We start from the raw sequence: 56,195 nt of genomic DNA, 5'->3' as shown, positions 1-56,195 counted from the left end.
GGCGGGCCCCATAACAACCGTTGGGATCCCCGTGCCGCTGACGTGCACCGCCCCGCCGTCAGTACCGCCGTTACTGAACATATCGATTTGCAGGGAAATGCCCGCGTCAGCGGCCACGCTTTCAACCCAAGCCGTCAGTTTTGGTGGCGCAATCAGCGATTTATCGCTTAACACCAGCATCGGACCTTTGCCGAGCTGCCGATGGTTGGCCGTACCATAATCAAAGTTTTTGCCCCAGCAGGCGGTATCCAACACGATCGCCACATCCGGTGCGACCGCGCGTGCTGCCGTTTGTCCGCCGCGCAATCCCACTTCTTCACTGGAACTGGCTACCAGCCAAACCTCACAAGGGAGAGTGGCGTGATGCCATTCACGCAGTAGCGCCACCAGCAAATAGCACCCAAGCCGGTCATCAAAGGCTTTGCCCATCACTCGTTGGTGCGGCAAAACCTGAAAGGTGGTGTCAAAGGTGACACGATCGCCCGGGCGGACGCCGGCCTGAAGCACCTCTTCATAAGAGTGCGCGCCAATGTCCACCCGCAGCGCGCTCACATCATTGCCGCTACGCTCGCCGTCAAGCAGACCGGGGATTTTGTTCTCTTCGCGGGTGGTGATCCGCACCGGCTGCAGTTGTCTGGCCGCCATGCGCACATTTCCCACCGGTAAGACATCAATCGCCCCTTCGCTGGAAATACTGCGCACGATAAATCCCACTTCATCCATGTGCGCGCAGATCATTACCTTCGGCCCCGCTAATTCATTCAGACGGATCAGTACCGATCCCAGACCATCAAAGCGCACTTCTTTGTGCAGGCGATCCGCCTCCTCAAGCAAGATCTGTCGCACTTCCTGTTCTGAAGAAGCGATCGCATCCGCCTCGCTCAGCGCTTTCAGTAGCGATAAGTCCATTACGCCTCCCCCGTATGTAACAATGTTTTCGCCATGGTGTAGAGCGCCTCACCGCCGTCTGGCGTCACCAGCACGACATCCTCAATACGCACACCTCCCTGCCCCGGCAGATAAATACCCGGTTCAACTGTGAGCAGCATGCCAGCCGCCAGAGGGGTCATGTCAGAGGGAGAAAAGCGCGGGTTTTCATGCACCTCAATGCCGATAGCGTGTCCGGTATTGTGGCCGAAATTATCGCCGTAGCCTGCCTGAGCAATCACCTGACGGGCAGCTTCGTCCACTTCATGACAGCGCCGACCCGGTCGAATTGCCGCCACCGCCGCACGATGCGCCGCCAGTACAATCTGATAGACGGAAAACAAAGGACTCTCTTCCGCTGGCTGGCTGGCATCTGGGATGCGAAAGGTTCGCGTCATATCCGAACAAAAGCCCTGATACTGCGCACCAAAATCCAGCGTGATGAACTCACCTGCCTCGACACGCTTATCACTGGCTTTACCGTGCGGCAGTGCGCCGCGCCAGCCGCTGGCAACAATGGTGTCAAAAGAGGCTTTATCTGCGCCGAGCGTACGCATATACCACTCCAGTTCAGCGGCGATTTCACGTTCGCTGAGACCGGGTTGAATAAAGCGGCGAATATGTTCAACGCTAAGATCTGCAATTCGGCAGGCCTCGCGAATGCTGGCTATCTCCTGCGCCGTTTTTATATGCCGAAGCACATCCGGTACGGCGCTCACCAGTCGGGCGTGCAGTTTACCCGACCACGCGCTCGCCGTTTCCCAGCTTACCTGCTCACCTTCGAACCCCACCGTCTGCAGCTTTTCGTCCGCAATGATGTGATTCACCCGCGAATACAGCGTGTGCGTTCCATCGAGTAGATGGATCTGATAGCCCTGAGTACGCGTAGCGACATCAGTGTAGTAACGGGCATCGACCAGAATATGCGCGCTTTTATGGCTGATAAACACAAACCCAGAACTGCTGGAGATCCCTATATGCGGCTGTTTATTCTGCCGAGAGGACAGCAGCATCGCGTCGAGATGTTGCGCCGTTAGCCAGTCACGCAGTGAGGCAAGTAAGCTCATGGTCATAATCCTTTTAATCAGAGGCTTTCAATCAGCAATTTGCCTTTGCGATACATCATGTTACGCAGGAACACCACCATCAATGCCGTAATCACCGCGCCTAACAGGATCCCCGCCATATAGACGCCGAGGTTAGTCACCAGCGGCCATGCCCAGATAGCCGATTCCGGGAACCACTGCACCGCCCCCAGCCAGACGGCTGTCGTCGATCCGACAATAGCACCCACCATATAGGAAGGAATTGCCGTGATGGGGCTTTCCAACGCAAACGGGATCGCCCCTTCGCTGATACCCATAAACGCGAGGAACATCGCCGTTTTTCCCTGCGGGTAGAGCTGTGCGCTGAACAAACGTTTACCGGTTAAGCGACGGTCAATAAGCGTGGCCAGCCCGAGACCAATTGGAGGGATCACAATCGCAATAGAACGCGCGGTTACCGGCAGAACGTGATCGGTGGTAAAGCTAAAAGCGACGAATCCTGCAGCCTTATTGATAGGACCGCCGAGGTCAATCGCCGTTGCTGCGGAAATCCCCATTGCATACATCAGCGTGCCTCTCTCTCCGGCCGCCGTCAGCAGAGTACGAATTCCGCCGTTGATCCAGCCGCCAAACGGCGTTATCACGTAATACATCGCCAGCATGACGAAAATGGCGGAAAGAATGGGCAGTAAAAAGGTGGTTTTGAACGCCAGCAGGAAATCAGGCAACTGGATTTTTTGGTTCATCCACTTCACCAGATACCCGGCAACAATCGAGATAATCAGCGCGCCAATAAAAGTTGACGGAACAGGAGCACTGGTTGCCCATTGCAGCGTCGCTGGGTCAAAATTCAGTACTTGCGTGGGCTGGGTGGACATCAGACCACCGATGAACCCCGCGGGAAATGCCAGCTTGCCACCGATTGAGTTGGCGACGAACGCGGCAAACATTGGGATAGCAAAGCCAAACAGCACGCCGCCAAAAGATTGCGACAGCCAGGCAAATTTCAGTAATGCGAGATTGAAACCGGTGAATTTTCCGCTGTTCAACGCATCCATGATGCCAGTGTCAGCAGGTATATCGAGCCAGCTATAGGCGATCAGCTGTGAGAAGGCGAGAATGACCCCGCCCATAATTAACGTCGGCACCATGCGTGAAATACCCGACATCACATGTTGCGGAAGTTCGCCCCAGAAGCTATTGCGGGAGGCCGGTGGATTTTTTATTGCCGCTGCGGCACCAGATGCGCCAGGCACAACGGTTGCACTGCGTTTTTTAATGGCCATACGTGATTCCCTGTCGATAATTATTGTTGTTCAGCGGCAACCATCTCTTCGATCTCTTTAATGATGCCGGCTGCATTTTTTATCGCGTCCTGTAACGTAATTTCATAGACGTCACGCGACTCAAAACGCTCGTTGTCTTCAGGGGTGACGGCGACGGAGTGAATGATTAACGTCGCCTCTGCGATATCCTGCGCCGTCAAACGGTTTTGAATTCCATCCGCGCCCTGGGTTTCAATTTTTACTTCATAACCCGCTTCAACCGCCGCTTCTTCCAGCGCCTGAGCCGCCATAAAGGTATGGGCCAGACCCATCGGGCATGCACAAACAGCAATCAGTTTTTTGCTCATATTCATTTCCTCGTAATAGTTAACGAGTGAAATTATGGTCCGGGAAAAGGAACGATCGTTACCAGAGAAATAATGCTTTTACTGGACAAATAATCCCGCAATCAGGAAGTGTGACGAAGGTCGGAAAGGCGGGCGGCAGGCATAAAAAAGCCGCGTAAATAACGCGGCTTTGCAGGTTTTTTGCGAAGCAATTATAAAATATGTCCCAGTGCCTGGCGCAGATGTGCGCCGGAACCCAGCAGGCCCGGGTTATCATGCACAATCAGATATACTGGGATGTCCTGGACGTAGGCTTTAAAACGGCCTTTATCTTCAAAACCACCGCGGAAGCCTGAAGCCTTAAAGAAGTCGAGGAAGCGCGGGACGATACCGCCAGCGATGTATACGCCGCCAAATGTCCCCAGCGTTAACGCCAAATCGCCGCCAAAACGCCCCATGATGACGCAAAACAGTGACAGCGCCCGACGACAGTCGATACAGGAGTCAGCCAGCGCACGTTCAGTGATATCCTTCGGCTGTAGATTTTCCGGCAGCCGCCCGTCAGACTTAACGATAGCGCGATACAGATTCACCAAACCCGGTCCGGACAACACGCGTTCCGCGGAAACATGACCAATTTCGGCGCGCAGAACTTCAAGGATAATCCCTTCTTCTTCGCTGTTAGGCGCAAAATCTACATGACCGCCTTCGCCGGGCAGGCTCACCCAACGTTTATCCACGTGCACCAGATGCGCCACGCCGAGTCCGGTTCCGGCACCATAGACCGCAATCGGTTTACCTTCGACAGGTTCCGCGCCGCCAAATTGGATCAAATGCTCTTTTTTCAGCATCGGAATCGCCATCGATACAGCGGTGAAATCATTGATAATTTCCAGATGGCTGAAGCCCAGATTTTTTTTCATCTCAGCAATAGAGAATGCCCAGGTATGATTGGTCATTGCCACCCAGTCGCCGGTGATCGGACAGGCAATAGCAATGCAGCCATCTTCAACGCTGACGCTATGCTCATCCAGGTACACGCGCACCACGGCCTCAAGGCTTGGGTAATCCAGCCCGGAATAGGTTTTTGCCTGCGAAATCTCGCCGCTGGCAATATCGCACAGAGCAAGACGCGCGTTGGTGCCACCAACGTCACCTACTAAAGCATATTTTGTCATTCTTCTACTGCTCCGCTAAAGTCAAAATAAATCTTTGCCACACTGTAAATTCATGGGGGCATAACAACAACGGTCTAAAAGCTGATGCCCGTGGAAAATCGATCCAGATCACACAATTACTTTATCGTTTCAGCACCATTTGCAGCGATGCCGTCAGGCTGGCTGTGCAAACTATGTCTATGACTCTGTTTTAAGGAATAGAAAATGCTCCATCCGCGAGCCAGAACGATGCTGTTACTATCAACTCCGGCGCTCATCATTGGCATAGCGTCCAGCCTGGTGTTGATCGTTGTGATGAAAGTGGCTTCTGTTTTACAGCTTTTTTTATGGGAGCGTTTGCCCGCTGGAATCGGAATCGCCCATGACTCTCCTCTGTGGATTATCGGAATGCTCACGCTGATCGGATTGATGGTTGGCGTTGTCATCCGCTACAGCCACGGCCATGCAGGTCCGGATCCGGCTTGTGAACCATTAATTGGTATGCCGGTCCCAACGTCAGCAATACCGGGTCTGCTGGCCGCGCTCATCCTTGGCCTCGCGGGTGGCGTCAGTCTGGGACCGGAACACCCCATCATGACGGTGAATATCGCACTGGCAGTGGCGCTCGGCAGCCGCATGTTTCCCCGCATTGCGAAACTGGACTGGACCATTCTCGCCTCTGCCGGCACCATCGGGGCGCTATTTGGCACCCCCGTGGCCGCCGCGCTGGTGTTTTCACAAACGCTGAATAGCTCGAACGATGTTCCCTTGTGGGATCGCCTGTTTGCGCCGTTAATGGCCGCGGCGGCGGGCTCGCTGACCACCAGCCTGTTTTTTCACCCTCATTTTTCACTGCCCATCGCGCACTACACGCAGATGCACTTGATCGACATTCTCAGCGGTGCGGTCGTGGCCGCCATCGCTATTGCTGCCGGAATGGTAGCCGTCTGGTGTCTGCCGCGTTTGCATCATGTAATGCATCGATTAAAGCACCCGGTGCTGATCCTTGGGGTTGGCGGCTTTATCCTCGGTATTTTGGGCGTTATCGGTGGGCCGCTTACCTTATTTAAGGGGCTGGATGAAATGCAGCAAATGGCTTTTAGTCAGACGCTGGGCACATCGGATTATTTCATGCTCGCCATCATTAAGCTGGCGGCGTTGGTGGTGGCTGCAGCGAGTGGTTTTCGCGGCGGGCGAATTTTCCCGGCAGTGTTCGTTGGCGTCGCGCTGGGGCTGATGCTGCACGCCCACGTTGAAGCGGTACCGGCGGCTATCACGGTTTCCTGCGCGATTCTCGGGCTGGTGCTGGTCGTCACCCGTGACGCCTGGCTCAGCCTGTTTATGGCAGCAGTGGTCGTGCCAGACACGACCCTGCTACCGCTGCTGTGCATTGTCATGCTGCCCGCCTGGCTGCTGCTGGCGGGCAAGCCGATGATGATAGCCAGCCGTCCTGATCAATAGCTATCCCCCGTTACGCGTTTCCAGCGCACGGGTCACCGTGCGCAATAACTCAGGAAGATCGGCTTTCGGAAGCACCACCTCAATTAACGACAATCGTTGCGGGCGCCACAACCGGGCCAGCACTTCTTCCAGTTGTACAGCCTGCGTCACTCGCCAGCATTCCGCCTGACATTCACGACTAAACGCCTGCGGCACCTGCGTCCAGCTCCAGGCGGCGATATCGTTATAACGCTGAGTTGCCCCATGTATGGCCCGCTCCACGGTGTAACCATCATTATTAAGCAGCAAAATAACGGGAGACTGCCCATCTCTTAGCATAGAACCCAGTTCCTGAATGGTGAGCTGCGCCGCGCCGTCGCCAATAATCAGGACCACTCGGCGCTCCGGACAGGCGGTTTGCGCGCCGAATGCAGCCGGGAGCGCATAGCCGATCGATCCCCACAAAGGCTGAACGAGCACCTCCGCGCCGCCGGGTAGCGAGAGCGCAGCCGCGCCAAAGGCTGCGGTTCCCTGGTCAACAAGGATAATGTCATTAGGCGCCAGATACTGCTGCACCGTATGCCAGAAGTTTTCCTGCGTCAGAGGTCCCTTCTCAACCAGAGTGCGCGTAACTGGCGGACGTTCTGGCGGCAGTGAAAACGACATTTCCAGACACAGCTCCCGCAATGTGGTGACCGCCTGCTCCATCGGGATGTTAAACCAGCTGGTTCCAATCCGTGAGGCATGAGGCTGAACCTCAATGGTGCGCTCCTGCGGTAGCTGTTGCGTAAACCCGGCGGTCAGGGTGTCGACAAATTGTGTGCCGACACAAAATATCGTGTCGGCATCCTCGATAGCCAGACGAACATAATCGCTACTGGCACCAGCACTGTACGTGCCAACAAACGCCGGATGACGTTCATCGAACAGCCCTTTGCCCATCAACAGCGTGGCATGGGCCATCGGCGTCTCCGCCATCCAGCGTTGTAAAACCGGCTGCAGCCCAAAACGTAGCGCGAGAAAGTCCGCGAGCAGCGCGACACGCGGGCTGTCCAGCAATCGTTCACGGGCATGGTAGCGAAACGCCTCTGTCACGCTGCTTTCCGGTTCGCTCAAAGGAACAGTCAGAATGTCATCCGGCGGCGTCGCGGGCTGTTTTGCCACATCAGCAGGTAACATCAGATAGCCCGGTCTGCGTTCGATAAGCATTGTTCGCAGCACGCGGTCAATTTCATAGCAGGCGTTTTGTTCATCCAGTACCGCGCTCGCCGTCGTCACCGCCTGTTGCATACGATAAAAATGTTGAAAGTCACCATCACCCAGCGTGTGATGCATCAGCTCCCCGCGGCGCTGTGCGCCGCGACAGGGTGCCCCAACAATATGCAAAACAGGAACATATTCCGCATAACTTCCTGCGATACCGTTAATCGCACTTAACTCGCCCACGCCAAACGTGGTGAGCAGCGCCCCCACTCCAGACACCCGCGCATAGCCATCCGCAGCATAAGCCGCATTTAACTCATTCGCACACCCGACCCAACGTACGCTGGGATGTTCAATCACATGGTCAAGAAACTGCAAATTATAATCGCCAGGCACACCAAAGAGATGGCCGACGCCACAGCCTGCCAGTCTGTCCAGCAGGTAATCAGCAACGGAATACGGGGTTTGCATGACAGCTATCCTTCTGACGGTAACCTCATGTTGAGTATCGAAGAACTGGGTTAGCTGTCCAGGAAAGTCGCGGTGAAGGGGGTGGAAAGCAGGATGTACAGTTTTCACCCAAAATTTCATTGCGACACGCCTGGTGTAAACGTATACATTGATTCTCTTATGTTATCCGACAGGAGGCTACATGGCTTATCAGGCTGATGAAAATCGTTACCAGACAATGGAGTACCGCCGTTGCGGGCACAGCGGGCTTAAACTGCCGATTGTCTCGCTGGGTTTGTGGCACAATTTTGGTGATACCACGCAGGTCGAGAATAGCCGGGCATTGTTACAGCGCGCATTCGACCTTGGGATCAGCCATTTTGATCTGGCAAATAACTATGGTCCGCCGCCGGGTTCAGCGGAACGAAATTTTGGCCGCATCCTGCAGGAAGATTTTTTACCATGGCGAGATGAGCTAATCATCTCCACCAAAGCGGGCTACACCATGTGGGAAGGGCCTTACGGGGACTGGGGTTCACGCAAATACCTGATAGCCAGCCTCGACCAAAGCCTGAAGCGACTGGGACTGGAATATGTCGATATCTTTTACCACCATCGCCCCGACCCTGAAACGCCGCTCCGGGAAACCATGCGTGCGCTGGATCATATCGTTCGTCAGGGTAAAGCGTTGTACGTCGGGTTGTCTAATTACCCGGCAGACCTTGCCAGGCAGGCGATTGAAATACTCGACGATTTAGGTACGCCATGTCTTATCCATCAGCCCAAATACTCCATGTTTGAACGTTGGGTCGAAGATGGCCTGCTGTCGTTGTTGCAGGAAAAAGGCGTCGGCAGTATCGCCTTTTCACCGCTGGCAGGCGGGCAGTTAACCGACCGCTACCTGAACGGTATTCCTGCTGATTCTCGTGCGGCAAGCGGCAGTCGTTTCCTGAACCCGGATCAGATTACGCCAGAGAAACTGGAGAAGGTGCGGGCGCTGAATGTGATTGCAGAGCGACGGGGACAAAAGCTTTCTCAGATGGCGCTCGCGTGGGTGCTACGGGATGACAACGTCACATCTGTGCTGATTGGCGCCAGTAAACCGGCGCAAATTGAAGATGCTGTCGGTATGCTGGCCAATCGTCACTTTACGCCCGAAGAGTGCACGGAGATTGATGCCATCCTGAGTTGATTGAAATAAAGACACATTTATTAACAAAAAGTGCTCTCACTTACGATTTAGGAGTTAAGCCGATGAAACGGGGCTTTACTGCCCCGTAATATTGTATTAACAGGCCGGCTACGGCTCGATCGTGAAGGAGAGAAAACATGTTCAGGTCACTGATTCTGGCGGCAGTCTTATTGGCTTTTACACCGCTGGCCGCGAACGCTGGCGAAATCACCCTGCTGCCATCGATCAAATTACAAATTGGCGATCGCGATAATTATGGTAACTACTGGGATGGCGGACGCTGGCGCGACCGGGATTACTGGCACCATAACTATGAGTGGCGCAAAAATCGCTGGTGGCGTCATGACAATGGCTATCATCGCGGTTGGGATAAACGCAAAGCTTATGAGCGCGGCTATCGTGAAGGCTGGAACGATCGCGATGACCATCGTGGGCGTGGACGCGGTCACGGGCACCGACATTAATGTAACAAAAGGGCCTGCAGGCCCTTTTGTTTTTACAAACCGAGCGCGGTTCCCACCAGCAGCCAGATATTGAGTGCCACCACCAGTACCACAATCACCCAGCCCAGCTGTTTCACCCACCGGCGGTTAACTAAATCGCCCATCAGTTGACTGTCGCTGGTAAAGATCAACAGTGGCACCAGCGCCAGCGCAACACCGAAACTGAGCAATACCTGGCTCATTACCAGAATACGCGTCGGATCCAATCCCATCAGAATCACAATAAATGATGGCATCATGGTAACAGTCCGGCGAACCCATAACGGAATGTGAAAGCGGATAAACCCTTGCATCACCACCTGCCCCGCCAGCGTACCGACCACAGTGGAAGAGAGCCCTGCGGCCACCAGACTTAAACCGAACACCGTCGCCGCAGCGTGACTTAACAGCGGTTCAAGGGTCAGATACGCCTGATCCAGGTCGGCAATACCGGTATGTCCACTAAAGTGAAACGCGGCTGCAGCCGTCGCCATCATCGCCAGGTTGACAAATCCAGCAATCGTCATGGCGATGGCCACATCCCATTTTGTGGCTGCATAGCGCTGTTGTCGCGTTCCACCGTGCAGATGCTGTGTTAAGGAAGAGTGCAGATAAATAACGTGCGGCATAATTGTCGCGCCTAGCACGCCAGCGGCGAGGAATACCGCCTCAGAATTAGGCAGACTGGGAATAATCATCCCTTTACTAAGCTGCGCAAAGTTCGGTTGGGAAAAAACCAGCTCCACAATATAAGCAGCAGCCACAAACAGCAGTAGGCCGCCAATCACTTTTTCCAGCGGCTTCTGTCCGCGACGCTGCAGCATCAGAATTAAGAACGTCGCGATACCGGTGAGCACGGCCCCTTGCAATAACGAAACGCCGAGGATCAGCTTGAAGCCAATTGCCGCGCCAATAAATTCAGCAAGGTCTGTCGCCATGGCGATAATTTCAGCCTGCACCCAGTAGAACCACACCACCGGGCGGGGATAGTGATCGCGAATTTGCTCCGCCAGGTTTTTACCCGTGGCAATACCCAGTTTTGCCGACAGCACCTGAATCAGCATCGCCATCAGGTTTGCCCATACCACTACCCACAGCAGTTTATAACCAAAGCTGGCCCCAGCCTGGATATTGGTAGCAAAGTTACCTGGATCGATATAGCCGATCGCCGCGATGAACGCAGGTCCCATTAATGCGAGCTTCAACTTGCGCGTAGCCCGTCCACTGCTACTCTCAACGCGATCGTTAGTCATTTTTAATGCCTCAGAAACATAGCCTTTGCTATATTTCAAGCTACGCCTATTGAGAATGATTATCAAATTCATTTTAATGGGTGAAGTTGATTTCTCTGATAGTGTTGGTCTATGGATCGATAAGGATTCTGGAAAAAACGGCAAGATGTTTAATTATTGTTATAGATTAGCACAATGACATAACTTTTCACTTCGATACCAAGCATAACGGAAGTGTATCACCGATCACTAATTTTGAATCTCGTCACAGGTCCTTACTATAGTGTGTGTTTGATCTCGTTTTCTTTATGGTTGTTACATAGAATGTGCACGAAAACTAAACCTGCCTCATATTTGGAGCAAATATGGACCGCGTCCTTCATTTTGTATTGGCATTGGCCGTTGTTGCGATCCTTGCGCTGCTGGTAAGCAGTGACCGTAAAAAGATTCGCATTCGTTATGTTATTCAACTGCTTGTTATTGAAGTGTTACTGGCGTGGTTCTTCCTGAACTCCAACGTCGGCCTGGGCTTCGTAAAAGGCTTCTCCGAAATGTTCGAAAAACTGCTCGGTTTTGCCAACGAGGGGACGAACTTCGTCTTCGGTAGCATGAATGATCAAGGCCTGGCATTCTTCTTCCTGAAAGTACTGTGCCCTATCGTCTTTATCTCCGCCCTGATCGGTATCCTTCAGCATATCCGTGTGCTGCCGGTTATCATCCGTGCAATTGGTTACCTGCTTTCCAAAGTGAACGGTATGGGCAAGCTGGAATCCTTCAACGCCGTCAGCTCTCTGATCCTGGGTCAGTCTGAGAACTTTATCGCCTATAAAGATATTCTCGGCAAAATGTCTCGCAACCGTATGTACACCATGGCTGCAACGGCGATGTCTACCGTTTCCATGTCTATCGTCGGCGCGTACATGACCATGCTGGAGCCGAAGTACGTTGTTGCGGCGCTGGTACTGAACATGTTCAGCACCTTTATCGTGTTGTCGCTGATCAACCCTTACCGTGTTGATGCCAGCGAAGAAAACATCCAGATGTCTAACCTGCACGAAGGTCAGAGCTTCTTCGAAATGCTGGGTGAATACATTCTGGCGGGTTTCAAAGTGGCAATTATCGTTGCGGCGATGCTGATTGGTTTCATCGCGCTGATCGCTGCCCTGAACGCCCTGTTTGCCACCGTAACCGGCTGGTTTGGCTACAGCATCTCCTTCCAGGGCATCCTGGGTTACATCTTCTATCCGGTTGCATGGGTAATGGGTGTGCCGTCCAGCGAAGCGCTGCAGGTAGGTAGTATCATGGCGACAAAACTGGTTTCTAACGAATTCGTTGCAATGATGGATCTGCAGAAAATCGCCGCTACGCTCTCTCCACGCGCTGAAGGCATCATCTCTGTGTTCCTGGTTTCCTTCGCTAACTTCTCTTCTATCGGTATTATCGCCGGTGCGATTAAAGGTCTGAACGAAGAGCAAGGTAACGTGGTTTCCCGCTTTGGTCTGAAGCTGGTATACGGTTCTACGCTGGTGAGCGTACTGTCTGCATCTATCGCAGCACTGGTGCTGTAAGCGTAAGACAACGTCGTAGTGATAAGGCCGGGGAATTTCCCCGGCTTTTTTATGCCTGCTATTCAGCAAACCGGAGATACCAGGTAAAAACCGACAGGATACAGAAACAAAAAACCCCCGCTTTTCAGCGAGGGTTTAAATTTTGGTGGAGCTAAGCGGGATCGAACCGCTGACCTCTTGCATGCCATGCAAGCGCTCTCCCAGCTGAGCTATAGCCCCACGATGCTTTTACGTATATGCCAAATTTATTGGGATAAAATTTGGTGGAGCTAAGCGGGATCGAACCGCTGACCTCTTGCATGCCATGCAAGCGCTCTCCCAGCTGAGCTATAGCCCCATTACGTAAAGCTTGTCGAGTTGACGGGCGGCATCATATGAATTCCCTTCGCGTGTGTCAACGGCAAAATTAACTCATAGAATTCAATCGCTGAAAAAGCAGTCAAATGAAGAACATTGCGTAACAACTCGCATTCAGTAGTTAAACGCGTCACGGTTTCTACTAAAATGGTGCTATAAAATGAGCCACTAATTAACCCCACGACTATTCAGGGAATCGTTATGTTCAAGGAACGGATGACGCCAGAAGAGCTAGCTAATCTGACCGGATACAGCCGACAAACCATCAATAAATGGGTGCGCAAGGAAGGCTGGGCTACATCACCTAAACCTGGCGTTCAGGGCGGTAAAGCCCGACTGGTTCACGTCACCGAACAAGTTCGCGAATACATTCGCAGCGCTGAGCGTTCAGCCGAAGGCTTATCAGACAATTTATCGTTATCCGGTGATACCTCTATTGAGGCGCTACTGATTAGGCTCGCCAAAGAAATGACGCCGTCAGAACAGAAAATGTTTACGTCACTGATCCTGCGTGAAGGCATTACGGGTTTACTACAACGCTTAGGGATCCGCGAAAACAAATAATATGAAAAATTTACGCAGCAAAATGACGACCGAAGAACTGGCTGAATGTCTCGGGGTTGCCAAACAAACCGTCAATCGCTGGATCAGAGAACAAAACTGGACCACCGAAAAGTTTCCCGGCGTTAAAGGTGGTCGTGCAAGACTGATTCATATCGACTCCAACGTCCGCACGTTTCTGCTCAATATTCCGGCTTTTCGCAAAGTACCTGACGTTTATCAGGCTGAAGAACCGCTGGCAGAATACACTCACGTTATGCGTAGTCACGCCTGTCGGCAGATAATCAGCGCACTGGACAACATGTCGCCAACGGAACAAGAAAAGTTATGGCAGTTTATCTCACGTGAAGGTATTCGCAATTTTCTTGCCCGATTAGGGATTGATGAGTCTGAATAACAGGCAAAAAAAACGGCAGGATGCGCTCCTGCCGTTGTGTTTCATCGTTCAGTCGGTCTTACTGCTGGCTTTCACGCTCAGCAATAAACGCCAGCGCTTTATTAATGCGCTCAATACTGCGGGATTTACCAATCGCATGCACCGTGACGTCTAACGCCGGGGACTGACCCGCACCGGTAACGGCTACGCGCAGCGGCATCCCGACTTTACCCATCCCCACTTCCAGCTCATCAGCGGTTGCCTGAATCGCGTGGTGCACGTTTTCTGCCGTCCAATCGCTAATCGCAGCCAGCTTGTCGCGAACCACTTCCAGCGGCTGACGCGCTACAGGACGCAGGTGCTTCTTCGCAGCATCAGCATCAAACTCAGCAAAGTCTTCGTAGAAATAGCGGCAACTCTGTGCCATCTCTTTCAGCGTTTTGCAGCGCTCACCGAGCAGTTTAACCAGCTCTGACAGCTGCGGCCCCACGCGAGTATCAATATTTTCCAGCTCAATGTGCCATTGTAGATGTGTCGCCACATATTCTGGTGCCAGCGCATTAATATAGTGATGGTTCAACCACTGCAGTTTTTCGGTATTGAACGCGCTCGCAGATTTGCTCACCGCCCCCAGGGAGAACAGTTTGATCATCTCTTCACGGGTGAAGATTTCCTGATCGCCGCTGGACCAGCCCAGACGCACCAGATAGTTCAGCAGCGCTTCCGGCAGATAACCGTCGTCGCGATACTGCATGACGCTGACTGCACCGTGACGTTTGGATAGTTTTTTACCGTCGTCGCCGTTAATCATCGACACGTGTGCGTAAACCGGCACCGGTGCGTTCAGCGCTTTCAGGATGTTAATCTGACGCGGGGTGTTGTTGATATGGTCTTCACCACGAATAACGTGGGTGATTTCCATATCCCAGTCGTCAACCACCACGCAGAAGTTGTAGGTCGGGGAACCGTCGGTACGGCGGATGATCAGATCGTCCAGCTCCTGGTTGCTGAATTCGATCGGCCCACGGATCTGGTCGTCAAAAATAACGGAACCATCCTGCGGGTTGGCAAAACGCACCACGCAAGGCTCATCCGCGTCGTGATGTTCATGCCCATGACGGCAGCGGCCGTCGTAACGCGGTTTCTCGCCATTCGCCATCTGCTCTTCACGCAGCGCGTCCAGGCGTTCTTTGGAGCAGTAGCATTTATACGCGGTACCCGCTTCCAGCATCTCATCAATAACCGCGTTGTAACGATCAAAACGTTTGGTCTGGAAGTATGGGCCTTCATCCCATTCCAGATTCAGCCAGTTCATGCCATCCATAATGGCTTCAATAGCTTCCGGAGTGGAGCGTTCGAGATCGGTGTCTTCAATACGCAGCACAAACTCACCGCCATGGTTGCGTGCAAAAAGCCAGGAATAAAGAGCAGTACGCGCACCGCCGACGTGCAGGTAGCCTGTCGGGCTTGGCGCGAAGCGAGTTTTGATTTTCATGAAATGGCCTTACGTTTATAAAGATGCCGACAACCGGCAAATCCAGGGAAGATTATCAGGCTCGTATTCTATCACCGTGGTCTGATTCCTCAATGTTGTTCAGGTTGGAACATCATGCTTTGCCATTTTCGTATACAAATCATGCGACATGGATTGTTTTGCGATCGTTTTGTTTAAATTTACGACGAACGAACAATTTCTTTAGAAAATGCGTTGACTCATTTTCAACTCTCCCTATAATGCGACTCCACACAGCGGGGGTGATTAGCTCAGCTGGGAGAGCACCTCCCTTACAAGGAGGGGGTCGGCGGTTCGAACCCGTCATCACCCACCAACTACTTTATGTAGTCTCCGCCGTGTAGAGTAAGAAATTGAGAAGTGGGTGATTAGCTCAGCTGGGAGAGCACCTCCCTTACAAGGAGGGGGTCGGCGGTTCGATCCCGTCATCACCCACCACTTTCTCGCCAGCTGGATTTCTTACGATAAAATTGAAGTACCGAAGTGGGTGATTAGCTCAGCTGGGAGAGCACCTCCCTTACAAGGAGGGGGTCGGCGGTTCGATCCCGTCATCACCCACCACTTCGGGTCGTTAGCTCAGTTGGTAGAGCAGTTGACTTTTAATCAATTGGTCGCAGGTTCGAATCCTGCACGACCCACCAATGTAAAAAGGCGCCCTAAAGGCGCCTTTTTGCTATCTGCGATTTTTAAGATTCGAACCTGCAGCAGGTTCGGTGTTGAGCGCAGCGAAACAACGGAGCCGTTTACGGTGACGGCCCGAAGGGCGAGCAAACGAGTCATCCTGCAATGCTTACCCGACCAAAGCATCAATCAACTTCGTTAACGCTGGCGTGGCCTGATGCTGTTCATAGACAATATACAAATCCGCCGGAATACGTTCCTCTAATGGCCGGAATACCACGCCAGGCCAGCTCATTTGTGCATAACCATCAGCCATTAACGTAATCCCGATTCCCATACTGATCATTGCCAGCACTGTCTGGGGCTCAACAACCTCACGAATAATCATTGGCGAGAAGCCCGCCTGCTGACATACACGTTGCAAAAATCCCCAATCGGAATGTACGGACGGCAGCGTGACAAAATATTCGTTGCGCAGCGCCGCCAGAGGAACAGAATCCCTGGAGGCCAGAATGTGATCTTCCGGTACTGCAACCATGAATGAAGATTCATGCAGACGTAAGCTGGTAAAACCAACCGTTGGTTCAATTGCCATACGCCATATCCCTGCATCGAGCTCCCGACGCTCTAATAACGCCATTTGCATACCTGGCGATTTTTCGCGAAACAGTACTTCAACATTGGGATTTGCTTTCAAAAAATAGTGCATTGCGGGACGCATTCTTCCCCACAGTGCCGTACCAACCACACCCAATTCAATACGCCCCGCTTCGCCGCGACCAATCTGCTCCACTCTCGCCATAGCCTGATTTACATTGGCTAACAAACGACGCGACTCCTCCATCAGAATTTTCCCGGCATGAGTTAACGCAACGCTGCGAGAATGGCGAATAAATAACAAGGTACCAAGTTGCTGTTCAAGTTCTTTGATATGAATACTCAGAGGGGGTTGTGACATATTTAACCGGGCAGCAGCCCGGCCAAAATGCAACTCTTCTGCAACAGCGAGAAAATAACGCAATAACTTCAGATCGATTCGGTGAGCTCGTTCCATCACTGTTACACTCCAGGAATAAGGGATAACGTCTGGAATCTACCACATTGCTTAGTAAAAAATAGATTTAACGACAAGATACCCAATATACATAAACACAATAGATAAAACCCCGGGTAAAACATTTGGTGCAGGAATAGGTATTCGGCATAAAGTAAATAATGCCCCAATGCCAAACCCAATGCCTGAGGATAGAATGATTTCTTTCACGTGAAATCCTTGTTTGTGAAATGAGCTGGCGAGCATCCCCTCGCCAGTTAAATAATTTTAATGAGCCAATGATTTAGTCGACAATTTTTCTGGATGATGTTGATATTTAAAGAACAACGCAAAAACAATTGCCAGTGCCAAAGCATAAGCAGCAAACACCAACCAGATAGTTTGCCAATCCTTGACGCCATCGACAGAAAAATAGTCCACCGCCATCCCGCTCAGGATTGAACCCACCCACGCGCCAATGCCATTTACCATCGTCATAAACAGCCCCTGGGCGCTGGCGCGAATCCTTGAATCAACTTCCTGCTCGACAAATACCGAGCCGGAGATGTTGAAGAAATCAAACGCACAACCGTAAACGATCATCGACATTAGCAGCAGCACAAAGCCAAACGGAGACGGATCGCCAAAGGCAAAGAAGCCAAAGCGCAGCGTCCACGCCAGCATACTCATCAGCATCACTGTTTTAATGCCAAAGCGTTTCAGGAAGAATGGAATAGTGAGGATAAAACCCACTTCCGCCATCTGCGAAACTGACAGCAAAATGGAGGGATATTTCACCACAAAGCTGTTGGCAAACTCAGGGTTACGGGCAAAATCATGCAGGAACGGATTGCCAAAGACGTTGGTGATTTGCAGCACCGCCCCCAGCATCATGGCAAACAAAAAGAAAATTGCCATGCGCGGATTTTTAAACAGCACAAACGCATCCAGCCCCAGTTTACTGGCAAGCGTGGCGGACGCTTTTTTCTCCGCAACCGGTATTTTTGGCAACGTCAGCGCATACAGAGCCAGCAGCAGTGATGCGCCTGAAGCGATATACAGCTGCGCGCTGCTCAGCTCCAGTCCCATTAAGCTGACCGTCCACATAGCAACAATAAAACCTATCGTGCCAAACACACGAATTGGCGGGAACGCAGTGACCGGATCCTGACCCGATTGTGCAAGGCATGAATATGAGACGCTGTTCGATAGCGCAATTGTCGGCATATACGCCATCGCATTAACCAACATTACCCAGAACATGGTCTGTGGATCGGTAACGGTTGTGGCGTACAGCAACACGCCAGCACACACCAGGTGGCACAGCATATAAGCGCGCTCGGCACGCAGCCACTTATCGGCGATGATCCCCATAATTCCCGGCATAATAATCGCGGCAAGCCCTTTCGAGCTGTAGACCATACCCACATTCGCGCCGGTAAAATCCAGGGTGTTAATCATGTAAGAACCCAGGGTAACCAGCCAGCTACCCCAGATAAAATATTGCAAAAACGACATGATTTTTAAGCGGGACGTAATACCCATTTTTTATTCCTTGCCGTGAGGTAAGGCTCCCAAAAGGAGCCTTTGTTATTGTGTGTTTAGGCTAATTTGCGTAAAAATCCGCAAATCAGATTAATAAAGTTCTGACGGGACAGCTCAGCCGCAGCCAGCGTCTGAGCATGGGACAGTTTTACATCTCCTAACCCTTCCGCCAGATTGGTGATCGCAGAGACGGCAACGACCTTGAGACCACAATGACGTGCGGTAATAACTTCCGGCACCACTGACATTCCGACCACATCGCCGCCAATAATCTGCATCATGCGTATTTCTGCCGCAGTTTCGAAGTTCGGACCCGGATAAGAAACAAATACGCCTTCGGTGAGGGGGAATCCCTCCTCTGCCGCAACGACCTGAAGAATGGCGCGGTAATCTGCATCGTAAGCATTTGCCAACGAGAAAAAGCGATCGCCAAAACGCTCATCATTCGCTCCAACCATCGGCGTACCCGGCATAGTGTTAATGTGATCGCACAACGCCACCAGACTTCCTGGGCCAACTTCAGGACGCAGTGATCCTGCCGCATTTGTACAGAACAATACTTCACAACCCAGCAATTTCAGGGTGCGAATGGCGTCAGTCATAACCGTCATACCCCGACCTTCATAAAAATGCCCACGCCCTTTCATACAAGCAACAGGAACACCCGCCAGATGACCGAGTACCAGTTCTCCAGCATGACCGTGAACGGTACTCACAGGAAAACCGGGAAGTTTTTCATAGGAGATGGCGACCGCATTCTCAATTTGCTCCGCCAGCGCACCCAGGCCAGAACCCAAAATAAACGCGATTCGCGGGGTAAATTCCGGTGCATATGCACGAATAATATCAACACAATACTCAGCATTATGAGAAAAAAGAGCGTGAGACATAAGTATCCTTGTTCTATCGGATTAAATTAGACTCCTTTTTATAACGACCTTCGACCTGTGCTGACCAATACACTTTTCACGTGCTATCAATAGTCATTTGATATCGATGGATTTAGATCGCTTCTGTATTAATAAAGAGGCAAAACAGTATTGGTAGTTATCTACTCTTTATCTTAACAATATGCTGCTTGTATTTTTATAAATTACTTTTTTAATTAACCTGTTAATAACTATTGGCATAGGGAAATATGCTATGAAAAAATTCTTTACTCTGACACTCTCATCTTTACTCATTATTCCCACACTATCCCATGCGGAATATAAAAGTGGATTTGCCGATATCGGCCTGCATTATCTCGACTGGACATCAGAGACTACAGAAAAAACCAGTAAAAAATCACACAAAGATGACTTTGGGTATCTGGAGCTTGAAGGCGGAGCGAACTTTAGCTGGGGAGAAATGTACGGCTTCTTCGATTGGGAGAATTTCTACAATGGCCGTCACGCTAAACCCGGCAGCGAACAGCGTTACACTTTCAAAAATACCAACCGTATCTATCTTGGTGATACAGGGTTAAACCTCTATCTCCATGCTTACGGAACTTATGGTTCGCCGAATCGTGCTAACTTCCATGATGATATGTTTCTCTATGGCTTAGGTTATAATTTCACAGGCAATGGGTATTGGTTTAAGCCTTTCTTTGCCAAACGTTATACCGATCAGACATATTATACTGGGGATAATGGTTATGTAATGGGCTGGGTGGCCGGATATAGCTTCTCGCTCGGCAGCGAGAAATTCAGCGTAACGAACTGGAACGAATACGAATTTGACCGCAATGAAACCTACGCGGCAGGTAATGGCGGTAAGGACGGAATCAACGGCGCAGTCGCTTTCTGGTGGAATGCGACGCCGCATCTTACCGCAGGTATTCAGTATCGTTACGCAGATAATAAACTGGGAGAATCATTCCTGCAGGATGGTATTATTTATTCTCTTAAATACTTGTTCTAACACATTAACCCAGTCGGACAGATAATTAAATCTGATACAGCGGATCGCGGGCACGACCGGCGGTTAATGCACTGGCCTGCATACGCACCACATCCCACAGCGCCTGAGCCGCGGTTGATAAAGAGCGGTTTTTACGTCGAGCCAGCATCAGCTGCCGTTCAACAACCGGCGTCAGGCGCTTAACCTGCAGATGACTCCCCTGCGGTAAGGGGAGCGCCAGCGCGGGCAGCACGCTGATGCCAATCCCCGCTTCAACCATTGGGAACAGCGTGGCGGGATGACCAATCTCCTGAACAATATTGGCATCAATGGAGAAATGGGCCAGCGCCGCATCGATCAGCGGTCGACTGCCGGAAGCGTAATCCTGTAACACCAGACGTTCGTGGTACAAATCCTGCCAGTTTACCCACTCACGTTGGGCCAACGGATGATCCTGGCGACACAGCAGCAGGAACGGTTCGGACAGTACGGCTTCACATTGCAGATCGGTCACTGCCCCGGGATCAATCACAATACCAAAATCCACTTCTCCCTGGCGAATACTCTCCAGTACCCACTGCTGTGGCCGGTCATGCAGCACAAAATCGATTGCCGGATAAAGCTGATTGCTCTGGGCAATACACTGCGGAATAAGGTGAGCAGAGATTGTCTGGCTGGCGGCAACCCGTACTGTACCGGTTAACTGCGTTCCCACCTGACCGGCTTCGCGCAGCGTGCTGTGCAGCTCATCCAGAATACGTTCCAGCCGCGTCGCCAACTGGTGTCCGGCTTCCGTCAGCACCACTTCCCGCGTCGTTCTGTCCAATAAGCGCACCCCCGTCTGAGTTTCAAGCTCTTTAACGCTATGGCTGACCGCCGACTGGCTTAAGCCAATAATATCCCCCGCCCGGCTAAAACTTTTGGCCTGGGCGACGGTGACAAAGATACGCAACTGACGCAAAGAGTAATTCATCTATTCGATTCATATATGGATGCAATAAATCAATTTTATTTCTCAAACGGAAAAACGCAAAATGTTGCTACCGAATTTCAGGAGTCTTTATGAAACTTTTTCGTATTCTTGATCCGTTCACGATAACGCTGATTACCGTCGTTTTGCTGGCGTCGTTTTTCCCGGCCGAAGGTGGCTTTGTGCCTTTCTTTGAAGGCTTGACCACCGCCGCCATTGCCCTGCTGTTTTTTATGCACGGGGCCAAGCTCTCTCGTGACGCAATTATTGCCGGCGGTAGCCACTGGCGCTTGCATCTGTGGGTAATGTGCAGCACGTTTGTTGTTTTCCCGGTGCTGGGCGTTCTGTTCGCCTGGTGGGCCCCCGTCAACGTTGATCCGATGCTGTACACCGGATTCCTGTATCTGTGTATTTTGCCAGCCACGGTGCAATCGGCTATCGCCTTTACCTCAATGGCAGGTGGTAACGTTGCCGCCGCCGTGTGTTCAGCTTCGGCCTCCAGCTTACTGGGTATTTTTCTTTCGCCACTGCTGGTAGGCCTGGTCATGAATATGCATGGCGCAGAAGGCAGCCTGGAACAGGTAGGGAAAATCATGCTGCAGCTGCTGCTGCCGTTCGTGCTGGGTCATCTCTCGCGACCGTGGATTGGCAACTGGGTGTCACAGCATAAAAAATGGATTGCAAAAACGGATCAATCTTCCATTTTACTGGTGGTTTACTCCGCCTTCAGTGAAGCCGTGGTTAATGGGATCTGGCACAAAGTAGGGGTGGGATCACTGCTGTTTATCGTGGTTGTCAGCATCATATTGCTGGCCATCGTGATTGCTATTAACGTCTTTGTTGCGCGCAAATGCGGTTTCAGCAAAGCCGATGAAATCACGATTGTATTCTGTGGATCGAAGAAAAGTCTGGCGAATGGGATCCCCATGGCAAACATCCTGTTCCCGACGTCGGTGATCGGTATGATGGTATTGCCATTGATGATTTTCCACCAAATTCAGCTGATGGTGTGCGCCGTGCTGGCGCGTCGCTACAAACAACAGACGGACGCGCTGCAGGCGCAGCAGAAGAGCCGCGCCGCGAAGGCCTAAAGTGGGCGTTTCAGGGGCTGAACCAGCTGCGTCAGCCCCTCAGTTTTAATCAGCAGCGTGATTTGCATCAGCTCCCCAAGTTTGCCCGGCGGAAATTCATCCTTGCGGGCAAACCACAGCAGATACTCTTCCGGGACATCAATCAGCCGACGCCCTTTATATTTGCCAAAGGGCATGACGGTATTGGCGATCTCTACCAGCTGCTCTTTTTCCATCTCAAGCACCCAGCAAGCGGATCATTTCAGCTTCGTCGATCACTGCAATGCCCAACTCCTGCGCTTTTGCCAGCTTCGAACCCGCCGCTTCCCCAGCAATCACCAGATCGGTTTTCTTCGACACGCTCCCCGCCACTTTTGCGCCCAGCTCGGTGAGTCGAGCTTTGGCATCATCGCGCGACATAAGGCTCAGGCTCCCGGTCAGCACAATCGTTTTGCCGGCAAACGGGCTGTCGATTTCTTCAGCGTTGATAACCACCGGCGCAGGCCAGTGGATCCCTTGCGCCAGAAGTTGCACTATCACCTCACGGTTGCTTTCTTCGGCGAAGAAATTAAACACGTGCGTCGCTACCACGATGCCGACATCCGGCACTTTTTGCAGCTCTTCAATAGAGGCCGCTTCCAACGCCTCAAGCGTGCCGAAATATGCCGCCAGACCTGCAGCTGTAGCTTCGCCGACTTCACGAATACCCAGCGCATAGAGGAAACGAGCAAATGTGGTCTCTTTCGCTTTTTCCAGCGCATTCACTACGTTTTGCGCCGACTTCGGCCCCATTCGATCAAGACCGGTCAGCTTACCGGCGGTCAACGTGAAGAGATCCGCAGGCGTGTGGACATACTCTTTCTCGACCAGTTGATCGATAATTTTGTCGCCCATGCCGTCAACGTCCAACGCCCGGCGAGAAACGAAGTGTTTCAACGATTCCTTACGCTGCGCCCCGCAGATTAAACCTCCGGTACAACGAGTAACTGCTTCCCCTTCCACCCGTTCAACATCAGAGTGACAAACCGGACAATGGGTTGGAAACTCGATTTCGCGCGTATCTTCCGGACGCTCGGAAAGTACGACATTCACCACCTGCGGGATGACATCGCCCGCACGGCGAATAACGACTTTGTCGCCAATACGCAAACCCAGCCGTTCTATTTCGTCAGCGTTATGCAACGTTGCGTTACTGACCAGCACCCCGGCCACCTGCACTGGCTCAAGGCGGGCAACGGGCGTAATTGCCCCTGTACGTCCAACCTGAAACTCAACATCGCGGACAAAGGTCATCTGCTCCTGAGCCGGGAACTTAAAGGCCACCGCCCAGCGCGGCGCGCGGGCAACAAAACCCAGTTGTTCCTGCAAGGCCATGGAGTTGACTTTGATCACCACGCCGTCAATATCGAATCCCAGCGTCGGTCGGTCTTCTTCAACCTTATGATAGTAAGCAAGTACTTCCTCCGGAGAGTCGCAAAGCGCCACTCTGTCGCTCACCGGCAGTCCCCACGCTTTAAATTGCAGCAGACGCCCCAGATGGGTATCAGGCAGCTCACCGCCTTCCAGTACGCCAACGCCATAGCAGAAGAAAGTAAGCGGTCGCTTCGCTGTAATACGTGGATCGAGCTGACGCAGTGACCCAGCCGCCGCGTTACGTGGGTTAGCAAACACTTTGTTACCAGTGCGGCGGGCTTCGTCGTTAATTTTTTCAAATCCGGCCTGCGGCAGGAACACCTCACCGCGCACTTCCAGACGTGTCGGAATGTTATTGCCGTGCAGTTTTAACGGGATCGCGCGGATGGTACGCACGTTTGAGGTGATGTCTTCCCCGGTGGTGCCATCGCCGCGCGTTGCGGCGCTAACCAGTACGCCGTTTTCGTAGAGAATACTCACCGCCAGCCCGTCAAGCTTCAGCTCACAGCACCAGGTCAGCTTATCCGTACGCTTAAGCCGATCCTGTACGCGTTTGTTGAAGGCGAGAAAACTCTCTTCATCAAATACGTTATCCAGCGACAGCATGGGCACTTCATGGCGAATCTGGCTGAACGCCGTTAACGGAGCGGCACCAACGCGTTGTGTTGGCGAGTCGGGTGTAATAAGGTCCGGATGCTGCGCTTCCAGCTCGCGGAGTTCGCGCAGCAGACGATCGTATTCCGCATCGGGAATTTCCGGCGCGTCCATCACATGGTAGAGATACTCATGATGGCGAAGCGTGGTTCGCAGTTCAGTCAGTTGTTGTTCGATTGATTCCATATCGCACCATCAATGATAAAAAACCCCCGACAGGCGGGGGTTTAGCAAGGAGATGTCACGCCAGAGGAAAATCAGGCGCGAGATTCTTTAACTTCGCGGATGCGGTCCTGATACTCGCGCAGTTTCTGCGGCGTCATCATGCGACGTTGATCGTCGAGCACCACACCGCCAACTTCATCGGCAATGTGCTGTGCTGACTGCAGCATCAGCTTAAAGTTTTGCAGCTCGTCCCCATAGGACGGAACCTGCATAAAAATAGTTACGCCAGGAGTACTGAAGTCGCCTGTCATTTCGGGGTCAAATGTCCCCGGGTTAACCATATTAGCAAGGCTAAACAGCGACGGACCGCTGCCATCCGGACTCAAATGACGATGAAAAATATTCATATCGCCAAATTTAAAACCGGCCTGCTGAATGCTATTGAGCAGCACTTCTCCGTTGAGTTCGCTGCCATGATGAGCCGCAACGTTCATAATGATGACCGTCTCTTTAGGCTGCGGTTTTTCAGCAACAGGCGCTTCTTCAACGACCGGCTCAGGCTGCGGCTGATGTTCAACGACAGGCTCTGCTGGCTGGAAGGTCTGCGGCGCTGGCTGCACGGACTGCTGGACCTGAGGCGCAACGGGCTGATGCTGCATCGGCTGCTGGACAGGTTGCTGCGGAACAGGCTGATGTTGCACCGGCTGCTGCGGTTGCACAGGCTGCGGCTGTTGAACATGCGGCGGCGGTACCGGCGCTTGCGCAGGCTGCTGCGCGGGTTGACGCGGCTGAGCAGACGCATAAGGCGGCTGGTACTGGTGTTGCGGCGACTGAGGAGGAACACCATGTTCCTGCGCATTACCGGGAGCATGATTCACACGATGAACGCGAACTTCGCCCACGCCTTCGTCTTCCTCGACGTTGTCGTCGAACGAATCCTCGTCTTCACGTTTAGACTTCATGCGTTTCAGTGGGCGATCGCGGAATATAGAAGACCGCTCTTTACGGCTAGTCCAAAAACCATGTACCAGTAAAGCGATTATGGCGATCGCGCCAACAATGATTAATATCAGACGCAAATCCTGCATCATTATATTCTCTGTTGTTCTAACACCTTGCCACCACGGCAAACATTTACTCACTAAGAGTATTTGTCGATTACGCCAAGTGCAAGTGTACTCTTGGCTTTCACAGCATAAAGATGAACAAAATTGTGCTTTTTGCTGTTTTTTCGAACATTTCCGAACAGCTTAACGCTCAACAACCCGGTAAGATACGCAAAGTTTACCAGAGCTTTTATAACAAGGAGTATGTCCTGACCATGGTTTCATCATCTGCAGTTGTACCTCGCAGCGGCCTTTATTACTTTTCCCAGGGATGGAAGCTCATCACCCAACCGGGTATTCGTCGTTTTGTTATTCTGCCTTTACTGGTGAATATCCTGCTGATGGGCGGCGCATTCTGGTGGTTATTTACTCAACTCGGTAGCTGGATCCCCGCGCTGATGAGCCACGTCCCTGACTGGCTACAGTGGCTCAGCTATTTACTGTGGCCGATTGTAACCCTCTCCGTACTGTTGGTGTTCGGTTACCTGTTCTCCACCCTTGCCAACTGGATTGCTGCGCCGTTTAACGGCCTGCTGGCGGAACAGCTGGAAGCGCGCTTGACGGGCGCAACGCCTCCCGATACAGGCGTTCTCGGCATCATGAAAGACCTTCCGCGCATTATGAAACGTGAATGGCAAAAGCTGGCATGGTATCTCCCGCGCGCTTTCGTGTTGCTGATCCTCTATTTTATTCCGGGCATTGGGCAGACCGTCGCCCCGGTACTGTGGTTCCTGTTCAGCGCATGGATGCTGGCTATTCAATACTGCGATTATCCATTTGATAACCACAAAGTTCCTTTTAAGGAAATGCGCGTCGCGCTGCGCACGCGTAAGGTGACCAATATGCAGTTTGGTGCGTTGACCAGCCTGTTCACCATGATTCCGGTACTCAATCTGTTCATCATGCCGGTGGCAGTTTGTGGTGCCACGGCGATGTGGGTAGACAGCTATCGTGATAAGCATGCGTTATGGAAGTAATGCAAAAATGTGTAAAAGCGGGCTGGCTTATGCCCGCTCTTATTCCATACTGCAAAGCATTATTTCTCATCAGCATATAGATATGCGAATTCCTTACTTCCCCATACATTCTCAACAGGTATGCTGAAGCGGTATCCCAATTTCATACAGTTAAGGACAGGCCATGAGTAAGATTTTTGAAGATAACTCGCTGACTATCGGTCATACGCCGCTGGTTCGACTGAACCGTATCGGTAACGGACGCATTCTGGCGAAGGTGGAATCACGTAACCCCAGCTTTAGCGTCAAATGCCGTATCGGTGCCAATATGATTTGGGATGCCGAAAAACGTGGTGTACTGAAACCTGGCGTTGAACTGGTAGAGCCAACCAGCGGCAACACAGGGATTGCACTGGCCTACGTTGCTGCCGCCCGTGGCTACAAACTGACCTTGACCATGCCGGAAACAATGAGCATTGAGCGCCGCAAGCTGTTGAAGGCTCTGGGTGCGAATCTGGTCCTGACTGAAGGCGCAAAAGGGATGAAGGGCGCAATCCAGAAAGCTGAAGAAATTGTCGCCAGCGATCCGGAAAAATTCCTGCTGCTGCAGCAGTTCAGCAACCCGGCGAACCCGGAAATCCACGAAAAAACCACCGGCCCGGAAATCTGGGAAGATACCGATGGTCAGGTTGATGTCTTTATTTCCGGTGTAGGTACCGGTGGTACGCTGACTGGCGTAAGCCGTTACATTAAAGGCACCAAAGGTAAAACGGATCTGATCACCGTCGCGGTAGAGCCGACCGACTCCCCGGTTATCGCCCAGGCGCTGGCGGGTGAGGAGCTGAAACCGGGCCCACATAAAATCCAGGGAATTGGCGCGGGCTTCATTCCAGGCAACCTCGATCTGAAGCTTATCGATAAAGTCGTCGCCATCACCAATGATGAGGCAATCTCTACTGCGCGTCGCCTGATGGAAGAAGAAGGTATTTTGGCGGGCATCTCTTCTGGTGCAGCCGTTGCTGCCGCGCTTAAGCTGCAGGAAGATGAAACCTTTACCAATAAGAATATAGTGGTTATTCTACCGTCATCGGGTGAGCGTTATCTGAGCACTGCACTGTTTGCCGATCTCTTCACAGAGAAAGAACTGCAACAGTAATGCCAGCATGTTAAAAACGCGTAAAAAAGCACCCTTTTGGGTGCTTTTTTGTGGTCTGCTTCAAAGTTTCAACTCGCCTGGCATTGATTCAACCCTCCAGAACTGGTATTTAACCAAGCTAATTATTTTGATGCGCGAAATTAATCGTTACAGGAAAAGCGCTAGCTGAATCGATTTTATGATTTGGTTCAACTCTTCCTTTCGCGGCATAATGTTTAATGACGAACGAAACGTCAGCGGCAAGAAGTTGCCAGCAACGGATTGCACCGAACTCCTTTTGTGTCGCGTCCAGTTTACGCCGATGCTAACAATACAGGCTAAAGTTGAACCGCCAGGCTAGACTTTAGTTCCACAACACTAAACCTATAAGTTGGGGAAATATAATGTTCCAGCAAGAAGTTACCATTACCGCTCCGAACGGTCTGCATACTCGCCCTGCTGCTCAGTTTGTTAAAGAAGCAAAAGGCTTTACTTCTGATATTACTGTGACTTCCAACGGCAAAAGCGCTAGCGCCAAAAGCCTGTTTAAACTGCAGACTCTGGGCCTGACTCAGGGTACCGTTGTTACCCTGTCCGCAGAAGGTGAAGACGAGCAGAAAGCAGTTGAGCATCTGGTTAAACTGATGGCTGAACTCGAGTAAGTTCAACGAGTTCTTTTAAATATCAGTCACAAGTAAGGTAGGGTTATGATTTCAGGCATTTTAGCATCCCCGGGTATCGCTTTCGGTAAAGCATTGCTGCTGAAAGAAGACGAGATCGTCATTGACCGGAAAAAAATTTCTGCCGACAAGGTTGATCAGGAAGTTGAACGTTTTCTGAGCGGTCGTGCCAAGGCATCTGCGCAACTGGAAGCGATCAAAACCAAAGCTGGTGAAACGTTCGGTGAAGAAAAAGAAGCCATCTTTGAAGGGCATATCATGCTGCTCGAAGATGAGGAGCTGGAGCAGGAAATCATAGCCCTGATTAAAGATAAGCACATGACGGCTGATGCAGCTGCGCATGAAGTTATCGAAGGACAGGCCACTGCCCTGGAAGAGCTGGATGATGAATACCTGAAAGAACGTGCGGCCGACGTACGTGACATCGGTAAACGCCTGCTGCGTAACATTCTGGGTCTGGCAATTATCGACCTCAGCGCTATTCAGGAAGAAGTCATCCTGGTAGCCGCAGACCTGACCCCGTCAGAAACCGCACAGCTGAACCTGAACAAGGTGCTGGGTTTCATTACTGACGCGGGTGGACGTACTTCCCATACCTCTATCATGGCGCGTTCTCTGGAACTGCCTGCCATCGTCGGTACGGGTAGCGTCACCTCTCAGGTTAAAAACGACGACTATCTGATTCTGGATGCCGTAAACAACCAGGTTTACGTCAATCCGACCAACGACGTTATTGAACAACTGCGCGCCGTTCAGGAGCAGGTTGCGACCGAGAAAGCGGAACTCGCTAAGCTGAAAGATCTCCCCGCTATCACGCTGGACGGACATCAGGTTGAAGTCTGCGCCAACATCGGTACCGTTCGTGACGTTGAAGGCGCTGAGCGTAATGGCGCCGAAGGTGTGGGTCTGTACCGCACCGAATTCCTGTTCATGGACCGTGAATCGCTGCCGACTGAAGAAGAACAGTTTGCTGCGTATAAAGCCGTAGCTGAAGCCTGTGGCTCTCAGGCGGTCATCGTCCGTACCATGGACATCGGCGGTGATAAAGAGCTGCCGTATATGAACTTCCCGAAAGAAGAGAACCCGTTCCTGGGCTGGCGTGCCGTACGTATCGCCATGGATCGTAAAGAGATCCTGCGTGACCAGGTTCGCGCTATCTTGCGCGCCTCTGCTTTCGGCAAACTGCGCATCATGTTCCCTATGATCATCTCTGTTGAAGAAGTGCGCGCACTGCGCAAAGAGATCGAAATCTACAAACAGGAACTGCGCGACGAAGGTAAAGCATTTGACGAAAGCATTGAGATTGGCGTGATGGTGGAAACACCGGCTGCGGCAACAATTGCACGTCATTTAGCCAAAGAAGTTGATTTCTTTAGTATCGGCACCAATGATTTAACGCAGTACACCCTGGCAGTTGACCGTGGTAATGATATGATTTCACACCTTTACCAACCGATGTCGCCATCTGTGCTGACGCTGATCAAGCAAGTTATTGATGCTTCTCATGCTGAAGGCAAATGGACTGGCATGTGTGGTGAGCTTGCAGGCGACGAACGTGCTACACTTCTGTTGCTGGGGATGGGTCTGGACGAATTCTCTATGAGCGCCATTTCTATCCCGCGCATTAAGAAGATTATCCGTAACACGAACTTCGAAGATGCGAAGGTGTTAGCAGAGCAGGCTCTTGCTCAACCGACAACGGACGAGTTAATGACGCTGGTTAACAAGTTCATTGAAGAAAAAACAATCTGCTAATCCACGAGATGCGGCCCAATTTACTGCTTAGGAGAAGATCATGGGTTTGTTCGATAAACTGAAATCTCTGGTTTCTGATGATAAGAAAGACACCGGAACTATTGAGATTGTTGCTCCGCTCTCTGGCGAGATCGTCAACATCGAAGACGTGCCGGATGTAGTTTTTGCTGAAAAAATCGTTGGTGATGGCATTGCTATCAAACCAACCGGTAACAAAATGGTTGCCCCTGTAGACGGCACCATCGGCAAAATCTTTGAAACCAACCACGCTTTCTCTATCGAATCCGACAGCGGCATTGAGCTGTTTGTTCACTTCGGTATTGATACCGTTGAACTGAAAGGCGAAGGCTTTAAGCGTATCGCTGAAGAAGGTCAGCGCGTGAAAGTGGGCGACCCGGTTATTGAATTCGATCTGCCGCTGCTGGAAGAAAAAGCCAAGTCTACCCTGACTCCGGTTGTTATCTCCAACATGGACGAAATCAAAGAACTGATCAAACTGTCCGGTAGCGTGACCGTGGGTGAAACTCCGGTTATCCGCATCAAGAAATAATTCTTGCCGCAGAGAAGAATGGCGCCGATTGGCGCCATTTTTTTATACACCTCATCCGCCATTAAATGTGTTTGGTCATCGGTCGATAATACGCCTCACGCATCAGGATTTTCATGCCCTCCGGCCCGCTCTCCAGCATCCGTCGTTCCGAATCCGCCACTAACAGCTCACAGTCGTAACCACCCGCAATACCGAACATAGCCCGCGCCACGCAGATATCTTCCAGCGCCGTTATCCCGCTGGTATCAAAATGTCCAACCATATGCCCATTCTGGCGAACCACCAGCCGGTAACTCTTCATCGCGCCTCCCCTGACGGTGGCAAAATTAACTCATCACAACCGCACTGGTGCGTCCACGTCATCACGTCCAGCACACGCTGTGCAGCATCGTGCGTCGCAGTTGTCAGCCTTCTACCCAATACAATACCGCTCACCAGCTCAGCACAAAACAGATCGCCAGTCCCCTTCAGATCTGTTTTCACCCGCGGATGTGCGAGCACCTCAACCGTTTCAGCCGTTACCACCGCAACGTTGATAATCTCTTCGGTATTCCCCGGCGCACTGGTAATCACTACCCATTTCAGCGTTTCGGTAAGCAGAGATTGCGCCGCCGTTATGGCTTCATCAAGCGTACTACATGGTTTTCCACTCAGCATTTGCAGCTCAAACACATTCGGCGTCAACCCCTGAGCCAGCGGCAGCAGGTGCTGACGGTAGGCCTGCGGAATTTCGGCTTTTACGTACATGCCGCTGTCCGTATCGCCCATCACCGGGTCGACCAATATGCACAGTCCTGGATGCGTAATCTGTAACGTTTTCAGCCACTTTGCTAACAGAGCGATTTGCTCTGCGCTACCCATATAGCCCGTGGTCACCGCCTTCAGCTCGCGTAAGGCATCGCGCTCATTTAAGGCGCGGAGATACCCGCTAAACCAGTCGGGCGGAATAATACCGCCGTAAAAGGTTTCATAATGCGGGGTATTGCTGAACAGCACCGTTGGGACTGCCGTCACGCGTAATCCCTGCGCTTTAATGGCCGGAACGGCGATGCTGTTGCCTACGCTGCCATACACCACCTGTGACTGGACGGCGACGATATCGGTCTGTAGCGCCCGATGCTTGTCGTCGAAGAGCACTGACTGAATATCACTCCCCTGCTCCATAAATCTCTCCTCTCGCTGGACAGCGGGCTTAAGCCTCACTATTATCGTCATATGCTAAAATTCATTTTGTCATAGGTCAATAATGATCGACGGAAAAACCGCTAACGATATTTTTGACAGTATTCGTCAACATGTCGCTACAGGCACGTTGGCAGCAGGAGAAACGTTGCCGCCAGTGCGTGAACTGGCAACAGCATTGAACGTTAACCGTAATACTGTCGCGGCGGCTTATAAACGCCTTGTCACCTCCGGACTGGCGCAGAGCCTTGGACGCAATGGCACGGTGATCAAAGAAATTTCTGCCCCCGTTGCGCTGGAAGGTGGCAATCCGGACACCGCGCTTGTCGATCTTTCCGGCAGTAATCCAGCACCTTCGCGTCTTCCAGACCTTAGCCGTTATTTCGTGAAAATAAATAAGAATCCGCGTTTATACGGCGATGCCGCCGTATCCCCCGACCTTAAGGCGTGGGCCGCGCAATGGATGCAGGAAGCAGTCCCAGGCAAGGGAGAAATCGATATCACCAGCGGCGCTATTGACGCCATTGAACGTCTGCTGTGCGCACATTTACTGCCTGGTGATAGCGTTGTCGTAGAAGATCCATGCTTTTTGAGCAGCATTAACATGCTGCGTTATGCCGGATTCTCAGCAAACCCTGTCAACGTTGACCACGAAGGCATGCAACCAGACATGCTGGAAACTGCGCTACAGAAAGGCGCACGGGCGGTGATTCTGACGCCGCGCGCTCATAACCCGACGGGATGCAGCCTGAGCGCATCCCGCGCGGCGCAATTGCAGGAAATCCTGGCCCGTTATCCGCAGACGCTGGTAATCGTCGACGACCACTTTGCGCTGCTGTCCGCTTGCCGTTGGTATCCAGTGATTGCGAAAGAAACCACCCACTGGGCTGTTGTCCGTTCGATGTCTAAAACGTTAGGCCCGGATTTACGTCTGGCCATTGTGGCCAGCGATCCGCTCACTTCCGGGAAACTGCGTTTGAGGCTCAACTCCGGCAGTCAGTGGGTCAGCCATTTGCTTCAGGATTTAGTCTGCGCTTGTCTTAGTGACAAGGATTACCAGCATACGCTGGCACAAACCCAGCAATTTTACGCCGCCCAGCAGCAAAAGCTGACGGCCGCCCTACTGCAACATGGCATTGCGCTGCCGGTCGGGGATGGTCTCAATCTGTGGCTGCCGCTGGAAGATAACAGCCAGGCGACCGCTTTTGCGCTGGCAAAATCCGGTTGGCTGGTACGCGAAGGTGAAGTATTTGGCGTTAATACCCCTGCGCACGGCCTGCGCATTACGCTGTCAACATTATCAGACAGCGACATTGATAAGCTGGCGAGTGATATCCATCAGGCGCTAAAGCGCTAACAGGAGAGAAAAAGTGCGAGTTCATTTTGTTATTCATGAGTCCTTTGAATCCGCTGGCGCGTATCTGCCGTGGGCCGAATCACGCGGCTATACCATCACCTGGTCGCACGTTTACGCCGGAGAAACGGTTCCCGCTAACGCCGATGGCTTCGATATGCTGGTGGTATTTGGCGGTCCGCAGTCACCCCGGACCACGCTTGCAGAGTGTCCATACTTTGACGCTCAGGCCGAGCAGCACCTGATCAACCAGTCGATTGCGGCACGTAAAATCGTGGTGGGGATCTGTTTGGGGTCGCAGTTAATCGGCGAAGCGCTGGGCGCGAAAGTATGCCAGAGCCCGGAAAAAGAGATTGGTCACTACCCGATCGCCCTGACCGAAGCAGGCCAACAGCATCCGTTGTTCAGCCATTTTGGTTCACCGCTTACCGTCGGTCACTGGCACAACGATATGCCGGGATTAACCGACCAGGCGACAATTCTCGCCACAAGCGTTGGCTGCCCGCGACAAATCGTACAATACGGTAATTTCGTCTATGGTTTTCAGTGTCATATGGAATTTACCGCCGAAGCGGTCGAAGGATTAATTCAGCACTCAGAGCAGGAGCTGGCCGAAGCCAAAGGGAAGCGTTTCATCCGCTCTGCTGAAGAGATGCGCGCATGGGATTACCAACAGATGAATGAGAAGCTGTGGCAATTCCTTGATAAGCTGGTGGAAAAACGTAACGATTGATTATGGCAGGCCGGATGAAGACGCTTTACGTCTTCATCCGGCGATCGTGCCGTACGTTTGCCTGATGGCACTTTGCTTATCAGGCTACAAACTAAATCCCTAATCCCTGGTTAAAGTGCTCTTCGCCAAACACGCCGGTTGAAAGATAGCGATCGCCGCGATCGCAGATGATCGCCACCACCACAGCTCCCGGCGTCGCACGCGCCACGCGTAGCGCACCGGCCACCGCGCCGCCAGAGCTGACACCGCAGAAAATGCCTTCGCGAACGGCCAGTTCACGCATGGTGTTTTCCGCATCGTTCTGATGAATATCCAGCACTTCATCCACCAGCGAGGCGTTAAAAATGCCCGGCATATACTCCGCTGGCCAGCGGCGGATTCCCGGAATACTGCTGCCCTCTTCCGGCTGCAGACCCACGATAGTAACCGGTTTTTCCTGCTCGCGCAGAAAACGCGACACACCGGTTATGGTGCCGGTGGTCCCCATGCTGGAGACGAAATGAGTGATACGTCCTGACGTCTGCTGCCAGATTTCGGGGCCGGTCGTGGTGTAATGCGCATACGGGTTATCAGGATTATTAAACTGATCGAGCAGTTTACCTTCGCCACGCTGCGCCATCTCAAGGGCTAAATCGCGCGCTCCTTCCATCCCCTGCTCTTTGGTCACCAGAACCAGTTCAGCGCCGTAGGCTCGCATCGCCGCACGGCGCTCCTGACTCATGTTGTCTGGCATCAGAAGCTTCATACGATAGCCTTTCAGCGCGGCGATCATCGCCAGCGCAATGCCGGTGTTGCCGCTGGTGGCCTCAATTAGCACGTCGCCAGGCTTAATTTCTCCACGCTTTTCCGCTTCGACGATCATCGACAACGCGGCGCGGTCTTTCACCGAACCCGCGGGATTATTGCCTTCCAGCTTGACCCAAATTTCACTACCGTTATCCGGCGTCAGACGTTGTAATTTCACCAGAGGCGTATTGCCAATTGTTTGTTCTAATGTGTTCACGTTTTAAGCTCGTAAAAAAGCCCGGGGGCGCAGCGCTTACCGGGCGATAAACATACTTTTTAACCTATCAGGCACTTTGCGCCAGAGCAAGTTCCTCTTCACGCGTTTCAATGCGCTGGTCGCCGTTATACAGACGTGCATTTTGCAGCCCAACAAACAGGCGCTCGCCGCGACTCGGGGAATCATCCCCCTGCATGACCACCGTCAGTGGTTCGTTATACCACCCCAACGGTTGCACAACTAATTGGGTGTAGTGACCTTTCGGACTGGCTTCCAGCACCTGAACCGGCAGCGGTGAATCAAGACTGGTACGGCGGCTGACGTCCACTTCCCACGGACGCAGGAACAGATCCACCGGTCCCTGATAGCCTGGCGTATAGCCCAGCGGCCAGCGGTGTGCGCCGACGTGGAATTGTCCACCGCGAATCGTCCCCTGCAGGCGGTTAACCTCGCCCATAAACTCGAGCACAAAACGGGTAGCCGGTTCGCGCCATACCAGATCGGGCGCATCAGCCTGTTCGATATGGCCCTGGCTCATCACCACCACGCGGTCTGCAACTTCGGTCGCTTCCTCCTGATCGTGAGTAACAAACACGCTGGTGAACTTCAGCTCTTCATGCAACTGACGCAGCCAGCGACGCAGCTCTTTACGTACCTGAGCATCGAGCGCGCCAAACGGCTCGTCGAGCAGCAGGATCTGCGGCTCTACCGCCAGCGCACGCGCCAACGCCACACGCTGTTTTTGCCCGCCGGAAAGCTGCGCCGGGAAACGGTCAGCCAGATGAGCCAATTGAACCATCTCCAGCAGTTGGGTAACTTTTGCTTTGATAGCCGCCGCATTCGGACGCTCACGCCGTGGCAGAACCGTCAGGCCAAAAGCGATGTTGTCGAAAACGCTCATATGGCGAAACAGCGCATAATGCTGGAACACGAATCCCACCTTACGGTCGCGGGCATGCAGACGACTGACGTCAGTACCGTGAAAACGGATATGCCCGCTGGACTGATGCTCCAGCCCGGCAATGATGCGTAGCAGCGTGGTTTTACCCGAGCCGGATGGCCCCAGAAGCGCGACCATCTGACCCGAAGGAATATCCAGCGAGATATCGTTCAGCACCTGGGTGCGACCAAAAGACTTCTTAATATTGGCAATCTCAATGCTCATGATTTTCCTCCTGCTGCGCGCGTTTCTCCTGGTTTTCCAGGCGCCATTGCAACATGCTCTTCAAAAACAGGGTAATAATCGCCATCAGCGTTAATAACGCCGCAGCGGTAAAAGAGCCGACGGTGTTGTAGTCCTGCTCCAGTAATTCAATCTGTAGCGGCAGGGACAAGGTTTCGCCGCGAATCGAGCCGGAAACCACCGATACCGCACCAAACTCACCAATCGCACGGGCGTTGGTCAGCACCACGCCGTACAGCAACGCCCAACGAATATTCGGCAACGTCACGCGGCGGAACATCTGCCAACCGGACGCGCCAAGCAGAACCGCCGCTTCGTCTTCATTGCTGCCCTGGCTTAACATCACCGGCACCAATTCACGCACCACAAACGGACAGGTGACGAATACTGTGACCAGCACCATTCCCGGCCAGGCAAACATAATTTGCAGATTGTGTTCATCCAGCCATCCCCCCAGCGGGCCGTTAGAGCCGTAAAACAGCAGATACACCAGGCCGGCGACCACTGGTGAGACGGCAAACGGAATATCCAGTAAGGTCAGCAATAGCTGACGTCCAGGGAAGTTAAAACGGGTCACCAGCCACGCCAGCAACACGCCAAACACCAGGTTCACTGGTACAGCAATCAGCGCAATCAGCACCGTCAGCCAGATAGCGTGCAGCATGTCCGGGTCGGCCAGATTCTGTAATACCGGCATTAATCCCTTGCTGAACGCCTGCACGAAGATGTAAATCATCGGCACCAGCAAAATAAACGCTGACACCAGCATGCCAGTCCCGATCAGAAACCATTTCCCCCAGTTGATGCGGGGTGCGCCATAGTGTTTCAATTGAGTAATGTCTGCCATCAGTGACCTACCACGCGTCGACCAAAGCGACTTTGCAGGGTGTTAATCGAAAACAGCAGCAGCAATGACGCCCCGAGGATCACAGAGGCAATCGCGCTGGCGGCCGGGTAGTCAAACTCCTGTAACCGAACAAAAATCATCAGCGAGGTCACTTCCGTTTTCCATGCGATGTTCCCAGCGATAAAGATAACCGCGCCAAACTCACCGAGGCTGCGGGTAAACGAAAGCGCAACGCCCGCCACCAGCGCAGGAGACAGCTCCGGCAGCACCACTTTACGAAAGCTCTGCCAGCGCGTGGCACCGAGCGTTTCTGCGGCTTCTTCATATTCCGGGCCTAACTCTTCCAGCACAGGCTGCACGGTTCGCACCACAAACGGAATGCTGGTAAACGCCATCGCCACCGCGATACCGAGCCAGGTGTAGGTCACCTTGATATCAAACTTCGCCAGCCACTCACCGTAGAAACCGTTGACCGAAAACAACGACGCCAGCGTCAGACCTGCTACCGCCGTTGGCAACGCAAACGGCAGATCCATCAACGCATCCAGCAGCGTACGGCCCGGAAAGCGATAGCGGGTCAAGATCCACGCCATCAGCAAGCCAAACACGCCGTTGAAAATCGATGCCACAAATGCCGACAGCAGCGTCACTTTATAAGCCGCTACCACCTGCGGGTTGGTAATTACATCCCAGTATTGTGCCCAGCTCATTTGCGCCAATTGCATCACCAGCGCGCTAAGCGGCAGCAGCAATATCAGGCAGACAAAAAGTAAGCTGGTGCCCAGGCTTAAGGTGAAGCCAGGCAGCACGCGTCGGGAAGAAACAGCAAACATTTACTTACGCCCCGCCGCCAACAGTTTGTCCAGTTCACCGCCGCTGACAAAGTGCGTTTTCATGACCTCAGGCCATGAACCAAACTTGTCTTCCACGCGGAAAAGTTCGGTCTGCGGGAATTTATCTTGCTGTTTGTCCATCACCTGCGGGTTATTCACGCGGTAATAGAAATCGGTAATGATGGTTTGCGCCTGTGGGCTGTACAACCAGTTCAGGTACGCTTTCGCCGCTTTTTCAGTCCCGTTGGCCTGCACGTTTTTATCTACCCAGGCTACCGGAAATTCGGCGAGGATATTGGTTTTCGGGATAACGACTTCGAAACCCTGCGCTTCATACTGTTTACGAATGTTGTTCACTTCTGATTCGAAGCTAATCAGCACATCGCCCAATCCGCGCTCTGCAAAAGTGGTGGTAGCTCCGCGACCGCCGGTATCAAACACTTCGACGTTTTTCAGAAACTGGGTCATGAACTGTTCGGTTTTGGCTTTATCGCCACCGTCCGCTTTATCCGCAGCGCCCCACGCCGCAAGATAGGTATAGCGCGCGTTACCGGAGGTTTTGGGGTTCGGGAAAATCAGTTTCACATCAGAACGCACAAGGTCATTCCAGTCATGAATGTTTTTCGGGTTCCCCTTACGCACCAGGAAACCCATGGTGGAATAGAACGGCGAGCTGTTATTCGGCAGACGACTTTGCCAGTCGGCGGGGATCAGTTTGCCTTTGTCATGCAGGATCTGCACATCGGTGACCTGGTTATAGGTCACCACATCGGCTTTCAGCCCTTGCAGAATCGCCAACGCTTGTTTTGATGACCCGGCATGTGATTGTTTAATCGTCAGTTTATCACCGCCATTATCCTTCGCCCATTGCTGTTCAAACGATGGATTAAGGGCGGCAAAAAGCTCACGTGAAACATCATATGAACTGTTCAGCAGTTCCGTTGCCTGCGCCTGCCCCACCAGCAATAGCATTGCAGCCAGCGTCAGGGTTCTTTTTTTCAGTAAGTTAACGGCCATTGCGCACCCTTATAAATTTAATGACTTTCTATTTGCCATCATATTTATAACCAGCGCTAAAGGAGTAACGGTTTTATATACCGTTTGATGATTTGAAAGTTGAAAAGAGAATAAGAGGTACCTCCTCCCCTGCACATGGGGAGGAGACCGGCATCAATCAGACGCCGACGCTAACGCTCTCAGGCAGGGTGCTGCCGCCATCAATCACGTTTTGCGTGCCAGTTAAGTAACTGGACTCATCCGACGCCAGAAACGCCGCCAGTTCACCGACTTCGAGCGGGCAGGCCAAACGGCGCATCGGGATCGCTTTCGCCATTTCGACTAATACGGATTCAGGATCTTCCGGGTTAGATTGACGCGCGATATTCTCTGCCATCGGCGTACGAACGTAGCCCGGGCAAATAGCATTAACGCGAATACCGGACTGCGCGTATTCCACCGCCAGGGATTTGGTCAAACCGATGATCGCGGCTTTCGACAGCGCATAGGCCGTCTCACCCGGATCGGCAACCATATCGCCAGTCACTGATGACATCATTACGATACGCCCATCTTTGCGCGCAATCATCTCCGGCAGAACGGCTTTCGTCACGTTCCAGACACCTTTAATGTTGATATCAATGTGGAAATCGCGATCTTCATCGCTCATATCAAGGAAGTTGCCGAGGCGACAAACCCCCGCATTGTTGACCAGAATATCGATTTTGCCTTCAATCTTCTTCGCGCGTTTCACCGCGGCGGTAACAGAAGCAAAATCTCTGACGTCAGCGTGAACCGCCGTACAACGGTGGCCGCGTCCAGCCAGTTCATCCGCCAGTTTTTCAATCTCATCGGAGATATCCAGCAGGATTAAGTTCGCGCCATGGCGGGCAAACGTTCTGGCAATCCCTTCGCCAATACCCTGAGATGCGCCCGTAATCAATGCTGTTTTGCCCGTGAGTTTTCCCATTTCAATATTCTCCTTTTGAATATGAAGCCTTCGCTTCATTCACGCAGAAGATACAGCAATAACAAATTAGTGCTGAGGAATAGCTCACTAAATCAGGTTAATCTCAGCTAAAAAAATCCCCGACGGTGCGGGGACTCAACAACATTCACGATCTGAACAGATGAACAGAGGACCTACAGCCTTTTTTCCAGCAAATGTGCTCTCATCAACTCAGATGCCATCTGTGCATCCCCTTTTTTGATATGAAGCAGTATTTCTCTCTGTTTTGTCGCCGTATCAAGAAAATACTGACGATCGTTAGCAGGTAGCGACTCCCTGGTTTTCTCGAAATAAGTAATCAAAACATCAGAGAAAACCTGAAGCACCCGGTTACCACTCGCCTGTAGCAACAGTAAATGAAAATCCCTGTCGTGACGATCGGCCACCAGCGGGTTATCAGCATTTTCTTCAATGAGCCTTAACTCACTCTCCAGTTTAGAGAGCATTGCCGGGAAAATTCTGCGCGTTGCCAGAGGGATAATCGCACACTCAATCAGGATCCTTGCCTCTGTAAATTCTGTGATATCAAACCCGGACAAATCAAACTGCATTAGCAACTGGTTATTTATGTTGTGCTGTTCCAAATTTTTCAAGACGCTGCCACGACGGGGAGAGCGTTCAAGCATTCCCATCTGAACCAGTGTGCTGAGCGCCTGACGAACTTTATATCTTGATGTATTAAAACGAACAGCAAGTTCAGTCTCAGTTTCAATGCGACCATCTGCATCACGGTTAGCATCATCAAGCAGATAATTTTTAATACTTTCAAATAGTTCGTTTTTGTTATCCATAAACACTCTCTGATTAAAGAGCAACAAAACTCATGAGTATAAATAATCTAATAAGTTAGATTGCTTAATATACTGTTATGGTAAGATTATAGCCCCTATTATTCAAATTATATCAAGCTATTTGTTAATAAAAAGGAATTAATTATGGTGTTATTCGTAACTCAGTTTGCGATAGTGCTTATATGTATCGGTATAGGTGGGCGTTTTGGCGGGATTGGCCTGGGGGCTGCAGGCGGGTTAGGACTCGCTATCCTGACTTTTGGTTTTGGACTCCCGCCCGACTCACCTCCTATAACTGTTATTTCTATTATCCTTGCTGTTATCACTTGTATCACAATTCTCCAGGCTGCTGGCGGGCTTGATTTATTCGTTACGATGGCTGAACGGATCCTCAGAAAGTGGCCGGGCGCTATCACTTTTCTCGGACCAGCAGTCGCTTACCTTTTCACTGCAATCTGCGGAACTGGATATGTTGCCTTTTCCGTTTATCCAGTAATTGCAGAAATTGCAGCAGATGCGAGGGTACGGCCAGAAAGAGCTATGTCGATGTCAGTCATCGCTGCCAATTTTGGGCTCATTGCCAGCCCAGTCAGTGCGGTCGTGACAGGGACAATTGCAGTTCTTGCTGGATTACATGTCTCTGCTTTAGATATCTTGTTAGTCACCATTCCCGGAACTTTCCTTGGCTGTCTTGTCGGCTGCCTGTTCGTCTTTAAAAGAGGTCACGAGCTTAGCAGCGATCCGGAATTCCAACGCAGAGTTGCTGAAGGTGAGTTCGAATCGATAAAAGCTGAAGAGCGAGCAGCCAGCATAGTGACTAAAGAGGCCAAGAGAGGATTACTGATTTTTCTTATCGGGATCATCCTGGTCGTGCTTATGGGTTCAATTCCTGAACTACGTCCTGAATGGAATAACGGCACAGGGATGGAGCGTATGAGTATCCCAACCACGCTGCAAATAGTTATGCTGACAACAGCATGTATTATTATGATGGTGTGTCGAATTTCTCCTTCAAAACTTGATTCAGGTTCTGTTTTCAAAGCCGGCCTTGTGGGTGTTGTCGCCATATTTGGTCTGTCATGGATGATGAACTCCTTTTTTGAAGCATGGCACGAATTATTTAACACGGCTTTCCACGATTTTCAGAATCCAGTATTGTTCGGCATTATTGTTTTTGGGCTTTCTGCCGTAATTTATAGCCCAGCGGCAACTGCTGTAGCATTACTCCCCGCAGGCGTGTTAATGGGATATCCGGCAGAAACTTTGGTCGCCCTGCTCCCACTAACCTGTGGATCATTCATTATTCCGGGGGGAGCACAGATTGGCTGTGTGGCGTTTGATCGTACTGGGACAACTCGAATTGGCAAGTATGTGGTTAATCACAGCTATATGCTACCCGGCCTTGTTACCGTTGTCGCATCAACGCTTTTTTGCTTCCTTTTTTCCAGTATGCTGATGTAGCGCGGTAGAGTAATTAAATAGAGCTAATACCTACTTGTTTTGGCATCCCCCTTGATTCAGTTCAGAGAGGATGCCATTACGTCCTTCTCAATATTACTACTGCCATTTCCCACAGAATGCGCTCTACAGGACAACCTGAGCAATTAAGTAGGCAAAAATTACCTGAGAGATAACCATCACAAAACCCGGACGAATGTAGCTATGATTGACAACAAAACGTCCAATCTTTGTCGTGCCTGTTCGGTCAAATGCAACGCAACCGATTTGATTGGCGCCCGGTATAATAAAATCACCACAGGTACAGGCAAAAATGGCGATAAGATACGGTGCTGGTATTCCCAGGGTAACACCTAGTGGCATGATGGCGGCAACCGTCGCCGCAGGGCTCATAATGACCAGAGAGAACAAGAACACAACCACACCAAAAAGCATCGGTGCGCCATTTACCATACCACCAAAGACCTTAATCAATTCTGGCTGATAAGCATCAAAAAACGTTGCCGTCATCCATGAAACGCCAAGTATTGCAACCACCCCCATTAAACCAGCACGGAATACTGAGCCACTGTTCAAGGTACTACTTGGTACTTTACTGACAATCATAATAAACAAAGCAGCTGTCAGCATAATCATTTGAATAACCATCGGGGTTGACAGTCTTTTTCCATCCCAGGAAGGGAGTAACCCGGTAAAAGAACCTAAAATTAGAACCAGCACCACCCCAATCGCAAAGATAACGACCCCTTTTTTTGCGCCCGCTGAAGCAACATATTCTTTTTTCTGCGCAGTATGCATGAACTCATATTCACCAGCGGCAACACGCCTCTGAAACTCAGGATCATCCTCCAGCTCTTTACCGCGTTTGTAAACTGAAAAGCTTGTAACAATGGCAGCCATAAAAAATGAAGGAAGAGCAATAGCCAGTATTTGTCCAAGGCTAATTCCAGCATATTCATGCAGAATAGCCAGCATCCCCGCTGTTGCTGCACTCATCGGGCTGGCGGCAACCGCGACACTAGCCGCTATAACTGTTGCTGATAACGCTCGCTCCGGGCGGACCTTAGCTTCAGCGGCAACCTCAGCGACGACCGGATACAAAGAGAATGCAACGTAAGTGGTCCCGCAGAATAACGTAAATATTGAAGTCAGTATTGGAGCAACAAAAGTAATAGCTTGTGGCTTTTTACGGAGTAATTTTTCAGCCACGCGCACAAGATAATCAAGTCCACCAGCAGCCTGTAATACACTGACTGCGCCAATAACACAAATAATAATTAACATTGCAGTAATAGATGGTGTGGAGGGCTTAAGTCCAAAACCCAGAACTAATATTGCAACACCAAGTCCGCCCCCAGCACCAAGTCCCATTCCGCCATAACGCCCGCCGATACCAATACAAGCGAGCACAATAAATAATTGTAAAAAAAACAAAGCATCCATTTTTTCACCTCAAAGCCCTCCCGGATATTGCATCCGGGAGATATTAATTATTATGCTTAGGATTAGTTCAGATATGATTTAGCAATTTCGATCTGTTTTTTAACGGCATCCGTTCCTGTTCCGCCATAAGACATCCTTGCTTTAATACAAGCTTCCAGAGATATATTCTCATAAATATCATTTTCAATTTTATTATCAAATGAATGAAATTCATCCATTGTAAGCTCTTCCAGCATTTTTCTATGTTTTATACAGTAATTAACAGCACTGCCGACAATATGGTGAGCTTCCCTGAAAGGAATTCCTTTACGAACCAGGTAATCAGCCATATCGGTCGCATTTGAGAAGCCTCTTGCCGCCGCGTTGCGAGTATTCTCAGAAAGAATAACCATTTTATCGAGCATCGGCGCCATAATTTTTAGACTGGTTTGCAAAGTATCCATGGAATCATAGACCTGCTCTTTATCCTCACTCATATCAGTATTATAGGCGAGAGGGATCCCTTTCATAATGGTCAGCATCGCCATTAAATTTCCGTACATACGACCGCCTTTACCGCGCATTTTTTCAGCCACATCAGGATTTTTCTTCTGGGGCATGATGCTGGAGCCAGTACAGAAATCATCAGAAAGCTCAATAAATTTAAAGTCCTGACTTGAGAATAAAACCAATTCTTCTGACAAACGGGTAAGATGCATAAAGCACATAGCGGCTGCAGCAGTGAATTCAACCATATGGTCACGATCGCTGACAGAATCAATACTATTCTCAGTCGGCTTATCAAAGCCAAGCTGTTGAGCAGTGAAATCACGATCAATAGGGAAAGTCGTACCTGCAAGAGCTGCTGAACCTAAAGGACATTCTCCCATGCGTTGATAAAGGTCTTCAAAACGAGTCCAGTCACGACGTAACATCCAATAATATGCCATGATCCAGTGTGATAAAAGAATAGGCTGACCGGTCTGTAAATGAGTATAGCCCGGCATAATCGCATTAATATTATTTTCAGCTTTATTAATAATAATTTTTTGCAGATGAACAATATCCTGCTGAATCTCACGAATAGTTGATCTCATATGCATTTTAGAATCGACAGTCGTCTGGTCATTACGACTTCGACCTGTATGTAGTTTCCCACCTACAGGACCAATTATTTCGGTCATACGTCTTTCGATTGCCATATGAATATCTTCATCAACAGTGTCAAAAACGAACTGCCCTTCTTCAATTTCTTTACCTACTTGCCTTAACCCGCCAATAATCGCATTCGCTTCATCCTGTGCAATAATCCCCTGACGGCCCAACATAGTTGCGTGGACAATACTCCCTTGAATATCAAAAGGACAGAGGCGTTGTTCCAGCATAATTGTCGCGTTATATGATTCGACCAGCTTATTTGTAGGCATATCAAAACGCCCACCCCATAATTTTGTAGACATAAAACCTCCAATGCACTTTTGTTGCCAAATGGTTAAGAATAAATTCCGTTATTTTTCGCTCATTTTCAGATTACAAGACCATCATTTTAATTGTCAACAAATGAAGGCATTAAATCAATTTATGATGAAATTAATTACACTTATAAGACATTTTATTTTTATGAATAGAGTAAAAGAATCAGATCTTCGTCACATTTAAACCGTGATTTAATTCAGATATATTTAGATTTTTTAAAGTAACTATCCGGAACTTATTAATTCAAAAGGGCAGTGTTTAATATCGGTGCTTTAAACAACTAACTGACAGGTAAACAACACTGAACCTGGAATGGGATTTTTTACGATGAGCGTCAATGCGGATGCATCATCTGCATGGCAGACGTTGTGGGGTTCAACAGGTAACTATTTTGTGAAAGATGGCGGCGTAACCGCCATCAGGAATCAAAAATTACAGCGCCATCAGTCGATCCAGGGATGGAGCAAAGTAATAGCCGCCAGTCACCGGTTTGGTGAAACGCAGCATCGCGTCGCGCTTACCGTCTGTATCGCCAAACATGCTCAGCAACTGCTGCTCAATGTTGTGCAGACGGGCGCAGTAGGCGCAGAAATAGAGACCGTGCGTACCGCTGGCGGTGCCGTATGGCAGGCTCTGGCGCACAATTTTCAGCCCTTTACCGTCTTCTTTGAGATCGACGCGGCTCAGGTGAGAGGTAGCCGGGCGCTCGTCGCCGTCGATCTCTTCGTTGGCTTCCTTGGTACGGCCAATCATCATTTCCTGGTCGTGAATGCTCATGCGGTTAAGCTGCTTCAGGTTATGTTCCCAACGCTGCACAAACACATAGCTGCCGCCAGCATCCACGCCATCTTTAATCACTGCGACATCACGACGTGTTTCTTCGCCTGCCGGGTTTTCAGTGCCGTCAACAAAGCCGCTGAGATCGCGCTCCTCAACCCAACGGAAACCGTGGATCTCTTCTTTAACCTCAATGCAATCGCCAAATGCTTCCATTGCCGCCTGCGCGACAGAAAAATTTACGTCATGGCGCAAAGAGAGAATATGGATCAACACATCATATTGGGTCGCCGGCGCCAGACCTTTACCGTAAGGGATAAAGTCTTTTAACTCTTCTGCGCCAACGCCGCCACTCAGTGTACGCCAGGTGTTGTTGCCAAAAGCGACAACCGCGCCCAGATGCGCATCCGGGAACGTAGCTTCAAAGGTTGCCAGCTTATCGGCGAAGATTTTGCTGGCCGCACGCAGGACCTCAACGTCGCCTTTAACATTGGCTTCAATCCAAATCGCCGCACGGCAATGTTCTGGCAAAATGCCACTCTGAACCTGAGACATTGTTCCTCCTGAAAAAAAGATGCCACGACATCGTGGCATTGATTGGCGCTATTCTACCTGTTTTTTTAGTAAGCCGATTTGTTCAGACGCAAATTAACGCTGCCAGATAATTTTGCTTACTTTCCATGCTTTCAGCGTGTCGTCAGACGGCATTAAGCCTTCAGGCCCGCTCCACTCGCCGGAAAAGACATAGCTAATATGCTGACTTCCTTCAGCTTTACATTCAACGCCCGCGCTATCATCGCCGGTTGCTTTCTGACAATGACCAAAGGCTTTAGTGTAAAGCTCGCTAAACGGTGTACCGATTTTGACACCCGCAGAAGACGAAATATCGCTGTCTAATACATCAATACGGTTGATGGTTCCCTGGGTGCCATTGATAACCATCGCGAGCTTGTCATCTTTCATCGCTTCATAGAAACGCACCACATTCCCGTTATCGGTCTTCATTCCGCTGCGCAGACGGTATTCCCCGTCCAGCGCATCAGCAATGGATTTTTCATCCAGCGGTGTCGCGCCCGTTAACGCTCCGACGCCCTGCTCAGTAACCTGCGTTGAAGAACCAAACCAGTTCCACGGATTGGCGGCAGACCAGTTTACTGACGACAACGTTGAACACCCGGTCAGTAGTAGCGGCATCGCGCATAAAGTCAAACGCAGTGATTTCATTTCACTTCCTTCCTTATTTATCAACGTTGCTTGGAGTCCGCTTTCGCCAAAAAGTGCCGTTATTCTTTCTCGAGGGAAAAACAGGCGCGCAAACGTTGATTGGTTAACAGCCAGATCAGCGCGACAATATCCGCCACCAGCAGCGCCAGCCCGACGCCGTTGACCGGATCGCCTCCCAGCCACATCACCGGCTGCCAGCACAACAGCACCAGTTGAGCGAGGATCAGTAATCCGCGCAGCCAGCGCCATATCACAGGAAACGCAAAACGCCTGCCGCTGACTAAAAACGCCAGTACCGCCGGAACGCCGGGAAGTAACCCCAGCCAGAACGCATCATGATCGGGATAAAACAAATTCAGTAATGTATTGCCCTGCTCACGGGAAGAGCCAGCAATGACAAACAGTACCCAGGTGCGTGCCTGCAGCAGCAATACGCACCAGAAGAGAAAAGGCAGGCGCAGACGCCCATGGCTGTCATAGTCGGCCGGATGAAACTCAGTACTCTTCATCTTCGATCAAGCGCTTGCCCAGATTGAGTACATCCGCATGTTCATAGCCCAGACGTTCATACATGCCCTGCACGACATCATTATCGTCACGCACCATGATTTGAATCTTGGGGCAACCGCGGGCAATAAGCTTTTTCTCCAGTCGGTTAAGCAGCGCATTAGCGATGCCGCGACCGCGAAACTCAGGGTGCACGCCAAGATAATAAGCCGAACCGCGATGCCCGTCGTAGCCGCCCATCACCGTACCAACTACCTCGCCGTTCACTTCAGCGACCAGAAACAGGCTGACGTCATGATTGACCTTACGCTCAATGTCCATTTCCGGATCGTTCCATGGACGCAGCAAATCACAGCGCTCCCAGAGGGTGATCACCTCTTCGAAATCTTCCTGGCGAAAAACGCGTATTTCCATGGTATTGGTTACCTTTTCAGGACGTTAAAAAGCGATTATGGCGCGAACGGCTGATTTAGCCAATATCTGACGCGAAGCGGCGGAAAAAATGGCATAATACGGAATTGTCACGTATTGAAATGAAAAGTAAAACAATTCTTATCCCGATCCGTCGCAACGGACAACGCGATACGATATAACGTTTAGAACCTTTTTTTACAACTCAGGCCGTATGAGCACTTTTAAACCACTAAAAACACTCACATCGCGCCGCCAGGTGTTGAAAGCCGGGCTGGCCGCCCTGACGCTGTCAGGCATGTCGCAAGCCATCGCTAAAGAAGAGGCGCTTAAGACCAGCAATGGACACAGCAAACCGAAAGCGAAAAAAGCCGGCGCTAAGCGCGTAGTTGTCCTCGATCCGGGTCACGGCGGGATTGATACCGGCGCAATTGGTCGCAACGGTTCAAAGGAGAAGCACGTGGTACTGGCGATTGCCAAAAACGTGCGCTCGATTCTACGTAACCAGGGGATTGATGCGCGCCTGACCCGCTCCGGCGATACGTTTATTCCGCTGTACGATCGCGTCGAGATCGCCCACAAGCATGGTGCCGATCTGTTCATGTCGATCCACGCCGACGGTTTTACCAATCCGAGCGCCGCAGGTGCGTCGGTCTTTGCGCTGTCTAATCGCGGCGCCAGTAGCGCCATGGCGAAATATCTGTCCGACCGTGAAAACCGGGCCGATGAAGTGGCTGGAAAAAAGACCACCGATAAAGACCATTTGCTGCAGCAGGTATTGTTCGATCTGGTGCAAACCGACACCATTAAAAACAGCCTGACCTTAGGGTCGCATATTCTCAAGAAGATTAAGCCGGTACACCGGCTGCACAGTCGTAGCACTGAACAGGCCGCCTTCGTGGTGCTAAAATCCCCCTCAATTCCGTCGGTACTGGTCGAAACCTCGTTCATTACCAACCCGGAAGAAGAGCGACTGCTGGGCACAACGGCGTTTCGTCAAAAAATCGCTACCGCTATCGCCAATGGCATCATCAGCTATTTCCACTGGTTTGATAACCAGAAAGCACACTCGAAGAAACGTTAATCATGAAGCCCGATGCACAGCGCGTAAAACAGTTCCTGCTCAGCCTGCAGGATGATATTTGTCAGCAGTTATCTGCCGTAGATGGTGCCGGATTCGTTGAAGATAACTGGCAGCGCGAAGCGGGCGGCGGCGGGCGCAGCCGGGTACTGCGTAACGGCGGTATTTTTGAGCAAGCGGGCGTCAACTTCTCCCACGTCCATGGCGATGCAATGCCAGCATCGGCTACCGCCCATCGCCCGGAGCTTGCCGGTCGCAGCTTTGAGGCCATGGGCGTATCGCTAGTGGTGCATCCACAGAATCCTTACATTCCGACCAGCCATGCCAACGTACGGTTTTTTATCGCGGAAAAACCGGGCGCCGACCCGGTGTGGTGGTTTGGCGGCGGCTTTGACTTAACGCCCTACTACGGCTTTGATGAGGATGCAGTTCATTGGCACCGCACGGCGCGGGATCTGTGCCAGCCGTTCGGCGATGACGTTTATCCACGTTACAAGAAGTGGTGCGATGACTACTTCTTTCTCAAACATCGCAACGAACAGCGCGGCATTGGCGGACTTTTTTTCGATGATTTGAATACGCCGAATTTCGATCGCAGCTTCGCCTTTATGCAGGCTGTTGGAAAGGGTTATGCCGAGGCGTATTTGCCCATCGTCGAGCGCCGCAAAGCAATGAGCTGGGGCGAGCGTGAACGCAATTTTCAGCTTTATCGTCGCGGACGCTATGTGGAATTTAACCTGGTGTGGGATCGCGGCACATTGTTCGGTCTGCAGACCGGCGGGCGGACGGAATCCATTCTAATGTCGATGCCGCCGCTGGTGCGTTGGGAATATGACTACCATCCGGAAGCGAACAGCCCGGAAGCCGCCCTTAGCGAGTTTATTCAGGTGCGTGACTGGGTGTAATGGCCTGATGGCGCCAGGCTTCTCAGGCCAACAACAGCGCCGCCTCCCAGACCAGATAATACACAAGGCATCCGACACAATAATTTCATCACGCCCACTGGCGCATGCGCTGATGCAGCGTCAGCGACGGTTTCTCCGCAAACAGTTGCTGGTAGTCGGTGGCGAACTGCCCTAAATGCCAGAATCCCCACTGCATGGCGGCGTCTTTCACCGTGGTACTTTGTGACCACGGGCTTATCAGCTCGCGACGCACGGCGTTCAGGCGAATGCGTTTTAACCAGGCATTCGGCCCAATACCGAGGATTGCGTGAAAGGCGTTTTGCAACGTCCGGCGGCTGACGTGCAGCTGGTTACACAGGTCGAGCACGGTCAGCGGTTCCGACATATTTTCCAGCACGTATTCGCGCGCCCGCGACAGCAAGCGGCGATAGCTCTGATGGCTGATGCTCTCAGCCGTGATTATCGGTTGCGCTTCTTCCAGCATCGTGCCCATTGCCAGCAGCAGGTTATCGCCCAACACTTTACGCACCGCAGGCTGATGGAGATTCGCCGGATTTTCGCTGAACGTTGCCAGCGCCTGCTGTACAAAGCCCCAAAGCGCGGCTTTGTGTTGTTCTTTCACCTCCAGTGCCGACTGGTTGCGCAGCATATGCAGCACCCTTTCCGGGTTATGCAGGAAGTTAGCCTGACGGGCAATCGCCTCTTCTGAAATGACGACACCCAAAATGGTGTAATCATCCGGCGTACTCAGTTCAAACTCTGTCCCACCTGGACGAGTAGCGATTTCAGCACTGCCCAGACACTGGGTGCCGATAAATCCCTGTTCGCCGCGAGTGGCCGGAATACCAAACCAGAATGAGTTCGGCCAGACAAGACACGACTGACGCAGCGCCAGACCGGTGTATTCACGGAACACCTGAATATCGTCGAGCAGGATTTCCGTGAACTCGCCATGAAATTTTCCCGGATGCAATTGGTCGTAGATCTGCTGCCAGGCGGTAATCGTCAGCGCATGCTCATACACATCCGTTGTTCGCCGCTGGTGAACGTTGTCCACCTCCACTTTCGGCGTAAGTTTAACGTCTTCGGGTAATGCTTCATGATAAAGATGGTGCAGGTTAGCAGTACGGGTCTTTTTCATGATCTTTTAAGCCGGAAGCTTCAACGAAGCCCCCGGCCCTCCGACAGGTTAATTTTTTAAGCGATAGCGACTACTGCGTTTACGCAACGCTCCGTCAGAAAAGAGCTGTTCAAGCGCCTTTCTGGCTTCATCAAGTGACCAGCCAAAGTGCGCAGCCACTTCCCCTGCCGTCATTCCTTGACGGACCGATGCCAACAGCGTCAGAAGCTGTGCAGAGGATTCAGAAGCCACCGGGGCACCCTGCGTCTTCTCTGCTTTTACATCTGCTTTCACTTCTGACTTCTGTTCTGGTTTCTTCGGCTGGCGCGTAAAACCGCCGATCAGCCACTGGGTGTCATCTTCTGGCCGCCCTATCTCCTTGCGACTGACAACACGACCTGTACGCGCTGCGGCTGCGCTTCCGGCGTCCAGCGCTGCACGACACGCAGCCAGATCGCCTTCCACAACCAGAGTCAGCCTGCCAGGATCCAGCACCTGGTGACTGAGCAGACGCACGTTCGCGGCTTTCAGCATGGCATCCGCCGCGTCTACGGCAGCCACCATGCCATCCACTTCCAGTAATCCCAGTGCATTGATCATTGCAACCTCTCTTACGCGCGCTGAACAGGATTACGAGCAATATCCAGAACAGCATCAGCAAAAGCGTTACAGGCAGCTTTACAGGCGGCCTGGCTACCGGTTAAAAACGCCGCTGAGTAGTTGGTTTCTGACGGTGGCGGCACATAGGTGACAATCTGTACATCGGCAGATTTGAGCGCCGCATCAATACCAAATGTTGCTTCCAGCGGCGGTGCAACCAGATACGCCATCGGATCGCCAAGTCGGCATCCTGCGGTCGCCGAGAGATACGAACCGGTACGCGAAACCACGTGCGCGAGGAAAGCGGTATCTTCTGCGTCATTGGCCCACTGGAACGCCGCGCCACTTTCAATATTGGCGACCATCGCATCCAGACCGGCGCGAACTTCTGCCGGGTTAGGTCCACCGAGCATGATCAGCACTTCGCCCGAGGTTGGAGAGGGACTGTGCGCCGCACCGGCATACAGCGAGCGGCCATAAACCACTTCCACCATCGCCTGTTTTGTCGCTTCGTCTGCGGCAATATACGCCACGTCATCAGAATCTGCTGTGATGAGTCCGAGACTACGTATATGTGGCGGTAATTTAAGTTCACGGGCAAAACCGTCATTTACCGAGGCAATCACGCGCATTGCGGTGACTGAAGGTCTAATCAAATCTAATGCGGGCATGATGCCTCCTTAACGGGTCATATTGATGCCGGACGCTTTTTGCTCCAGCATGCGTTTGGCCAAATCTACAATCACCGCCGCCGCTTCAACCGGTGGCGTACCGCCCTGGTGAATATTCGAGATACAGGTACGGTCGGCTTCAACGGTCGTCGCCACGCGCGGCGAATAGACGGCATAGCAAGAAAGACTTTCCGACTGGCCGAGGCCCGGACGTTCACCTACCAGCAGAATCACCGCTTTCGCGCCGAGCAGTTCGCCGATCTGATCTTCGATTTTCACGCGACCATAGCGAACGAAGAACGGGGTTCCGACCTTCAGTCCGGCCTGTTTTAAGCCTGACAACAGCGGTGGGAGAATCTCTTCGTAGTTGGCGGTGATGGCGTCAGTAGACAGGCCATCAGAAATAATCACCTGCACATCCGGATTCATTACACACTGTGATTTCAGTGCTTCAATGGCTTCCGCACTCAGACGACGTCCCATGTCCGGGCGCGTCAGATACAGGTTTTTGTCGCTGATTTCAGAGCGCACTTCCAGTAGTCCCTGGGCTTTTACCCACTCTTCCGGCACTTCTTTCAATACCGTATCTTTCGAACGCGAGTGGTCAGCCAGGAAGCGCAGCAGCGCCTGGGTACGCGGACGAGGACCGGCGCGCCCGGTACATACACGCGCAGCGGTGCTACGGCGCAGTTCGGTCAATACCTCTGCCCGATGCGGATTCTCAACGCCAATCCACGCTTTCGCTTCGGCTGAGCCTAAGTCCATCGCACAGCTTTCACCGGTCGGCGCGGCGCACTGCGTAGTGCTGCATTTCACTTCCGCTGATGGCGCTTGAACCTGCGGCTCCCCCATTGACGCCATTACACTGCGTACAATTTCTTCAATCTGTTTTTGATCCATCGTGTGTCATCCCCGCGTCATCAGAAGAACAGTGACGGATCGCCCGCCCGTTTGGTCAGGCGACCGTTTGCCATAATGCCCATGGTTTCCAACCAGCGTTCAAACTCCGGCGACGGACGCAGGTTCAGCAACTGGCGCACGGTCGCAGTGTCGTGGAATGCGGTGGTCTGGTAGTTGAGCATGATGTCGTCACCGAGCGGCATGCCCATGATGTAGTTGCAGCCAGCGGTGGCGAGCAGAATCATCAGGTTTTCGTTGAGGTTCTGGTCAGCATCCGCGTGGTTGGTGTAGCAGCAGTCACAGCCCATTGAGATGCCGCTCAGCTTGCCCATAAAGTGATCTTCTAAGCCCGCGCGAATAATCTGGCGGTCGTTGTAGAGATACTCCGGCCCGATAAAGCCCACCACGGTGTTCACCAGGAACGGATCGTAGTGACGCGCCAGCCCGTAGTTACGCGCTTCCATCGTCACCTGATCGGCGCCGAAGTTAGCGCCCGCAGAGAGCGCGGAGCCTTGTCCTGTTTCGAAGTACAGACAGTTTTCCCCGGCTATGCGGTTAAATTCCGCGCCCACTGCACGCGCCTCATCCAGCATCGCCAGCTCAACGCCAAATTCTTTTAAGCCTTTCTCACTGCCGCAGATACTCTGGAAAATCAACCCACCCGGCGCGCCACGACGAATCGCTTCGATCTGGGTGGTAACGTGTGCCAGTACGCAGCCCTGAGTTGGAATATTAAACTTGTCGATAACGCCATACACGGTATCGAGCACACGGCTTAAGTTTTCCACGTCATCCGTTACCGGGTTGACGCCAATTACCGCATCGCCCGCACCGAAGGACAGCCCTTCGTAGATTTGTGCGGCAATACTCTGCACATCATCACGGGTGTCGTTAGGCTGTAAACGGCAACTGAAGGTGCCCGGCAGACCGATGGTAGTGTTGGCCTTTTTGATCACCGGCATTTTCTTACCGCCGTAGATCAGGTCCGCGTTAGAGCAGATTTTTGCTACCGCGGCGACCACTTCCGACGTTAACCCTTTGCGCGTAAACGCAATGTCATCCACGGAGGTTTCATCGCTCAGCACATACTCGCGCAGCTCGCTGATACTCCAGTTCTTGATGCGGTTATAGGCCGTTTCGTTGACGTCATCCTGAATAAGACGCGTCACGCAGTCCTCTTCATAGGAAATCACCGGGTTGTTGCGAATATCCGCTACCGTCATTTCCGACAGCACCTGCTTGGCCGCCACGCGCTCTTGCGAACTGGTTGCTGCCACACCTGCCAGCACATCCCCCGAACGCAGTTCGTTGGCTTTTGCCAGCACCTCTTTAACATCCTTAAACTGATAAACATTGCCGAACAATGTGGTCTTTAGTTTCATAAGTCGTTCCCTCAGGAAGGAAATGCGAGTGATTTCACCGTCACCGGCACAACCGATCCGCCAAAAAGAGGCGTACCAATGTCGATATAGTCCCCCGCCCGGACAACCACCTCATCGATGACCGCCAGCGGGTGTTGCTGTAACTGTGGGCGTAAAAGCATGCCCAGGGCTTTACCAAAATCCTGCTCGGCTACCACCAGCAGGGGATGCGGATTCGGATAGCGCGCGACAAAGGCCAGCAGCGCATCAATCACCGTTAACAGCGCGGCGTAGCGCACCGGTAGCGAACCGGGCAGCGCCAGCACGTAGGCGTCCGTTTGCGGGTCCAGATCGAGCTGCATTAGCGCCTGTTGCCAGGCGGCCACCAGATCAGCCTCATCAACCGGAATCGCCACTGGCAGATTGCGCAGCGGAAGCGCCACACCCTCCAGCCAGATAGTGCTGCCCGAAAGCGACAGCGTATGCGCCCCGGCGCCAATCACCGTGGCGCGCACGGTTTGCGCCGGAAACTGCACGTTCATCTCACGCAGGCGCGGATGTTCATGCAGCGCCGTTGCTAACAGCGGCCCAATGTCGGAAAAACAGAACGGATCGGCAGGTTGGTTGCGGTAGCACTCGCCCACCCCACCGGACAACGTAATCACTTCAGGTTTCACGCCAACCGGTAACAGACCGGTTTGCATCAGCGCCTGCGCCAGCGGTGAAAGCGTGCCGTCAATCACCTCCACAATCAGCGCAGCCATCCGCCGGGCCACCTGAACAAGCTGCGCCGCATTGAGGGTTCGGGCATCAGTGCCTGGACCAAATACGTCATCAACAATCATCTGTCCTGGCTGATGCGCATGCACCACGCGTCCTTGACCGTCCGTTTCCAGTAGCCGTCCGCCGACGTTCAGGCAGGCCGAGCCGCTGACTTTTCCCGCGTCGAACAAGACGTAGTTCGACGTACCGCCGCCTATGTCGATATTCAGTACGCGGCACAATTTCTGTTCGGACAGGGTTTGCGCTCCCGCGCCATGACCGGCAATCACCGATTCCAGATGTGGACCAGCGCTTGCCACCACGAAGTCACCCAGCGACTGGGAGAGCGTCATCACCGCAGGTCGTGCATTGCGGGTTTTGGCGCTTTCCCCGGTAATGATGATCGCACCGGAATCGACGGTCTCTGGGTCAATCCCCGCCGCCTGATACTGGGCGAGGATCAGAGCTTTCAGTTCGGCCTCTTTCAACCCACCCTGCTTATCAACGGGTGTAAAGAACACCGGGCTTTGCCAGCTAATTTCGCGTTTGATGAATTCGTAACGCGGCACCTGCGACACTGCCGCACGATTGACCAGCTCAAGGCGCGAGAAAATTACCTGAGTGGTGGTGGTGCCGATATCGATACCGACGCTGAGTAGCTGGCGGGTATTCACGATTGCGCCTCCGGATTGGTTTCTGCTGGAGCCGGAACATCTTCGTCTTTCGGTACTAACAGCATAGCCACGCCAATCGCCGTCACGCCGCCGATCAGCTTGCCGACAATCATCGGGAAGATCATGGCGTTCATGTTGGCAGCGGCGAAGCCTAAGTGGTCACCCAGGGCGAAGGCCGCAGAGACTGCAAAGGCGCAGTTGATCACTTTGCCGCGGGTATCCATGTTTTTCATCATGCCGAACATCGGGATGTTGTTGGCAA

At 52.0% G+C, this 56,195-nt stretch carries 56 protein-coding genes and 6 tRNA genes (2 of these 62 running past the window's edge); 22 read left to right on the top strand and 40 right to left on the bottom strand.

Annotated elements, in window-relative coordinates:
• The 5 genes from ypdE to glk form a co-directional block, all read right to left on the bottom strand.
• Positions 1 to 909, bottom strand: the 5' portion of a protein-coding gene (ypdE, locus tag NMD08_RS07930) for an aminopeptidase (protein WP_370619923.1). It extends 132 nt beyond the left edge of the window; the window shows 909 of its 1,041 coding nt (coding positions 1–909); the start codon lies at positions 907 to 909; its stop codon lies off the left edge, out of view.
• Positions 909 to 1,994 carry an aminopeptidase gene (ypdF, locus tag NMD08_RS07925; protein ID WP_370619921.1) on the bottom strand — a complete coding sequence of 362 codons (1,086 nt, stop codon included), beginning with the start codon at positions 1,992 to 1,994 and terminating at the stop codon, positions 909 to 911. Before ypdF ends, ypdE begins: the two co-directional genes overlap by 1 nt.
• Positions 1,995 to 2,011: 17 nt before the next feature.
• On the bottom strand, positions 2,012 to 3,259 hold the full coding sequence (locus NMD08_RS07920; protein ID WP_151217572.1) for a PTS fructose transporter subunit IIC: 1,248 nt from the start codon (positions 3,257 to 3,259) through the stop codon (positions 2,012 to 2,014).
• A 20-nt stretch (positions 3,260 to 3,279) separates the two neighbouring features.
• Positions 3,280 to 3,606: a PTS fructose transporter subunit IIB gene (locus tag NMD08_RS07915; protein WP_003028254.1), complete on the bottom strand. Its 327-nt coding sequence runs from the start codon at positions 3,604 to 3,606 to the stop codon at positions 3,280 to 3,282.
• 191 nt (positions 3,607 to 3,797) lie between these two features.
• A complete protein-coding gene (glk, locus tag NMD08_RS07910) occupies positions 3,798 to 4,763 on the bottom strand; it encodes a glucokinase (protein ID WP_151217573.1) in 966 nt (321 codons plus the stop codon).
• A gap of 204 nt (positions 4,764 to 4,967) precedes the next feature.
• On the opposite strand from glk, the gene NMD08_RS07905 reads away from it, so the two are divergent.
• On the top strand, positions 4,968 to 6,203 hold the full coding sequence (locus NMD08_RS07905; protein WP_187258634.1) for an ion channel protein: 1,236 nt from the start codon (positions 4,968 to 4,970) through the stop codon (positions 6,201 to 6,203).
• Here the strand turns inward: NMD08_RS07905 and NMD08_RS07900 are convergent, their stop codons facing one another.
• Positions 6,204 to 7,856, bottom strand: a complete 1,653-nt coding sequence (locus tag NMD08_RS07900; RefSeq protein WP_370619919.1) for an alpha-keto acid decarboxylase family protein — start codon at positions 7,854 to 7,856, stop codon at positions 6,204 to 6,206.
• Positions 7,857 to 8,037: 181 nt separating this feature from the next.
• Here NMD08_RS07900 and mgrA point away from each other — a divergent pair, with 181 nt between their 5' ends.
• Together mgrA and ypeC are read left to right on the top strand one after the other, a co-directional pair.
• Positions 8,038 to 9,027 (top strand): L-glyceraldehyde 3-phosphate reductase, encoded by a 990-nt coding sequence (gene mgrA, locus NMD08_RS07895; protein WP_151217575.1) that lies wholly within the window; start codon positions 8,038 to 8,040, stop codon positions 9,025 to 9,027.
• A gap of 137 nt (positions 9,028 to 9,164) precedes the next feature.
• Complete coding sequence (gene ypeC / locus NMD08_RS07890) at positions 9,165 to 9,491, top strand: DUF2502 domain-containing protein YpeC (protein ID WP_137384261.1); 327 nt, start codon at positions 9,165 to 9,167, stop codon at positions 9,489 to 9,491.
• Between the two features lie 32 nt (positions 9,492 to 9,523).
• Here ypeC and NMD08_RS07885 read toward each other — a convergent pair whose 3' ends face one another.
• Positions 9,524 to 10,834 (bottom strand): Nramp family divalent metal transporter, encoded by a 1,311-nt coding sequence (locus tag NMD08_RS07885; RefSeq protein ID WP_370619917.1) that lies wholly within the window; start codon positions 10,832 to 10,834, stop codon positions 9,524 to 9,526.
• 272 nt (positions 10,835 to 11,106) lie between these two features.
• On the opposite strand from NMD08_RS07885, the gene nupC reads away from it, so the two are divergent.
• On the top strand, positions 11,107 to 12,309 hold the full coding sequence (nupC, locus tag NMD08_RS07880) for a nucleoside permease NupC (RefSeq protein ID WP_151217579.1): 1,203 nt from the start codon (positions 11,107 to 11,109) through the stop codon (positions 12,307 to 12,309).
• A 143-nt stretch (positions 12,310 to 12,452) separates the two neighbouring features.
• Here nupC and NMD08_RS07875 read toward each other — a convergent pair.
• Positions 12,453 to 12,528: transfer RNA gene (locus tag NMD08_RS07875), tRNA-Ala, on the bottom strand.
• A gap of 42 nt (positions 12,529 to 12,570) precedes the next feature.
• A tRNA-Ala gene (locus tag NMD08_RS07870) sits at positions 12,571 to 12,646 on the bottom strand.
• A 221-nt stretch (positions 12,647 to 12,867) separates the two neighbouring features.
• Here NMD08_RS07870 and NMD08_RS07865 point away from each other — a divergent pair.
• A complete protein-coding gene (locus tag NMD08_RS07865; protein WP_006683575.1) occupies positions 12,868 to 13,230 on the top strand; it encodes a YfeC-like transcriptional regulator in 363 nt (120 codons plus the stop codon).
• A gap of 1 nt (position 13,231) precedes the next feature.
• Positions 13,232 to 13,624 carry a YfeC-like transcriptional regulator gene (locus NMD08_RS07860; RefSeq protein ID WP_151217581.1) on the top strand — a complete coding sequence of 131 codons (393 nt, stop codon included), beginning with the start codon at positions 13,232 to 13,234 and terminating at the stop codon, positions 13,622 to 13,624.
• Positions 13,625 to 13,682: 58 nt separating this feature from the next.
• Here NMD08_RS07860 and gltX read toward each other — a convergent pair whose 3' ends face one another.
• A complete protein-coding gene (gene gltX, locus NMD08_RS07855; protein WP_370619915.1) occupies positions 13,683 to 15,098 on the bottom strand; it encodes a glutamate--tRNA ligase in 1,416 nt (471 codons plus the stop codon).
• A gap of 258 nt (positions 15,099 to 15,356) precedes the next feature.
• Here gltX and NMD08_RS07850 point away from each other — a divergent pair.
• From NMD08_RS07850 to NMD08_RS07835, 4 genes are all read left to right on the top strand, one after another.
• A tRNA-Val gene (locus NMD08_RS07850) sits at positions 15,357 to 15,432 on the top strand.
• Positions 15,433 to 15,478: 46 nt separating this feature from the next.
• A tRNA-Val gene (locus NMD08_RS07845) sits at positions 15,479 to 15,554 on the top strand.
• 47 nt (positions 15,555 to 15,601) lie between these two features.
• Positions 15,602 to 15,677: transfer RNA gene (locus tag NMD08_RS07840), tRNA-Val, on the top strand.
• Between the two features lie 4 nt (positions 15,678 to 15,681).
• Positions 15,682 to 15,757 (top strand) — tRNA-Lys (locus NMD08_RS07835).
• A 149-nt stretch (positions 15,758 to 15,906) separates the two neighbouring features.
• Here NMD08_RS07835 and NMD08_RS07830 read toward each other — a convergent pair.
• The 4 genes from NMD08_RS07830 to xapA are packed head-to-tail and all read right to left on the bottom strand — an operon-like array spanning position 15,907 to position 19,205.
• The gene (locus NMD08_RS07830) at positions 15,907 to 16,791 is read right to left on the bottom strand and encodes a LysR family transcriptional regulator (protein ID WP_187253585.1); all 885 of its coding nucleotides are present in this window, start codon (positions 16,789 to 16,791) and stop codon (positions 15,907 to 15,909) included.
• A 51-nt stretch (positions 16,792 to 16,842) separates the two neighbouring features.
• Complete coding sequence (locus NMD08_RS07825; RefSeq protein ID WP_003847305.1) at positions 16,843 to 17,001, bottom strand: XapX domain-containing protein; 159 nt, start codon at positions 16,999 to 17,001, stop codon at positions 16,843 to 16,845.
• 57 nt (positions 17,002 to 17,058) lie between these two features.
• The gene (locus tag NMD08_RS07820) at positions 17,059 to 18,315 is read right to left on the bottom strand and encodes a nucleoside permease (protein ID WP_151217586.1); all 1,257 of its coding nucleotides are present in this window, start codon (positions 18,313 to 18,315) and stop codon (positions 17,059 to 17,061) included.
• Between the two features lie 56 nt (positions 18,316 to 18,371).
• On the bottom strand, positions 18,372 to 19,205 hold the full coding sequence (xapA, locus tag NMD08_RS07815; RefSeq protein ID WP_278238814.1) for a xanthosine phosphorylase: 834 nt from the start codon (positions 19,203 to 19,205) through the stop codon (positions 18,372 to 18,374).
• A 253-nt stretch (positions 19,206 to 19,458) separates the two neighbouring features.
• Between xapA and NMD08_RS07810 the strand changes: the two genes are divergently transcribed.
• Positions 19,459 to 20,220 (top strand): outer membrane protein OmpK, encoded by a 762-nt coding sequence (locus NMD08_RS07810; protein WP_370619913.1) that lies wholly within the window; start codon positions 19,459 to 19,461, stop codon positions 20,218 to 20,220.
• A 25-nt stretch (positions 20,221 to 20,245) separates the two neighbouring features.
• On the opposite strand, the gene NMD08_RS07805 is transcribed toward NMD08_RS07810, so the two are convergent.
• On the bottom strand, positions 20,246 to 21,172 hold the full coding sequence (locus tag NMD08_RS07805) for a LysR family transcriptional regulator (RefSeq protein ID WP_278238816.1): 927 nt from the start codon (positions 21,170 to 21,172) through the stop codon (positions 20,246 to 20,248).
• Between the two features lie 89 nt (positions 21,173 to 21,261).
• Between NMD08_RS07805 and NMD08_RS07800 the strand changes: the two genes are divergently transcribed.
• Complete coding sequence (locus NMD08_RS07800) at positions 21,262 to 22,260, top strand: bile acid:sodium symporter family protein (protein WP_210904502.1); 999 nt, start codon at positions 21,262 to 21,264, stop codon at positions 22,258 to 22,260.
• On the opposite strand, the gene NMD08_RS07795 is transcribed toward NMD08_RS07800, so the two are convergent.
• The 3 genes from NMD08_RS07795 to zipA all read right to left on the bottom strand — a co-directional run bounded on the left by NMD08_RS07795 (position 22,257) and on the right by zipA (position 25,562).
• On the bottom strand, positions 22,257 to 22,475 hold the full coding sequence (locus NMD08_RS07795; RefSeq protein ID WP_003038102.1) for a DUF3820 family protein: 219 nt from the start codon (positions 22,473 to 22,475) through the stop codon (positions 22,257 to 22,259). The two genes, NMD08_RS07800 and NMD08_RS07795, sit on opposite strands and share 4 nt — an antisense overlap.
• A gap of 1 nt (position 22,476) precedes the next feature.
• Positions 22,477 to 24,492 (bottom strand): NAD-dependent DNA ligase LigA, encoded by a 2,016-nt coding sequence (ligA, locus tag NMD08_RS07790; protein ID WP_370619910.1) that lies wholly within the window; start codon positions 24,490 to 24,492, stop codon positions 22,477 to 22,479.
• 71 nt (positions 24,493 to 24,563) lie between these two features.
• A complete protein-coding gene (gene zipA, locus NMD08_RS07785) occupies positions 24,564 to 25,562 on the bottom strand; it encodes a cell division protein ZipA (protein ID WP_151217595.1) in 999 nt (332 codons plus the stop codon).
• Between the two features lie 230 nt (positions 25,563 to 25,792).
• Between zipA and cysZ the strand changes: the two genes are divergently transcribed.
• The 5 genes from cysZ to crr all read left to right on the top strand — a co-directional run bounded on the left by cysZ (position 25,793) and on the right by crr (position 30,653).
• The gene (gene cysZ / locus NMD08_RS07780; RefSeq protein ID WP_252837813.1) at positions 25,793 to 26,554 is read left to right on the top strand and encodes a sulfate transporter CysZ; all 762 of its coding nucleotides are present in this window, start codon (positions 25,793 to 25,795) and stop codon (positions 26,552 to 26,554) included.
• 163 nt (positions 26,555 to 26,717) lie between these two features.
• Positions 26,718 to 27,689, top strand: a complete 972-nt coding sequence (gene cysK / locus NMD08_RS07775) for a cysteine synthase A (protein ID WP_151217599.1) — start codon at positions 26,718 to 26,720, stop codon at positions 27,687 to 27,689.
• A 383-nt stretch (positions 27,690 to 28,072) separates the two neighbouring features.
• Complete coding sequence (ptsH, locus tag NMD08_RS07770; protein ID WP_003038086.1) at positions 28,073 to 28,330, top strand: phosphocarrier protein Hpr; 258 nt, start codon at positions 28,073 to 28,075, stop codon at positions 28,328 to 28,330.
• Positions 28,331 to 28,375: 45 nt separating this feature from the next.
• Positions 28,376 to 30,103, top strand: a complete 1,728-nt coding sequence (gene ptsI / locus NMD08_RS07765) for a phosphoenolpyruvate-protein phosphotransferase PtsI (RefSeq protein ID WP_003038080.1) — start codon at positions 28,376 to 28,378, stop codon at positions 30,101 to 30,103.
• Between the two features lie 40 nt (positions 30,104 to 30,143).
• Positions 30,144 to 30,653, top strand: coding sequence for a PTS glucose transporter subunit IIA (gene crr, locus NMD08_RS07760; RefSeq protein WP_000522253.1), 510 nt, complete (start codon positions 30,144 to 30,146; stop codon positions 30,651 to 30,653).
• A 61-nt stretch (positions 30,654 to 30,714) separates the two neighbouring features.
• Here crr and NMD08_RS07755 read toward each other — a convergent pair whose 3' ends face one another.
• Positions 30,715 to 30,954 carry a cytoplasmic protein gene (locus NMD08_RS07755; RefSeq protein ID WP_370619908.1) on the bottom strand — a complete coding sequence of 80 codons (240 nt, stop codon included), beginning with the start codon at positions 30,952 to 30,954 and terminating at the stop codon, positions 30,715 to 30,717.
• Positions 30,951 to 31,817, bottom strand: coding sequence for a pyridoxine/pyridoxal/pyridoxamine kinase (gene pdxK, locus NMD08_RS07750; protein ID WP_252837815.1), 867 nt, complete (start codon positions 31,815 to 31,817; stop codon positions 30,951 to 30,953). Before pdxK ends, NMD08_RS07755 begins: the two co-directional genes overlap by 4 nt.
• Before the next feature lie 82 nt (positions 31,818 to 31,899).
• Between pdxK and ptsJ the strand changes: the two genes are divergently transcribed.
• Positions 31,900 to 33,192 carry a transcriptional regulator PtsJ gene (gene ptsJ / locus NMD08_RS07745; protein ID WP_252837816.1) on the top strand — a complete coding sequence of 431 codons (1,293 nt, stop codon included), beginning with the start codon at positions 31,900 to 31,902 and terminating at the stop codon, positions 33,190 to 33,192.
• Between the two features lie 13 nt (positions 33,193 to 33,205).
• Positions 33,206 to 33,922 (top strand): type 1 glutamine amidotransferase, encoded by a 717-nt coding sequence (locus NMD08_RS07740; RefSeq protein ID WP_252837817.1) that lies wholly within the window; start codon positions 33,206 to 33,208, stop codon positions 33,920 to 33,922.
• A gap of 91 nt (positions 33,923 to 34,013) precedes the next feature.
• Here NMD08_RS07740 and cysM read toward each other — a convergent pair whose 3' ends face one another.
• The 7 genes from cysM to NMD08_RS07705 form a co-directional block, all read right to left on the bottom strand.
• Positions 34,014 to 34,925: a cysteine synthase CysM gene (cysM, locus tag NMD08_RS07735; RefSeq protein WP_151217608.1), complete on the bottom strand. Its 912-nt coding sequence runs from the start codon at positions 34,923 to 34,925 to the stop codon at positions 34,014 to 34,016.
• A gap of 67 nt (positions 34,926 to 34,992) precedes the next feature.
• Entirely contained in the window at positions 34,993 to 36,090 is a 1,098-nt protein-coding gene (cysA, locus tag NMD08_RS07730; protein WP_151217610.1) for a sulfate/thiosulfate ABC transporter ATP-binding protein CysA, read from the bottom strand.
• Positions 36,080 to 36,955, bottom strand: coding sequence for a sulfate/thiosulfate ABC transporter permease CysW (gene cysW / locus NMD08_RS07725; protein ID WP_086550289.1), 876 nt, complete (start codon positions 36,953 to 36,955; stop codon positions 36,080 to 36,082). The genes cysA and cysW overlap by 11 nt, the downstream gene beginning before the upstream one ends.
• A complete protein-coding gene (gene cysT / locus NMD08_RS07720) occupies positions 36,955 to 37,788 on the bottom strand; it encodes a sulfate/thiosulfate ABC transporter permease CysT (protein WP_006683552.1) in 834 nt (277 codons plus the stop codon). The genes cysW and cysT overlap by 1 nt, the downstream gene beginning before the upstream one ends.
• The gene (cysP, locus tag NMD08_RS07715) at positions 37,789 to 38,805 is read right to left on the bottom strand and encodes a sulfate ABC transporter substrate-binding protein (protein WP_210904495.1); all 1,017 of its coding nucleotides are present in this window, start codon (positions 38,803 to 38,805) and stop codon (positions 37,789 to 37,791) included.
• 157 nt (positions 38,806 to 38,962) lie between these two features.
• The gene (ucpA, locus tag NMD08_RS07710) at positions 38,963 to 39,754 is read right to left on the bottom strand and encodes an SDR family oxidoreductase UcpA (RefSeq protein WP_103771634.1); all 792 of its coding nucleotides are present in this window, start codon (positions 39,752 to 39,754) and stop codon (positions 38,963 to 38,965) included.
• 173 nt (positions 39,755 to 39,927) lie between these two features.
• Positions 39,928 to 40,584 (bottom strand): FadR/GntR family transcriptional regulator, encoded by a 657-nt coding sequence (locus tag NMD08_RS07705; protein ID WP_151217613.1) that lies wholly within the window; start codon positions 40,582 to 40,584, stop codon positions 39,928 to 39,930.
• 144 nt (positions 40,585 to 40,728) lie between these two features.
• Here NMD08_RS07705 and NMD08_RS07700 point away from each other — a divergent pair, with 144 nt between their 5' ends.
• Positions 40,729 to 42,045: an anaerobic C4-dicarboxylate transporter family protein gene (locus NMD08_RS07700; RefSeq protein WP_187253526.1), complete on the top strand. Its 1,317-nt coding sequence runs from the start codon at positions 40,729 to 40,731 to the stop codon at positions 42,043 to 42,045.
• A gap of 123 nt (positions 42,046 to 42,168) precedes the next feature.
• Here NMD08_RS07700 and NMD08_RS07695 read toward each other — a convergent pair whose 3' ends face one another.
• The 6 genes from NMD08_RS07695 to NMD08_RS07670 form a co-directional block, all read right to left on the bottom strand.
• Positions 42,169 to 43,485 (bottom strand): anaerobic C4-dicarboxylate transporter family protein, encoded by a 1,317-nt coding sequence (locus tag NMD08_RS07695; protein WP_187258625.1) that lies wholly within the window; start codon positions 43,483 to 43,485, stop codon positions 42,169 to 42,171.
• A 62-nt stretch (positions 43,486 to 43,547) separates the two neighbouring features.
• Positions 43,548 to 44,924: an argininosuccinate lyase gene (gene argH / locus NMD08_RS07690; RefSeq protein ID WP_187258624.1), complete on the bottom strand. Its 1,377-nt coding sequence runs from the start codon at positions 44,922 to 44,924 to the stop codon at positions 43,548 to 43,550.
• 448 nt (positions 44,925 to 45,372) lie between these two features.
• Positions 45,373 to 46,272 carry a porphyrinogen peroxidase gene (gene yfeX, locus NMD08_RS07685; RefSeq protein ID WP_151217617.1) on the bottom strand — a complete coding sequence of 300 codons (900 nt, stop codon included), beginning with the start codon at positions 46,270 to 46,272 and terminating at the stop codon, positions 45,373 to 45,375.
• A gap of 93 nt (positions 46,273 to 46,365) precedes the next feature.
• A complete protein-coding gene (locus NMD08_RS07680) occupies positions 46,366 to 46,941 on the bottom strand; it encodes an RpoE-regulated lipoprotein (protein WP_151217619.1) in 576 nt (191 codons plus the stop codon).
• Between the two features lie 59 nt (positions 46,942 to 47,000).
• Positions 47,001 to 47,450, bottom strand: a complete 450-nt coding sequence (locus tag NMD08_RS07675; RefSeq protein WP_187258623.1) for a DUF2919 domain-containing protein — start codon at positions 47,448 to 47,450, stop codon at positions 47,001 to 47,003.
• Entirely contained in the window at positions 47,437 to 47,862 is a 426-nt protein-coding gene (locus NMD08_RS07670; protein ID WP_003038048.1) for a GNAT family acetyltransferase, read from the bottom strand. The genes NMD08_RS07675 and NMD08_RS07670 overlap by 14 nt, the downstream gene beginning before the upstream one ends.
• Before the next feature lie 211 nt (positions 47,863 to 48,073).
• Here NMD08_RS07670 and amiA point away from each other — a divergent pair, with 211 nt between their 5' ends.
• Positions 48,074 to 48,943 carry an N-acetylmuramoyl-L-alanine amidase AmiA gene (gene amiA / locus NMD08_RS07665; RefSeq protein ID WP_005121924.1) on the top strand — a complete coding sequence of 290 codons (870 nt, stop codon included), beginning with the start codon at positions 48,074 to 48,076 and terminating at the stop codon, positions 48,941 to 48,943.
• A gap of 2 nt (positions 48,944 to 48,945) precedes the next feature.
• Complete coding sequence (hemF, locus tag NMD08_RS07660; RefSeq protein ID WP_187253531.1) at positions 48,946 to 49,845, top strand: oxygen-dependent coproporphyrinogen oxidase; 900 nt, start codon at positions 48,946 to 48,948, stop codon at positions 49,843 to 49,845.
• 88 nt (positions 49,846 to 49,933) lie between these two features.
• Here the strand turns inward: hemF and eutR are convergent, their stop codons facing one another.
• The 7 genes in view from eutR to eutH are tightly spaced (at most 48 nt apart) and all read right to left on the bottom strand, a layout consistent with a single transcriptional unit that may run on beyond the window.
• The gene (gene eutR, locus NMD08_RS07655) at positions 49,934 to 50,986 is read right to left on the bottom strand and encodes an HTH-type transcriptional regulator EutR (protein ID WP_005121920.1); all 1,053 of its coding nucleotides are present in this window, start codon (positions 50,984 to 50,986) and stop codon (positions 49,934 to 49,936) included.
• Positions 50,987 to 51,034: 48 nt separating this feature from the next.
• The gene (eutK, locus tag NMD08_RS07650; RefSeq protein ID WP_151217621.1) at positions 51,035 to 51,565 is read right to left on the bottom strand and encodes an ethanolamine utilization microcompartment protein EutK; all 531 of its coding nucleotides are present in this window, start codon (positions 51,563 to 51,565) and stop codon (positions 51,035 to 51,037) included.
• An 11-nt stretch (positions 51,566 to 51,576) separates the two neighbouring features.
• On the bottom strand, positions 51,577 to 52,236 hold the full coding sequence (eutL, locus tag NMD08_RS07645) for an ethanolamine utilization microcompartment protein EutL (protein WP_040233508.1): 660 nt from the start codon (positions 52,234 to 52,236) through the stop codon (positions 51,577 to 51,579).
• A gap of 9 nt (positions 52,237 to 52,245) precedes the next feature.
• Positions 52,246 to 53,136 (bottom strand): ethanolamine ammonia-lyase subunit EutC, encoded by an 891-nt coding sequence (gene eutC, locus NMD08_RS07640; RefSeq protein ID WP_003038033.1) that lies wholly within the window; start codon positions 53,134 to 53,136, stop codon positions 52,246 to 52,248.
• A gap of 20 nt (positions 53,137 to 53,156) precedes the next feature.
• On the bottom strand, positions 53,157 to 54,518 hold the full coding sequence (eutB, locus tag NMD08_RS07635) for an ethanolamine ammonia-lyase subunit alpha (RefSeq protein WP_003038029.1): 1,362 nt from the start codon (positions 54,516 to 54,518) through the stop codon (positions 53,157 to 53,159).
• 11 nt (positions 54,519 to 54,529) lie between these two features.
• Positions 54,530 to 55,933 (bottom strand): ethanolamine ammonia-lyase reactivating factor EutA, encoded by a 1,404-nt coding sequence (eutA, locus tag NMD08_RS07630; RefSeq protein ID WP_210904494.1) that lies wholly within the window; start codon positions 55,931 to 55,933, stop codon positions 54,530 to 54,532.
• On the bottom strand, positions 55,930 to 56,195 hold the 3' end of the coding sequence (gene eutH / locus NMD08_RS07625; protein WP_003038023.1) for an ethanolamine utilization protein EutH. It continues 967 nt past the right edge of the window; 266 of the gene's 1,233 nt are visible here — the last part of the coding sequence; the start codon falls outside the window, past its right edge — the gene reads right to left on this strand; its stop codon occupies positions 55,930 to 55,932. The genes eutA and eutH overlap by 4 nt, the downstream gene beginning before the upstream one ends.

This window comes from Citrobacter meridianamericanus (assembly GCF_041320245.1).
GTDB lineage: Bacteria > Pseudomonadota > Gammaproteobacteria > Enterobacterales > Enterobacteriaceae > Citrobacter > Citrobacter meridianamericanus.
The sequence above is the reverse complement of the archived record's forward strand: the minus strand, read 5'-3'. Positions and strand labels throughout refer to the sequence as shown.

What these genes read in the sequence shown, in the direction of transcription:
- ypdF (WP_370619921.1), bottom strand. Translation starts at nt 1,994, where the DNA reads ATGAGCTTACTTGCCTCACTGCGTGACTGGCTAACGGCGCAACATCTC.
- NMD08_RS07920 (WP_151217572.1), bottom strand. Translation starts at nt 3,259, where the DNA reads ATGGCCATTAAAAAACGCAGTGCAACCGTTGTGCCTGGCGCATCTGGT.
- NMD08_RS07915 (WP_003028254.1), bottom strand. Translation starts at nt 3,606, where the DNA reads ATGAGCAAAAAACTGATTGCTGTTTGTGCATGCCCGATGGGTCTGGCC.
- glk (WP_151217573.1), bottom strand. Translation starts at nt 4,763, where the DNA reads ATGACAAAATATGCTTTAGTAGGTGACGTTGGTGGCACCAACGCGCGT.
- NMD08_RS07905 (WP_187258634.1), top strand. Translation starts at nt 4,968, where the DNA reads ATGCTCCATCCGCGAGCCAGAACGATGCTGTTACTATCAACTCCGGCG.
- NMD08_RS07900 (WP_370619919.1), bottom strand. Translation starts at nt 7,856, where the DNA reads ATGCAAACCCCGTATTCCGTTGCTGATTACCTGCTGGACAGACTGGCA.
- mgrA (WP_151217575.1), top strand. Translation starts at nt 8,038, where the DNA reads ATGGCTTATCAGGCTGATGAAAATCGTTACCAGACAATGGAGTACCGC.
- ypeC (WP_137384261.1), top strand. Translation starts at nt 9,165, where the DNA reads ATGTTCAGGTCACTGATTCTGGCGGCAGTCTTATTGGCTTTTACACCG.
- NMD08_RS07885 (WP_370619917.1), bottom strand. Translation starts at nt 10,834, where the DNA reads ATGAATTTGATAATCATTCTCAATAGGCGTAGCTTGAAATATAGCAAA.
- nupC (WP_151217579.1), top strand. Translation starts at nt 11,107, where the DNA reads ATGGACCGCGTCCTTCATTTTGTATTGGCATTGGCCGTTGTTGCGATC.
- NMD08_RS07865 (WP_006683575.1), top strand. Translation starts at nt 12,868, where the DNA reads ATGTTCAAGGAACGGATGACGCCAGAAGAGCTAGCTAATCTGACCGGA.
- NMD08_RS07860 (WP_151217581.1), top strand. Translation starts at nt 13,232, where the DNA reads ATGAAAAATTTACGCAGCAAAATGACGACCGAAGAACTGGCTGAATGT.
- gltX (WP_370619915.1), bottom strand. Translation starts at nt 15,098, where the DNA reads ATGAAAATCAAAACTCGCTTCGCGCCAAGCCCGACAGGCTACCTGCAC.
- NMD08_RS07830 (WP_187253585.1), bottom strand. Translation starts at nt 16,791, where the DNA reads ATGGAACGAGCTCACCGAATCGATCTGAAGTTATTGCGTTATTTTCTC.
- NMD08_RS07820 (WP_151217586.1), bottom strand. Translation starts at nt 18,315, where the DNA reads ATGGGTATTACGTCCCGCTTAAAAATCATGTCGTTTTTGCAATATTTT.
- xapA (WP_278238814.1), bottom strand. Translation starts at nt 19,205, where the DNA reads ATGTCTCACGCTCTTTTTTCTCATAATGCTGAGTATTGTGTTGATATT.
- NMD08_RS07810 (WP_370619913.1), top strand. Translation starts at nt 19,459, where the DNA reads ATGAAAAAATTCTTTACTCTGACACTCTCATCTTTACTCATTATTCCC.
- NMD08_RS07805 (WP_278238816.1), bottom strand. Translation starts at nt 21,172, where the DNA reads ATGAATTACTCTTTGCGTCAGTTGCGTATCTTTGTCACCGTCGCCCAG.
- NMD08_RS07800 (WP_210904502.1), top strand. Translation starts at nt 21,262, where the DNA reads ATGAAACTTTTTCGTATTCTTGATCCGTTCACGATAACGCTGATTACC.
- NMD08_RS07795 (WP_003038102.1), bottom strand. Translation starts at nt 22,475, where the DNA reads ATGGAAAAAGAGCAGCTGGTAGAGATCGCCAATACCGTCATGCCCTTT.
- ligA (WP_370619910.1), bottom strand. Translation starts at nt 24,492, where the DNA reads ATGGAATCAATCGAACAACAACTGACTGAACTGCGAACCACGCTTCGC.
- zipA (WP_151217595.1), bottom strand. Translation starts at nt 25,562, where the DNA reads ATGATGCAGGATTTGCGTCTGATATTAATCATTGTTGGCGCGATCGCC.
- cysZ (WP_252837813.1), top strand. Translation starts at nt 25,793, where the DNA reads ATGGTTTCATCATCTGCAGTTGTACCTCGCAGCGGCCTTTATTACTTT.
- cysK (WP_151217599.1), top strand. Translation starts at nt 26,718, where the DNA reads ATGAGTAAGATTTTTGAAGATAACTCGCTGACTATCGGTCATACGCCG.
- ptsH (WP_003038086.1), top strand. Translation starts at nt 28,073, where the DNA reads ATGTTCCAGCAAGAAGTTACCATTACCGCTCCGAACGGTCTGCATACT.
- ptsI (WP_003038080.1), top strand. Translation starts at nt 28,376, where the DNA reads ATGATTTCAGGCATTTTAGCATCCCCGGGTATCGCTTTCGGTAAAGCA.
- crr (WP_000522253.1), top strand. Translation starts at nt 30,144, where the DNA reads ATGGGTTTGTTCGATAAACTGAAATCTCTGGTTTCTGATGATAAGAAA.
- NMD08_RS07755 (WP_370619908.1), bottom strand. Translation starts at nt 30,954, where the DNA reads ATGAAGAGTTACCGGCTGGTGGTTCGCCAGAATGGGCATATGGTTGGA.
- pdxK (WP_252837815.1), bottom strand. Translation starts at nt 31,817, where the DNA reads ATGGAGCAGGGGAGTGATATTCAGTCAGTGCTCTTCGACGACAAGCAT.
- ptsJ (WP_252837816.1), top strand. Translation starts at nt 31,900, where the DNA reads ATGATCGACGGAAAAACCGCTAACGATATTTTTGACAGTATTCGTCAA.
- cysA (WP_151217610.1), bottom strand. Translation starts at nt 36,090, where the DNA reads ATGAGCATTGAGATTGCCAATATTAAGAAGTCTTTTGGTCGCACCCAG.
- cysW (WP_086550289.1), bottom strand. Translation starts at nt 36,955, where the DNA reads ATGGCAGACATTACTCAATTGAAACACTATGGCGCACCCCGCATCAAC.
- cysT (WP_006683552.1), bottom strand. Translation starts at nt 37,788, where the DNA reads ATGTTTGCTGTTTCTTCCCGACGCGTGCTGCCTGGCTTCACCTTAAGC.
- cysP (WP_210904495.1), bottom strand. Translation starts at nt 38,805, where the DNA reads ATGGCCGTTAACTTACTGAAAAAAAGAACCCTGACGCTGGCTGCAATG.
- ucpA (WP_103771634.1), bottom strand. Translation starts at nt 39,754, where the DNA reads ATGGGAAAACTCACGGGCAAAACAGCATTGATTACGGGCGCATCTCAG.
- NMD08_RS07705 (WP_151217613.1), bottom strand. Translation starts at nt 40,584, where the DNA reads ATGGATAACAAAAACGAACTATTTGAAAGTATTAAAAATTATCTGCTT.
- NMD08_RS07700 (WP_187253526.1), top strand. Translation starts at nt 40,729, where the DNA reads ATGGTGTTATTCGTAACTCAGTTTGCGATAGTGCTTATATGTATCGGT.
- NMD08_RS07695 (WP_187258625.1), bottom strand. Translation starts at nt 43,485, where the DNA reads ATGGATGCTTTGTTTTTTTTACAATTATTTATTGTGCTCGCTTGTATT.
- argH (WP_187258624.1), bottom strand. Translation starts at nt 44,924, where the DNA reads ATGTCTACAAAATTATGGGGTGGGCGTTTTGATATGCCTACAAATAAG.
- yfeX (WP_151217617.1), bottom strand. Translation starts at nt 46,272, where the DNA reads ATGTCTCAGGTTCAGAGTGGCATTTTGCCAGAACATTGCCGTGCGGCG.
- NMD08_RS07680 (WP_151217619.1), bottom strand. Translation starts at nt 46,941, where the DNA reads ATGAAATCACTGCGTTTGACTTTATGCGCGATGCCGCTACTACTGACC.
- NMD08_RS07675 (WP_187258623.1), bottom strand. Translation starts at nt 47,450, where the DNA reads ATGAAGAGTACTGAGTTTCATCCGGCCGACTATGACAGCCATGGGCGT.
- NMD08_RS07670 (WP_003038048.1), bottom strand. Translation starts at nt 47,862, where the DNA reads ATGGAAATACGCGTTTTTCGCCAGGAAGATTTCGAAGAGGTGATCACC.
- amiA (WP_005121924.1), top strand. Translation starts at nt 48,074, where the DNA reads ATGAGCACTTTTAAACCACTAAAAACACTCACATCGCGCCGCCAGGTG.
- hemF (WP_187253531.1), top strand. Translation starts at nt 48,946, where the DNA reads ATGAAGCCCGATGCACAGCGCGTAAAACAGTTCCTGCTCAGCCTGCAG.
- eutR (WP_005121920.1), bottom strand. Translation starts at nt 50,986, where the DNA reads ATGAAAAAGACCCGTACTGCTAACCTGCACCATCTTTATCATGAAGCA.
- eutK (WP_151217621.1), bottom strand. Translation starts at nt 51,565, where the DNA reads ATGATCAATGCACTGGGATTACTGGAAGTGGATGGCATGGTGGCTGCC.
- eutL (WP_040233508.1), bottom strand. Translation starts at nt 52,236, where the DNA reads ATGCCCGCATTAGATTTGATTAGACCTTCAGTCACCGCAATGCGCGTG.
- eutC (WP_003038033.1), bottom strand. Translation starts at nt 53,136, where the DNA reads ATGGATCAAAAACAGATTGAAGAAATTGTACGCAGTGTAATGGCGTCA.
- eutB (WP_003038029.1), bottom strand. Translation starts at nt 54,518, where the DNA reads ATGAAACTAAAGACCACATTGTTCGGCAATGTTTATCAGTTTAAGGAT.